Raw genomic sequence first — 57,671 nt, 5'->3', positions numbered from 1 at the left:
CTACGTCAACCAGAACTTCACCCATGCCACGCTGACCGGCTTCTACCGGGCGGCGGCAGTAGGCCTGGTCACGCCGCTGCGCGATGGCATGAACCTGGTAGCCAAGGAGTACGTGGCGTCGCAGGACCCGGAAGACCCCGGCGTGCTGGTGCTGTCGCTGCTGGCCGGCGCCGCCGACGAACTCAAGCAGGCGCTGCTGGTGAACCCGCATGATCTGGACGGCGTGGCCGACGCCATCGCCACCGCGGCAACGATGTCGCTGCGCAGGCGCAAGGAACGCTGGCACGCGATGATGGAGCACCTGCGCACCTACGACATCAACCACTGGCGCCGCAGCTATCTGGACGCGCTGGAAGGTTGAGGGAAAAAGGGGACGGAGGGGATTAAGTCGTTTGTGCACAAACGACTTAATCCCCTCCGTCCCCTTTTTTCTTCAATCCAGGAACCGCGCGGCCTGCTCCGGTGCGGGCAGGTAACAGGCGTCATGCCGCCCGAACCAGCGGTAGCGGTTGCGGGCCAGCGCGCGGTACGCGGCATCACGCCAACTGCGCGGCAGCACGCGCAATGCACCGGTCAGACGCCAGACGCTGCCCAGCCCCGCCAGCACGCGAAGGATCGCATCGGTATCGGTCCAGGCGCCCTGTTCGTCCAGCAGCAGGAACGACATCGGGTCCTGCGGGTCCAGCCCATGCGCGCGCAACATCGCACTGCCCTGCGCGCCCTGCATCGCCGCAAAGCGGTAGCGGCCCTTGCGGTCGAAACGCAGCAGGAAGCGCACCCAGCGGTTGCACAGCGCGCACACGCCATCGAACACGATCACCGCGCTGCCGGCCTCGGCGGCGGAATCACTGCGGTTCGAGCCAGCCTTCATAGCGGATCAGGGCTCCGGCCCAGGGCAAGGTCACATCGACCAGGAAAGTGTAACGCGCACCCTGCCAGGCTTCGCGGCAACGCACACCACCAAACCAGCGCCTCGGCAGCGGCAGCAGCCCGAACGCCCAGACCCGCCGCACCGACCAGTCGATGCCACCCTCGCGGGCCTGCAGATCAAATTCGAAGCGCACCGCGCCCAACTGCTCGCGCAGATACCCTTCGTGCGCCCACAGCCGCGACACCATCGGCCAGCGGCCAAACCGCCTCGCCCACTGCTCGCCCTGCCCGTGTGCACTGAACGCCACTTCGGTGGGCAGCGCGTCGCCGTCCTTCGGCAACTGCGCCAACGCGGCCAGCAGCGGCACCAGCCAGTGTCGCCCTCTCACGATGCGCGCCTGCCCCACGTAGCGGCAAGGCAACGGCGCGGCATGCAGCGCCTGCACCGGCGCGGCCAAGGTGGCGAAGGCGGGCCCCAGCACGCTCGCGAACAACGGCGTGGTCAGGGCGCGATCCAGGCCAGGGTCGCCATGCGCCCGGTGCGACGGTCGCGCCGGTGCGAATACAGGTCGGGATCGGCCATCGTCGACACCGTGCCGCCATACACCTGCGCCGGGTCCATGCCCGCCGCCTGCAGGCGCTGACGTGCCAGGGCGAACAGGTCCACCTTCCAGTGCCCCTGGCGTGTCGCCACAAACGCCGCCTCAGCCGCCGGATCATGGCCGACGAAGGCGTGGAAGACCTCTTCGCCGATCTCGTAGTCGGCCGGCCCGGCCGCCGGGCCCAGCCACGCGCGAAGCTGCGCGGGCGGGGTCTGCATGGCGGCCACGGTGGCCTCCAGCATGCCGTCGGCCAGCCCGCGCCATCCGGCGTGAGCGGCGCCCACTTCGCTGCCATCGGCCGCGGCAAACACCACCGGCAGGCAGTCGGCGGTCAGGATCGCCAGCACCACGCCGGGCACCGAGGTCACCGCAGCGTCGGCCACCGGTTCGCTTGCGCCAGGCACCGGCGGCGTTGTGAAGCGCAGCACCGTGCTGCTGTGCACCTGGCGCAGCCAGTGCGGTGCCGAGGGCAGCGCCAGCCCCTGCTGCAGCAGCTGGCGGTTGTGCTCCACGTTGGCAGGGGTATCACCATCGGCCGCGTGCCGGTTGCCCAGGTTGAACTGCGCGAACGGCGCCGGCGAAATGCCCGCACCGTGCCGACGCGTGGTCAGCGCATGGACGCCCGGAGGCGCCGGCCAGTCCGCCTGCAGCAAAGGCAACGCGGCGGCCATCACCAGCGGTCCCGCTCGCGTGCGGCGAAGGCTTCGCTGTCTTCGCGCAGCACCTTCATCAGGTGCAGCATGTCGTCCGGCACCGGCGCGGTGTTGCGCACCGGCTCACCGGTGATCGGGTGCGTGAACTCCAGGGTCTCGGCGTGCAGGGCCTGGCGCTTGAAGCCGCGCAGCGCGGCTACCAGCTCATCGCTGGCGCCCTTGGGCAGCTTCAGCGCACCGCCGTACAGCGGGTCACCGATGATCGGATGGCGCACATGCGCCATGTGCACGCGGATCTGATGGGTACGGCCGGTTTCCAAGCGGCACTCCAGCGCGGTGTGCGCACGGAAGCGCTCGCGCAGTCGGTAATGGGTGATCGCTTCCTTGCCGTCCTCGCGCACGGCCATCTTCAGGCGGTCGCGTGGGTGGCGGTCGATCGGGGCATCGGCGGTACCGCCGGCCACCAGCGCACCCATCACGATGGCCAGGTACTGGCGGTGCACGTCGCGCGCGGCCAGCTGCTCGACCAGTGCGGTCTGCGCTTCCAGGGTCTTGGCCACCACCATCACGCCGCTGGTGTCCTTGTCCAGGCGGTGCACGATGCCGGCGCGCGGCAGCACCGCCACCGACGGGTCGCGGAACAGCAGGGCATTCACCAGGGTACCGCTGTGGTTGCCCGCGCCCGGGTGCACCACCAGGCCGACCGGCTTGTTGATCACCAGCAGGTGCTCGTCCTCGAACAGCACGTCCAGCGGGATGTCCTCCGGCTGGGCGTCGGTCTGGGTCTCGAGCACCACATTGAGGGTCACGAGCTCGCCGCCGCGCAGCGGATCGCGCGGGCGCACCTGGGCGCCGTCCAGCAGCACCTCACCGGCCTTGATCCACTCGGTCAGGCGCGAACGCGAGTATTCGGGGAACAGTTCGGCCACCACGGCGTCGAAACGACGGCCGGCAGCGGTGTCGGGGACGATGGCCTGGCGGGCCGATTCAGAGGGTTGTTCAGACATGGCAGGGGGCATTCTTTGAAATTTTGGGGTCCCGGCGGCCGGTTTCAGTCGCTGGACAGGACACTAGGCTATCATCGACCCTTCGTATTCCAGCCGCGTCCCGCCTCGACCCCATGATCCGACGCTCCGCCATGCTCTCCGCGCCCGTCCGCCTCACCGCCCTGCTGCTGGTGCTGGTCATCGCCGCCACCGGCTGCCACCGTGGTGCCAAGAAGGGCGATCGCCCCGATGAAGGGACGCCGGTCGAACAGTTGTACGAGAAGAGCCACAAGCTGATGCAGGGTGGCAACTGGAGCGGCGCCGAAGCCAGCTTCCGCCGCCTGGTGGCCCAGTATCCGTACGGTCCGTACACCGAGCAGGCGATGATCGAGACCGCCTACGCCCAGTACAAGGCCGGCAAGCACGATGACGCGGTGTCCAGCATCGACCGCTTCATCCGTACCTACCCGACCCATCGCAACATCGCGTACCTGTACTACCTGCGCGGCCTGGCCAACTCCAATCGCAGTACGGTTTTCCTGCGCCGCGTATGGTCGCTGGATGCCAGCCGCCGCGACCTGTCTACGCCGCACCAGGCGTATTCGGACTTCAACATCGTGGTGGACCGCTACCCGAACAGCCGCTACGCCGCCGATGCGCGCCAGCGCATGCTGGAGCTGCGTGACGTGTTCGCCCAGCATGAGCTGGACAACGCCCTGTACTACATGCGCCGCGGCGCCTGGGTCTCGGCCGCCGGCCGCGCCAACTACCTGCTGGAAACCTACCCGCAGAGCGCCTTCCAGTACGACGCCGTGGCTGTGCTGGCCGATTCCTACACCCACCTGGGCAACAAGACCCTGGCCGACGATGCCCGCCGCGTCCTGCAGCTGAACCAGCCGGACCACCCGTGGCTGGAAGGCAAGTGGCCGAAGTACCCGTGGATGATCCGCAAGCTGAACCCGTTCGCCGGCGAGAAATCCGCCAGCACCGGCCAGCGCAACGCGCGACTGGAAAAGAAGTAAGAGAGGGCCCCGAAAGGGGCCTTTTCTTTGTCGGTAGATCCACGCCATGCGTGGATGGTTCGTACGCCCATCGACCACGACACTAGGAATTCTACGAATTCCCGGCGGATGCGACGCCGGTCGCATCCCGCTCCGGCGACGCCCTCCACACTGCGGCGCAACGGCCATCCCGGCCGTGAAGGAGCGCCCCATGACCCTACCGCCCCGCCGTTTCCGCCCCCTCGCCTGCCTCCTCGCCACCGCCGTGCTGGCGCTGTCCTCGGGCCCCCTGGCTGCCGCACCGGGTGCACCGGGCGATCTGCTGTCTGCTGCCCCCTATCGCGCGTCATGGGTGCCGTCCAAGGCTGCGCAGGCCTACAAGCTCCACTACCGCACCCCGGATCTTCGCGGCCAGCTGGCCGAAGGCACCGGCCTGCTGTACCTGCCCGCCGGCGCGGCTCCAGCGGGCGGCTGGCCGGTGGTGTCCTGGGCACATGGCACCCAGGGCATCGCCGATCGCTGCGCGCCCTCGGTGTCCGGCCCCTACCAACCCGAACGCGACGGGCGCTTCCTCGATCAGTTCCTGGCCCAGGGCTATGCGGTGGTCGCCGCGGACTACCAGGGGCTCGGCAGCCCCGGCGAGCATGCCTATCTGCACGTCCGCACGGCCGCGCGCAATGCCATCGACCTGGTCAAGGCCAGCCGCCAGTACCTGGGCAACGCAGCGCTGTCGCCGCGCTGGGTCTCTGTTGGTCATTCACAGGGTGGCGCTGCAGCCCTCACAGCCGGGCATCTGGCGCCCACCTATGGCGGCCCTTCCCTGCACTACCGCGGCAGCTTCACCACCGGCACGCCCACCGCCGTCGAGCTGACCGCGCTGGTGATGAAGCCGGACAACCGCACCGCCAATCCTGGCGCGCTCAACGCGTATCACGCGTATCTGCTCGACGGTCTGTTGCAGGTTGCGCCACAGATCGACCGCGTCCTCAGCGACACCGGTCGCGCCCGCGTGGCAGTGGCACGCGAGCAGTGCCTGGGCGAACTGGCCACCACGCTGGACGGTGCGGATACCGGCAGCATGTTCACTGCACCGCTGACCAGCGTGCCGGGCATCTGGGCGGTGCTGTACGACTATCTCGGCGTACCGCGCCGCGGCTTCAGCCAACCGCTGATGCTCGGCCACGGCAGCGAGGACCGCGATGTGCCCTATCTGACCACCCTGCTGTATGCCGCAGGCCTGGCCCTGCGAGGCGAGCCAGTCGCGTTCCGGCGTTACCCGGTCGACCACCGCGGCACGCTGGACGCGGCGGCGGCGGATGGCCTGGCGTTTGTGCGGGCACGGCTGGGGGACGGACGCTTCAACGACGCTGCGGAAACCGCCAGCCTCGAACAGCTGCTTGAGGACGCCCAGTAGATCCACGTCATGCGTGGATGCGCGGTATGCGGGTTGCCGGCCAGCGGCCGGCACTACCGAACCCGTCCCCCCCCCCCCGGCGGGCCCTCGCGCTCCGCGGGGTGCCCGCCCCGCGGCCGGCACTACCGAACGCAGTAGAGCCACGCCATGCGTGGATGCGCGGTATGCGGGGTTGCCGGCCAGCGGCCGGCACTACCGGACGCAGTAGATCCACGCCATGCGTGGATGCGCGGTATGCGGGGTTGCCGGCCAGCGGCCGGCACTACCGAACGCAGTAGAGCCACGCCATGCGTGGATACGCGGTATGCGGGTTGCCGGCCAGCGGCCGGCACTACCGAACGGAGTAGAGCCACGCCATGCGTGGATGCGCGGTATACGGGTTGCCGGCCAGCGGCCGGCACTACCGAACGCAGTAGATCCACGCCATGCGTGGATGCGCGGTATACGGGTTGCCCGCCAGCGGCCGGCACTACCGAACGCAGTAGATCCACGCCATGCGTGGATGCGCGGTATACGGGTTGCCGGCCAGCGGCCGGCACTACCGAACGCAGTTGATCCACGCCATGCGTGGATACGCGGTATGCGGGGTTGCCGGCCAGCGGCCGGCACTACCGGACGCAGTAGATCCACGCCATGCGTGGATGCGCGGTATACGGGTTGCCGGCCAGCGGCCGGCACTACCGGACGCAGTAGATCCACGCCATGCGTGGATACGCGGTATGCGGGTTGCCGGCCAGCGGCCGGCACTACCCGCCAACCGCAGCTTCAGCCCTTGTAGCCGTTGCTGATCGGGTAACGACGCTCGCGGCCAAATGCCCGGCGCGAGACCTTCGGCCCCGGCGCGGCCTGGTGCCGCTTCCACTCGCTGATGCGCACCAGGCGCAGCACCCGGTCGACCACGGCAGCGTCGTAACCGGCCGCAACGATCTCCGTGCGCGACTGCTCCTGGTCGATGTAGCGATACAGGATGCCGTCCAGCACGTCATAGGCCGGCAGCGAATCCTGGTCCAGCTGGTTCTCGCGCAGCTCGGCCGACGGCGGGCGGCTGATCACGGCCGGCGGGATCACCGGCGCGCCGCCCACGGTGTTGCGCCACTTCGACAGCCCGAACACTTCGGTCTTGTACAGGTCCTTCAGCGGCGCATAGCCACCGCACATGTCGCCGTAGATGGTGGCGTAACCCACCGCGTATTCGCTTTTGTTGCCGGTGGTCAGCAGCAGGCCACCGAACTTGTTGGCCAGCGCCATCAGGATCACGCCACGGCTGCGCGACTGCAGGTTCTCTTCGGTCACGTCCGGCGCAGTGCCTTCGAACATCGGCGCCAGCGATTCCATCAGGCCCTTGAACGCCGGCTCGATCGATACCGCCTCCAGCTTCACGCCCAGTGCCTGGCACTGTTCGGCGGCCAGGTCGTTGGACAGACCCGCGGTATAGCGCGACGGCAACCGCACCGCGGTGACGTTTTCCGCGCCCATCGCGTCCACGGCCATGGCCAGCACCAGCGCCGAATCGATGCCGCCGGACAGGCCCAGCCACACCTTCTTGAAGCCGTTCTTGCGGCAGTAGTCCTGGATGCCACGGGTCACTGCGCGCCAGGCCAGCGCGTCCATGCTCTCGTCGCCATCGTCCATCCACACGTGCGGCATGAAGCGGCGGCTTTCACCGTCGTACTCCACCACCAGCCACTGGTCGACGAAGGCGGCGGCGGCCGGGTGCACGGTACCGTCGCCATCGGCCACCACCGAGGCGCCGTCGAACACCAGCGCGTCCTGGCCACCGACCACGTTGAGGTAGGCGATCGCCGCCCCGCTCTCACGGGTGCGTGCGGCCAGCACCGCATCGCGCTGGGCATGCTTGCCACGCTCGTAGGGCGAGGCATTCGGCACCACCACCAGCTGCGCACCGGCGCGCACGGTGTCGGCCAGCGGCTCGGCGAACCACAGGTCCTCGCAGATCAGCAGGCCGACCGGAATGCCGTTGACCTCGAACACGCAGCTGCCGCCATCCGGATCGACATCGAAGTAACGGCGCTCGTCGAACACCGCATAGTTGGGCAGCTCGCGCTTGCGGTAGGTCTGCTCGACCAGGCCATCGCGCAGCACGCTGGCGGCGTTGTAGACCACCGCACCGGCCGCCTGCGGCCAACCGACCACGGCGGTGATGCCACGGCAGGCAGCAGCGATGCGGGCCATCGCCTGCTCGCACTCGTACAGGAAGCCCGGGCGCAGCAGCAGGTCTTCCGGCGGATAGCCACTCACCGCCAGCTCGGGGAACATCACCAGCTCGGCGCCGTACTCGTCGCGCGCCTGGCCGATCATCTCGATGATGCGCTCGGTGTTGCCGGCGACATCGCCGACCGGGAAGTCGAACTGCGCCATCGCGATGCGGATCGAAGCCATGGGAATCCAGCCTGTGGTTGCAATGTGCCCATTGTAGCGCTGCGCCATGCGCGCGCCGGGCGCGCTCACTGCGTGGACAGCCCCGGCTCAGTAGATCCACGCCATGCGTGGATGGGGTTACCGGGATGGTCAGGGCACCAGACGCAGAAAGGCCGCCCGGAGGCGGCCTTTCTGTTTGAAGCAAGAGCGTCAGTCGAGCATGGCTCGACTCTACACAAGCGGTCTTATTTCACCAGCTTGGCGATGGCAGCGCCCAGGTCGCCCGGCGAGCGGACGGTGACAACACCGGCAGCTTCCATGGCGGCGAACTTGCCTTCAGCAGTGCCCTTGCCGCCCGAGGCGATCGCACCGGCGTGGCCCATGCGCTTGCCGGCCGGAGCCGACGCACCGGCGATGAAACCGACGACCGGCTTCTTCACGTGGTTCTTGATGTACTCGGCGCCGGCTTCTTCAGCGTCACCGCCGATTTCGCCAACCATGATGATGCCTTCGGTCTGCGGGTCTTCGTTGAACAGCTTCAGGCAGTCGACGAAGTTCAGGCCGTTGATCGGGTCACCACCGATGCCGATGCAGGTGGACTGGCCCAGGCCGACTTCAGTGGTCTGCTTGACCGCTTCATAGGTCAGGGTGCCCGAACGCGACACGATGCCGATCTTGCCCGGCTGGTGGATGTGGCCCGGCATGATGCCGATCTTGCACTCACCCGGGGTGATGACGCCCGGGCAGTTCGGCCCGATCAGCACGGTGTCCGGATGCGAACGGGTCAGCACGTTCTTGACGCGCAGCATGTCCAGCACCGGGATGCCTTCGGTGATGCAGACGATGACCTTGATGCCGGCAGCAGCGGCTTCCAGGATCGCGTCGGCCGCGTACGGCGGCGGCACGTAGATGACCGAAGCGTTGGCGCCGGTGCTCTGCACGGCGTCGGCAACGGTGTTGAAGACCGGCAGGTCGATGTGGGTGGTGCCACCCTTGCCCGGGGTCACGCCGCCAACAACCTGGGTGCCGTACTCGATCATCTGAGTGGCGTGGAAGGTGCCCTGCTGGCCGGTGAAGCCCTGCACGATCACCTTGGTGTTCTTGTTAATCAAAACAGACATGGGAATTCCTTGGTGTCGAATCAGGCAGCGTTCTTGACAGCTTCAACGATCTTCTTGGCGCCATCGTTGATGTTGTCAGCCGGGATGATGGCCATGCCGCTGTCACGCAGCAGCTGCTTGCCTTCTTCCACGTTGGTGCCTTCCAGGCGCACCACGACCGGAACCTTGACGCCCACTTCCTTCACGGCGGCGATGATGCCTTCGGCAATCATGTCGCAGCGGACGATGCCGCCGAAGATGTTGACGAAGATGCCTTCAACCTTGTCCGAGGACAGGATCAGCTTGAACGCTTCGATGACGCGCTGCTTGTTGGCGCCGCCGCCCACGTCCAGGAAGTTCGCCGGCTCGCCGCCGTTGAGCTTGATGACGTCCATGGTGGCCATGGCCAGGCCTGCGCCGTTGACCATGCAGCCGATGTTGCCGTCCATGGTGACGTAGTTGATGTCCAGCTCCGAAGCGATCACTTCGGTCGGATCTTCCTGGGTCTTGTCGCGCATGGCGACCAGGGCCTTCTGGCGGAACGCGGCGTTGTCGTCGCTGTCGAACTTGCCGTCCAGCGCGTACAGGTTGCCGTCGTCCAGGATGGCCAGCGGGTTGATTTCAACCAGCGCCAGGTCCTTTTCGTTGAACAGGCGGTACAGGTTCACCATGATGCTGGCGAACTGGCCGGCCTGCTTGGCGGTCAGGCCCAGCTTGAAGCCGAAATCACGGCCGTGGTAACCCTGCACGCCTTCGACGAAGTCGACGTTCAGCGAGTGGATCAGCTCCGGGGTTTCAGCGGCGACCTGCTCGATCTCCACGCCGCCTTCCGAAGAGGCGATGTAGGTGATGGTCTTGGTGCCACGGTCGACCAGCACCGACAGGTACAGTTCCTTGACGATCTCGCCGGCGGTGGTCACCAGCACCAGGTTGACCGGCAGTTCAACGCCAGCGGTCTGGTAGGTGGCCATCTTGGTGCCGAGCATCTTGGCCGCAGCGGCCTTCACGTCGTCGGTGGTCTTGCAGAACTTGACGCCGCCAGCCTTGCCGCGGCCGCCAGCGTGGATCTGCGCCTTGACCATCCAGGGGCCCTGGCCCAGGGAGTTGGCAGCGGCAACCGCTTCGTCCGGGGTCGCAGCGACCTTGCCGGCCGGGACCGGGATGCCGTACTCGGCAAGCAGTTGTTTTGACTGGTATTCGTGGAAATTCATGCGTCACCGTGGGAATAGGAACGACCGCACGCAATTCCTCAGGGCCCCGGCGGGGCGCCGGCATGGACCGCGGCGGGCCCACTATTGTGGCCGAGCCGGCGCCGGGGCGCAAAGAAGTCTGTACAAAACGCCACACCCGGCCAGATTTTCACCGCCATTCAGGCAGTTGCGCCCGGGCCGGCGTTGGCCACCGGTATCCACGGCAGGCCAAATGCGCGATCCGGGCGGCTCCGGCGGCGTCCTGCCGGGGGCCCTATACTGGTCAACCAAGGTGTGTGGTGTCGGGCTTGCCCGGCAGCTTCCACCGCGGGCCACATAGAAGCGACGAACCCACCCGGCTTCAGGGGATGCCAGGCAGGGCCGCCGCAGATTCCAGACCCAGGCAGCCAGAAGGGGAGTTCCGGCGTGTCACCCAGTGCTTCATTGATCGACCGCATCGAATCGATTCCGCGGCGTGAGCTGTACTTCTTCGCGCTGTACCGGGTGCTGATCGCCGCGGTCATCGCCGGCCTGCTCTACAGCCCCCTGTCCGGCATGGTCGGCGAGGCCCATCACCCGCGTCTGGCCGATACCGTCGCGGCGATCTATCTGCTGCTGTCGCTGCTGGCCCTGGCGATCGGCCGCAACGAACGCTGGCTGCGCCCGATCGTGGTCAGCAGCGTACTGGTGGACATCATCGCCGCCACCCTGCTGGCGCATGCCCTGCCCGGTGCCAGCGCCGGCATTTCGATGTCGCTGCTGTTCAACATCGCCGCTGCCGCCACCCTGCTGCCGCTGAGCTGGGGCCTGGGCCTGGCGGTTGCTGCCAGCCTGGCCACCGGCATCGAATACCTCTGGAAGGTGCTCGAAGGCGGTGACCCCACCCGCACGCTGGCCGAGCTGGCCATGTTCGCCACCAGCTACCTGGCGCTGGCCTTCATCAGCTACCAGGTGGGCAACCGCGCGCGCCGCAACCAGCAGCTGGCCAACCAGCGCGGCGACGAAGTGGCCAACCTGTTCCAGATCAACGAACTGATCATCCGCCGCATGCGCACCGGCGTGCTGGTGGTGGACGCCGACAACCGCATCACCCTGGCCAATGAAGCGGCCTCGATGCTGCTCGGCGACAACGACGGCATCGGTGAGACGGGACGGCTGGATCTGGCCAGTGCTGCGCCGGAACTGGCGCGCCGCCTGCAGCGCTGGCGCAACGGCTGGGCGCAGGACGAACTGCCGCTGCAGCTCAACCCCGACCAGCCGGAAGTGCAACCGCGCTTCGCCCGCCTGCTGGCCGGCAGCGAACTGGCGCTGGTATTCCTGGACGACTCCAGCGTGGTCTCGCGGCGCGCCGAATCGCTCACCCTGTCGGCGATGGGCCGCTTCTCGGCCAGCCTCGCCCACGAGATCCGCAATCCGCTGGCGGCGATCAACTACGCCGTGCAGCTGCTGGAGGAAGGCACCGGTTTCAACGAAAGCGACCGCCGCCTGCTGCAGATCATCCGCCAGCAATGCCAGCGCACCAACGGCATCGTCGAGAGCGTGCTGGGGCTGGCACGGCGCGAGCGCGCCACACCCGAGAACGTCGACCTGGTCGCCTTCGTGCGCCGCTTCGTGCTGGAGTACAAGCAGGGCCAGACGCTGGAGACCGACAGCATCGAACCGATCATCAGCGACACGGCGGTGATGGCCCAGGTCGACAGCAAACACCTGTACCAGGTGCTCACCGTGCTGGTGCACAACGCACTGAAATACGGCCGCATCGGCCAGCAACCGGCGCGCGTGCGCCTGCGCGTGGCGCAGCACGAGCGCAGCGCGGTGATCGACGTGATGGACCGTGGCCCCGGCATTCCCGAGAGCGTGGCCGCACAGCTGTTCCGCCCGTTCTTCACTACCTCCGAGCACGGCACCGGGCTGGGCCTGTATATCGCCCGCGAGTTGTGCCGCGCCAACCAGGCACGGCTCGACTACATCCCGGTGCCGGCAGGAGGCTCGTGCTTCCGCCTGGTGCTGCCCGGCCCGCACACGCTGTTGCCCACCTGATTCCAAATCTGTGCGTCAAACATTTGTCGCTTCCAGCCCCCTCGTTTATCTTTCACGCCCATGAACGAAACCCGCAGCGCCCTCGTCGTCGACGATGAACGCGACATCCGCGAACTGCTGGTACTGACCCTCGGCCGCATGGGGCTGCGCATCAGTACTGCCGCCAACCTGGCCGAAGCGCGCGAGCTGCTGGCCAGCAACCCGTACGACCTGTGCATCACCGACATGCGCCTTCCGGATGGCAACGGCATCGAGCTGGTCAGCGAGATCGCCCAGCACTACCCGCGCACACCGGTGGCGATGATCACCGCATTCGGCAGCATGGACCTGGCCGTGGAAGCGCTGAAGGCCGGCGCCTTCGACTTCGTCAGCAAGCCGGTGGACATCTCGGTGCTGCGCGGCCTGGTCAAGCACGCGCTGGAACTCAACAACACCGAACGCCCTGCGCCCGGCCCCGCCACCGAACAGGCTGCACGCCTGCTCGGCGCTTCGCCGGCCATGGACGTTCTGCGCACCACCATCGGCAAGGTCGCGCGCAGCCAGGCGCCGGTCTACATCCTCGGTGAATCGGGCGTGGGCAAGGAACTGGTCGCGCGCACCATCCACGCCCAGGGCGCGCGTGCGGCTGGTCCGTTCGTGCCGGTCAACTGCGGTGCCATTCCCGGCGAGCTGATGGAGAGCGAATTCTTCGGCCACCGCAAAGGCAGCTTCAGCGGCGCCCATGCCGACAAGCCGGGCCTGTTCCAGGCTGCACATGGCGGCACCCTGTTCCTGGACGAAGTGGCCGAGCTGCCGCTGCAGATGCAGGTGAAGCTGTTGCGTGCCATCCAGGAAAAGTCGGTGCGTGCGGTGGGTGCGGCCAACGAAGAACCGGTGGACGTGCGCATTCTCTCGGCCACGCACCGTGACCTGGCCGAACTGGTCGAGGACGGGCGCTTCCGCCACGACCTGTACTACCGCATCAACGTGATCGAACTGAAGGTGCCGCCGCTGCGCGAGCGCCGCCAGGACCTGCCGGAGCTGGCAGCCGCCGTGCTGGCACGCCTGGCCCGCAGCCACGGCCGTGCCACCCCGCTGCTGGCGCCGTCGGCGCTGGAAGCACTGGCCCACTATGCGTTCCCGGGCAATGTGCGCGAGCTGGAGAACATTCTGGAGCGCGCGCTTGCACTGGCCGAAGAAGACCGCATCGGTGCCGACGACCTGCGCCTGCCGCACCACGCCCCGCGTGCGCCCGGCGGCGCAGCACCCGCAGAAGCCGTGGCAGACCTGCAGCCGGGCGGTGCCGCCCTGCCCTCGTACATCGAGCAGCTGGAGCGCAGCGCCATCCAGCGCGCGCTGGAAGAGAACCGCTGGAACAAGACCCGCACGGCTGCGCAGCTGGGGATTACCTTCCGCGCGCTGCGCTACAAGCTGAAGAAGCTGGGGATGGAGTAAGGGCCGAACGGCCCTGGTAGGCGCCAACCTTGGTTGGCGTGCGCCGCCGCGCCATCCACGCATGGCGTGGATCCACCCACCAACGCGGTAGTGCCGGCCGCTGGCCGGCAACCCCCATGCATCGCGTCATCCACGCATGGCGTGGATCTACCCACCAACGTGGTAGTGCCGGCCGCTGGCCGGCAACCTCATGCATCGCGTCATCCACGCATGCCGTGGATACACCCACCAACGCGGTAGTGCCGGCCGCTGGCCGGCAACCTCATGCATCGCGCCATCCGCGCATGGCCTGGTTCTACCCACCAACGTGGTAGTGCCGGCCGCTGGCCGGCAACCCAATGCATCGCGTCATCCACGCATGGCGTGGATCTACCCACCAACGCGGTAGTGCCGGCCGCTGGCCGGCAACCCCCATGCATCGCGTCATTCACGCATGGCGTGGATCTACCCACCAACGTGGTAGTGCCGGCCGCTGGCCGGCAACCCCCATTCATCGCGTCATCCACGCATGGCGTGGATCTACCTCAATCCTTGGTAACGCGATTGATCTCGGCCAGGCTGGTCACACCCGCTGCCGCCTTCTTCAACGCCGACTGCCGCAGGTCATTCACCCCGATCTGCTGCGCCGCCTCGGCAATCTGCAGTGCGTTGCCGCCGGCCAGCACGATCGTGGCGATCTCATCGGTCATCGGCATCACCTGGTAGATACCGGTTCGGCCCTTGTAGCCCTCGGTGCACTCATCGCAGCCCACCGCCTCGTACAACTGGATGCCCGCATCCAGCTGCGCCTGAGTGAAGCCCTCGGCCAGCAACGCGTGCTCCGGCAGGTTCGCCGGTCGCTTGCAGTTGCCGCACAACCGGCGTGCCAGGCGCTGCGCGATCACCAGCGTCACCGAGCTGGTGATGTTGTATGGCGCGATGCCCATGTTCATCAGACGCGCGATGGTCTGCGGCGCATCGTTGGTATGCAGCGTGGACAGCACCATGTGGCCGGTCTGCGCCGCCTTGATCGCAATCTCGGCCGTCTCCAGGTCGCGGATTTCGCCGACCATGATGATGTCCGGATCCTGTCGCAGGAACGAGCGCAGCGCCGCAGCGAAGGTCATGCCGCGCTTGTTGTTCTGCTGCACCTGGTTGACGCCGGGCAAGCGGATTTCCACCGGGTCTTCGGCGGTGGAGATGTTGCGCGTCTCATCGTTCAGGATGCCCAGCGCGGTATACAGCGACACCGTCTTGCCGGAGCCGGTCGGGCCGGTCACCAGCACCATCCCATAGGGCTTGTGGATGGCGTCGTGGAACAGCTTCTGCTGGTCCGGCTCGTAGCCCAGCTTGTCGATGCCCAGCTTGGCCGCGCTGCCATCCAGGATACGCAGCACCACCTTTTCACCGAACAGGGTCGGCAGCGTGCTGACGCGGAAATCGATCTGCTTGGTCTTGGACAGGTTCAGCTTGATGCGCCCGTCCTGCGGCACCCGCTTCTCAGCGATGTCCAGCTGCGCCATCACCTTCAGGCGCGCGGCGATGCGCTGGTTCAACTTCACCGGCGCGCGCGCCACCATCTTCAGCAGACCGTCGATGCGCAGGCGCACGCGGTAGTCGTCTTCGTAAGGCTCGAAGTGGATGTCCGATGCGCCCTTGCGGATGGCATCGACCAGCACCTTGTTGACGAACTTCACCACCGGGGTGTCGTCGCCCTTGGCGTCGATGCCGGAGTCGCCCCCCGCGTTGTCTTCGTCGCCCAGTCCAACGTCGAGGTTGGCCATGCCCTCGTCGTCGCCGCCCAGCGCATCGCCGATGGTGTCGTGGCTGGCGTGCCACTGCTCCAGCGTGCGGCGGATCTGGTCTTCATCCACCAGGATCGGCTCCACCACCAGATTGGTGTGGAACTTGATCTCGTCCAATGCATGGGTCGGATTGCTGGTACCCACGAACAGCTTGCCACCGCGCTTGAACAGCGGCAGCACGTTGTGCTTGCGCAGCAGTTCCTCGCTGACCAGGCTCATCGCGTTCTGGCTGGCGTCGAAGGTGGACACGTCGAACAGCGGCATGCCGAACTCGACCGCGTTGGCGGCGGCGAGCTGCGAGGCGCTGACCAGCTTGTTCTGCGCGAACCACGTGGGCAGCGGCTGGCGGGCGGCCGTGGCCTTGGCCATGGCGTCGCGGGCGGAGGCCTCGTCCAAGGCGCCGTCCTGGACCAAGCGGCGGGCCAGGCCGGTGATGCCGACCAGATTGGGGGGGGAAACAACGCTCATGGTCTTCCTCGTATCACTCTTGCCCTGACGGCTGGGAATCAGCGGTTGCAGCCGGCACCGGGCCGGTGGAGGCCAGGTAGCTCAGCAGGCGCAGTGGCCCGTTCCGTCGAGCGTCAGGCGCAAGCGCCTGCCAGTACTGGTCCGTCAGCTGCCGCGATGCTGCGGTATCCCCCAGCGACCGTGCGGCATGTTGCATTGCCCCGAACAGATAATAGCCCGAGCCGGCATCAGCCAGCAGCGCCGGGCCATGCTCGCCCTGCAACAATCGACGTCCTTCCGTTAGTACGGTGTGGTGATCGTCGGTGGCGGCCGCAGCGACCAGCGCTAGGCTGGCAGACACGGTCGCATCCTCCGGCGAGCAGTCCATCCACCCTCGCTGTGACCACAGCGCCGCACGTTGCTCGGCCATCAGGAACGGCGAGGTATCACTAAACAGCGCGAACAGCAGCTGACTGCTCTCCAGCGGCGTCTTGTCCAGCTCGCAGCGAACCGCAAGCCCACGCAGCGCCTGGGCACGCAACCAGTCAGCGGCAATGACATCCTGCGAAGGCGCAGCATTGCCTTGCAGGAAAGCGGCCAGCGCTCGCGCGGCCGGACGCTTGTCATCACGACTCGATGCGGGCTGGGCGAAAGCTTCCATCTTTCTGCCAGCATTCGGCACTTCCGGTCGAGCAACGATCGGCCACGGCGTCGCCATCACCTCTTGAAAATCTCGGGTGAACGCGCTCTGGAAGCGCGCCACTGGCGCTTTCAGCTTTAATGTAGGGAAGTAGTCAGAATTGCGCGCGGCTGGGTACAGAGGGACAAACGCTCTGAGCGCGGCGGCGTCCATCGATAGCGCGTCCTGCAGATCGATCAGCGAATGCACGCCGATCCGCGCCAACTCTTCGCGCAATGCCGGTTGCTGGAACAGACTGTCGTTCATCGGCGGCAACTTGCCCTTCGGCGTTGCTACGAGGATGAGGTCGCCGCGGTTGGCCAGGTAGGCGCGCGCATCGGAAAACTGCTCCAGCATGCCTGCCAGCACCGAACTGACCAGCTCGGGCGTGATCTCATACATCTGTAGCCACTGCACGAACACGCCACCTTCGTTGAGCTGCTGCGGCACGAATGCATAGAACTCGTCACTGAACAGTGCGGCGGTACCGCCCACCCACGGATTGGAGGGTTCAGAGATGATTAGGTCGTATTTGCGCGGGCTCGCGGCGAAATAAGACTTGGCGTCGTCGATCACAACATGCGAGCGTGGGTCCTTGAAGGCTCGCTCAACACGTTCGCCGAACAGGCGTGCGCCCTCAACCATAGCGGGCTCGATCTCCACCGTATCCACTCGGCCAACACGGCGATCACCCAGCAACGTGTGCGTGCTGAGTCCCGAGCCGAAGCCAATCACGCCGACACGCTGGTAGCCGTCGTGCAGCGCTAGGGGCAGTGCTGCCAGCAGGATCATCGTCGACTCGTCGCCGGTAGGCGACTGCTGCATCGATACAGCCATTCCAGCATCCACCTTCCCGTTGGTAGCGATGGCTCGCATGCTGCCATCGGCTGTGGCGTTCTCGTAAACCGCGACGGTTGCAGTCTGTCCATCACGAGAAAACAGCATTGTTGCCGTGTCGGCCAGACGAGCATTGCCATGTCTGTAAACCGACGAATTCAGCACCAACGGATCGAAACGCACCAGCACAATTGTCGCCACCATGCCCAGAGCACCTAGTGCGCCGGCCTGGAGCACGGGCGAACGCAGCCAACTGACTGCAACACTCTGAACCCGTTGTAGCAGTACCAAGCCCAGCACGATGTCCACTACTGCAGCCAACAGCAAGGCGTACTTCAGCCCCAGCAACGGCATCAACAGATGGGTGGCGGCCAGTACGCCCACGATCGCGCCCAGTGTGTTGAAGGCATAGGCTTGGCCGATCGAGCGTTCTCCGTGGCCGCTGCGCAACAGGGCCAGGGTCAGCAGCGGCAGCGTCATGCCAGCGAAGAATGCGGCCGGGAACATCACCAGCGCGGCAATCACCGCGCTGGCCAGGTTGTACAGCACGTATCCGTCGGCGCTGCGCACGATGACCCGCATCAACCAACCCACCCAGTCAAAGGCCTGGGCATACACGAACATCGAGGCCAGCGCGGCCAGCCCCATCCAGACCTGCACCCAGCCAGCCACCCGCAGTGGTGATTGCATGCGGTCGGCACGGCGGCGCAGCCACAGCCCGCCGAAGGCGATACCGAAGATGAAGGCGGCCAGCATCAGTTCGAAGGAATGCAGCGTGGTGCCCAGCGCCAGCGACAACATGCGCACCCAGGTGATCTCATAGACGAACGACGATGCACCTGTGCCGGCGGCCACCAGTAGCACCAGCAACACCGGCACCACACTGCGGCGCGCCCCGTCGGATGCCGGTATGGGCGCCGGGCTGGCGATCACGGCCGGGGCGCTGGGGTCACGGGCCAGGGGATAGACGACGATGGCGACGACGATGTTGAGCAGGCCCGCAGTGAGTACGGTACCGGGCAGACCAACCGCGGGAAGCAGCAGGTAGGTGGCCGCCAGCGCACCGGCCGCCGCGCCCAGACTGTTGGAGAAGTACAGACCGGCGAGCACTTCACCCTGCGCCATCGGCTGTAGGCGCATGTAACCGGCGCTCATCAGCGGGAAGGTCGCTCCAAGCAGGACGCACTGCGGTAGCACCAGCGCGGTGGCCAACGCCCAGCGTAGCGCCGTTGAGGAAGCCCCCTCCATCCCGGGCATCAGGTAGGTATAGGCCCAGCCGGTCACGCTCTGGAACAGCCCATCGAAGCCGATGCCGAGTACACCGATCACCAGTTCAATGACCGCATAGGCCAGCAGGGGCCGGCGCAGCAGCGCGCTGCGCTGGCTGACCAGCCACGCGCCCAGTGCCATGCCGCCCATGAACAGGATCAGCACCAGCGACTGCGCATGCGAGGAATGCCCGAGGAACAGCCCTAGGTACTGAGTCCAAATGGACTGGTAGATCAGCCCGGCGAACCCGGACAGGATGAAGATCAGCAGCAGCCATGGGCCATGGCTGTTGGATATACGGTTCATTGCGGCTCCCCAGTCGCACGGTCAATCGTTAACAAGACACCAACGCTGCACAACGTGCAAGTCCCGGATGGGCAACATAGGTGTGATCACTTTCGAATCTCCAGCTATTCAACGCATCGCCATAGCTGCCTGACTGCCTGTTGGCTCGCCCTCTCCGGGTCGGCAGGATCACCGCTAAAGTGGGCGACCAGCAGACGATCATGACCGTCGGTCGCAGCAATCGACACCATCCCAGGCAAGCGCCCGAAGTGCGTCCAAGCGGGCGACCCGCTCTTCGCGGGCCAGTGCTTCCATCCATAGCCGTAATAGCTACCGTCAGGCAAGGTAATCAGGCTTGGCAGATCTTGGACTGGAAGTGTTCTCCGCAAGGCATCGTAGGTTTCGCCCAGCGATGTCCTCCAACCTCCTGCCCCGCCCAATGGATTCTGTAGCGCCTGCTGAAGCGACCCCGGCAATCCTCGTGGATCGCGCAGCAAAATCTCCCCGAGTAGGCAATAGCCCACATTGCTGTAGAGGATGGATCGCCCCGGGTGCTGCTCCGGCGGTCTTCCGGCCACATACTCCACACCCGCCAGGCAGGCTTTCCGTCCATCTATCAGTACCGGGTCCAGATGCGAGCGATCGAACCCACCCTGGTGCTGAAGTAGCTGGCGCAGCGTTATAGCACCCGTAGGTGCGGCAAATGTGTGCCCGGGCAACAAGCCAGACACCGGTGCATCCAACGAAAGTACGCCGGCATTGACCCGTCTTCGAATCTCTCCCGCCACCATCGGTTTGGTCAGGCTGGCCATCCTCAATGGACGCGGAGAACGGGCAATCGACCCATCTCGCAGATCAACAAACAAGCGATGGCCTGATCGCTCACCCAGTACGACTCGGCCTCCGGTTAGTTCAGGTTGCCTCAACGCAGATTGCAGGCACGTCTCATCGCTTGCCTCACGACAGCCCACCATCGCCAGTAGAAGCGCTGCCAAGCAGAAAACCCACCCCGACGCTTTCTTATCGACCACGACGACGGCACCACGCAAGCAATCCTTCCCGTGCGATCCACGCTGAGTATTCGCGATAAACGGGGTCGTTGCGTAGATGCCGCTCCTCGGTGCGCGCCCGCAGCCAGTAGACGGCATTGACTGCCAGCATCGCCAAACAGGAAACAATCGCCGTCCTCACCCCTGCCGTTGTCAAAAACGGGACAGAAATAAGCCACCAGGACAGGTTTTTGCTTATGTAGGCAGGGTGCTTGCTCCAACGATAGGGTCCATGGGTGATGACACCACGGTGGGTCAGGTTCGAGAAGCGAAGACCAAACGCCACGGTTGACCAAGTGTAGATGGCGGTCAAGAGCAAAATGGACCCACCCCACAGGATCGACACGGCACTGCCATCATCAAGCCACTGCCGCCAATGATGAGCGTTGCGGGAGATCAGCCAAGTATCGAGTACAAGCACACTTAACGGCGGGTAGCACGCCAGCGCTGCCCCCCAGCCAAGAAGAGTCCTGTCCACGGACCGGATCTCTCCTCCCAGACATCTGGCCGTTGAAACATAGCCAATCACACCAAATGCAGTGTCCACTGCGTACAACAACGTCATGCCGACGATATACAAGTGCAGATGGCGTTCTTCAGGGAGGCGATACTCGAGCCCTGCCAACCATGACCAGGACCAGCCCAGCATAAGTGGCAGGAAAAAACACTTCACGCACCAGCCCAGCAATGCCGTCAGCCCAGCCGCGTCAGGACATCGCAGCGCTGCCAACTGAACAAACACGCGCCCGGTAGCTGGAACCGTCTCACCCAGCACCTGCGGGCACAGAGCCGCAACTATCAACAGCGCAAGACCTGCCACAGGCAGCAGCGGCAATGCGAACGCAACCGCGGCCCCCTGATCGCCGCCGATGGATAGCTGGAGAGAGAGAAACACTGCCTGTAGTGCCGTGATCACCGCCACACCCAGCAAGGCCCCCTTGCGATCCGCCCCCCCTTCCGTCGTTGATCCTTTTCTCCATTCGAGGCACCACATCGGCAAGGCAGCGCCAGCCAACAAGGCGATCCATTGCACGGCGGTACCGGCACCGGCCCACCATGCAGAAACCAGACCCAACACCGCACCAGCGGCTCCCCAGCCACCGACACGCGCCCGAACTGCAGATTCAGGACGAACGTTCACTCCGCCTCCCCAAAACGGAAACGGGGAGCCGATGGCCCCCCGTTTGCATGAAACCCGAGCAATCAGCTGTTATCAGCCGCCGCTGGTGCCACCGCTGGTGCCGCTGCTGGACGAAGCAGCGCCCTGGCAGGAACCCGGACGGTACTTGGCATCAATCGAGCCGCCACAAGTCCAGCTCGGGACGACGCCATTCTTACCGTCACCTGCGGGGGTCAGTGTAATGTTCTCACCATCGATCAACTTATCGCCAATCGCCTGTGCGGTGGCGACGATCGCCTTGCCATCCCACTCCAGCTTGCTGACGTACTTGGTTGCCTGGAAGTCCGGCTTCCAAGTCGATGGCGGCAATGCGTTGTTGCTGGCCACGTATTCCGACACGTCGGTACGCAGTGAAGAAGCAGCCAGGATCACTTCCGAAACCTTGGCCTTCTTGGTGTAGTTCGAGTATGCCGGCAGCGCAATGGCGGCCAGGATGGCGATGATCGCAACAACGATCATCAGTTCGATCAGGGTGAAGCCCTTCTGGTTCTTCATGGTGGTACATCCCCAAGATAAGTGGTGGTTGATGTCGGGGGTGGCTGCCGGCCGGCCAGATGACCGGATGAGCAGGCTGCCCGTCCCCGCGGGTGGATCAACGCAGGTTACGTGCCAATCTCCCATGGCAGCGTCTCCCCGATTTCCCCGCGCCAATGATGGCAGCAATTTCGCGGATGGGAACCCCCCAGAAGCGAATCTGCGATGGACGCGGCAATGTGACGCGGTACGTCACCTTTCGTCTCGCCAGGTCGAAAACCCTGCGCGGCGTCACGCCAGCAGACTCCCCGGACGGCCCTGAACCGGCTACCATCGCCGGTCAGGATGCCCGCCTGGGGATGGCGGGCCTTGGGGAGCCAACATGTCTGTCAGTCGCAGTGCGATCAAGAAAGAGCCCGTGGCGCGTAGCACCATGGAGCTGCAGCCGTTTGTCTGGGAGGGGACCGACAAGCGGGGGATCAAGATGAAGGGCGAGCAGTTGGCGAAGAACGCCAATCTGCTGCGCGCCGAACTTCGCAAGCAGGGGATCAATCCCGGCCAGGTCAAGCCGAAGCCGAAGCCACTGTTCGGCGCGGCCGGCAAGCCCGTGGGCGCTAAGGACATTGCGTTCTTCAGCCGGCAGATGGCTACGATGATGAAATCCGGTGTTCCGATCGTCTCGGCACTGGAGATCATCGGCAGCGGGCACAAGAACCCGCGCATGAAGAAGATGGTGGACGGGATTCGCGCCGACATCGAGGGCGGTTCTTCGTTGAACGAGGCGATTAGCCGTCACCCTGTCCAGTTCGACGAGCTCTACCGCAATCTGGTCCGCGCCGGTGAAAGCGCCGGTGTGCTGGAAACGGTGCTGGACACGATCGCTTCCTACAAGGAGAACATCGAAGCACTGAAGGGCAAGATCAAGAAGGCCCTGTTCTACCCGGCCATGGTGCTGGTGGTGGCCTTCCTGGTCAGCACCATCCTGCTGGTCTGGGTGGTGCCGCAGTTCGAGGAGGTCTTCAAGAGCTTCGGTGCCGACCTGCCGGCCTTCACCCAGATGGTGGTCAACCTGTCCCGCTTCATGGTGTCGTGGTGGTGGCTGATAGCCATCGTCGTGATCGGAGCGGTGGTGGCCATCGCCATGACCTACCGGCGTTCGGAGAAGATGCAGCACACGGTCGACCGGCTGGTGCTGAAGGTGCCGGTGATCGGCCAGATCATGCATAACAGCTCGATTGCCCGTTTCGCCCGCACCACGGCTGTGACCTTCAAGGCCGGCGTGCCGCTGGTGGAGGCGCTGGGCATCGTGGCTGGCGCCACCGGCAACAAGGTCTATGGCGAAGCCGTCCTGCGCATGCGCGACGACGTCTCGGTCGGCTACCCGGTCAACATGGCCATGAAGCAGCTGAACCTGTTCCCGCACATGGTCATCCAGATGACCGGCATCGGCGAAGAGGCGGGCGCCCTGGACGCCATGTTGTTCAAGGTGGCTGAATACTACGAGCAGGAAGTGAACAATGCCGTGGATGCCTTGAGCAGCCTGCTGGAACCGATGATCATGGTGTTCATTGGTACCATTGTCGGTGGCTTGGTCATCGCAATGTACCTGCCCATCTTCAAACTCGGCGCCGTCGTCGGCTAAAGGTATCAATGGCATTTCTCGACCAGCACCCCGGCCTCGGCTACCCCGCCGCGGCCGCCCTGGGACTGCTGCTGGGCAGTTTCCTGAACGTGGTCATCCTGCGGCTGCCCAAGCGGCTGGAGTGGCAGTGGAAGCGCGATGCGCGCGAAGTCCTGGAGGAACCGGACTTCTATGAACCACCCCCACCGGGGATCGTGGTGGAGCCGTCGCATTGCCCGCACTGCAAGCACAAGCTGAGCTGGTACGAGAACATCCCGCTGTTCAGCTGGATCATCCAGGGCGGCAAGTGCCGCCACTGCAAGGCGCCGATCTCGCTGCAGTACCCGCTGGTGGAGGCGCTGACCTCGGTGCTGGTGCTGGCCTGCGTCTGGCAGTTCGGCTTCGGCTGGCAGGGCTTCGGTGCCATCGTGCTGACCTGCTTCCTGATCGCCCTGTCCGGCATCGACCTGCGAACGCAGCTGCTGCCCGACCAGTTGACCCTGCCGCTGATGTGGCTGGGGCTGATAGGCAGCATCGACAACCTCTACATGCCAGCCAAGCCCGCACTGGTGGGCGCGGCGGTGGGTTACCTGTCGCTGTGGACGGTCTGGTGGCTGTTCAAGCAGCTGACCGGCAAGGAAGGCATGGGCCACGGCGACTTCAAGCTGCTGGCGGCCCTGGGCGCCTGGTGCGGGCTGAAGGGCATCCTGCCGATCATCCTGCTGTCGTCGGTGCTGGGCGCCATCATCGGTTCGATCTGGCTGTACAGCCGCGGCCGTGACCGCGCCACGCCCATCCCGTTCGGGCCGTACCTGGCCATCGCCGGCTGGCTGTACTTCATGTGGGGTGCGCCACTGGTGGAGCAGTACCTGGTGATGAGCGGGCTGCGCTGAGGGGAGTCCCCATGAGCCGCTATGTGGTTGGCCTGACCGGAGGCATCGCCTCCGGCAAGAGCGAGGTGACCCGGCGCTTTGAGGCGCTGGGGATCGTGGTGGCCGACGCCGATCTGGCCGCACGGGCCGTGGTGGCTGCCGGCAGCCCGGCGCTGGCCCGTATCGCCGAGCGTTTCGGCGCCGACATGCTGCTGGCCGATGGCAGCCTGGACCGGGGGCGCCTGCGCGCCCACGTGTTTGCCGATCCGGCCGAGCGGACGGCGCTGGAAGCCATCACCCACCCGGCCATCCGTCGGCTGATGCAACAGCAGTGCGAGCAGGCTGAGAGCCCCTATGCGATTGCCGCGATTCCGCTGCTGACCGAGGTGGGCGGGCAGAAAGCCTACCCGTGGCTGGACCGGGTATTGCTGGTGGATGCGCCCGAAGCCGTGCAGCATGCGCGGCTGATGCAGCGCGATGGCATTGATGCCGCGCTGGCCGACCGGATGATTGCTGCGCAGGCCAGCCGCGCACAGCGGTTGGCGCTGGCCGATGACGTGGTGGTCAATGATGGGCAGCCGGAGGACCTGCAGGTGCAGGTGGAACAGCTGCATGCGCGGTATCTGGGGTTGGCCGGGGGTTGAGGCCTGGTTGCCGGCCAGCGGCCGGCACTACCCAAGCGCATCCACGCATGGCGTGGATCTACACGCGCGGGGCGCGGCAGCGATCACGGTGGTGGCACAAGCGACACAGGGCGCGATGCAAGGTCGGCAGGGTTTGTGCCGACCAAGGTCGGCACCTACCGCTTACAACGGCTTCGGCGAGAACGTCAGGGTGGCAATCACGCCACGCTGGCCGCCGGGGCGCACGCTTACCTGCCAGCCGTACAGGTCGCACAGGCGGCTGACGATCGACAGGCCGATGCCGCCGCCCTGCGAGTGGCCAGCATGCGTGCCGCGGTAGCCACGCTGGAACAGCTTGGCCGCGTCTTCCTCGCTCAGGCCCGGGCCACTGTCGGTTACCGACACCGAGTTGGTGCCGACGAACACGCGTACCTCGCCGTCCTGCGAGTACTTCACGGCGTTGCCGATCAGGTTGCCCAGTGCCACCGACAGCGCCGCCTCGGGTGCGTCGATCACCAGATTGCGCTCACCTTCCAGCAGCAGCTCCAGCGGCTTGCCACCCAGCTGCGCACGGTGTGCGTCCAGCAGTTGCTCGGCCACGCGGGCGACGTTGCTGGTGCCCTGCCCGCGCTCGTTGCGCGACAGCAGCAACAGCGCGCCGATCAGATCACTGCACTGCTGTTCGGCGCGCTGGATGCGCTGCAGGCGCTGCAGCACCTTCTCGTCCAGGCCGGGCCGGGTCAGCAGCAGCTCGGTGGCGCCACGGATCACTGCCAGCGGCGTACGCAGCTCATGGCTGACGTCTGCATTGAATTCACGGTCGCGCTGCACCACTTCGGTCAGCCGCGAGGAATAGTCGTCCAGCGCCTGCGCCAGCTGCCCCACTTCGTCGTCGGGGAAGCGTGGCGCCAACGGCTCGGGATCACTGGTGCCGCCGCGATAGGCACGCAGCCTCGCGGCCAGATCCGACACCGGCTTCATCACCTTCGAGGCCGACCACCAGCCCAGCACCAGCGACAGCACGCTGAACACCAGCACCGACAGCACCAGCGCGCGGTTGAGCTGCTTGCCGCCGCGCACGCTGTCGGTCATGTCATAGGCGAGGAAGAACCAGGCGTCGGGCGTCTTGCGTACGGCCAGCTTGTAGGAGTACGGCTCGCCGTGCTCATCGCCGCTGACGCTGTGGATGCCATCGGAAAAGCCCGCCCACTGCGCGCGCTCTTCGCGCACCCGGTCGAACTTGTCCTTCGAATAGGCATAGGCCTTGATCTGCAGCACCGGTGCGTCCGGGTTATGCCCGGGGTGCTCGTAATAGCGGCGCGCATACTCGTCGATGTTGCGGTTCATCAGCTCTTCCACCAGCTGGTTTTCCACGCGCAGGCGGGCCCAGTTGGTGGCGAACGCAAACAGTGTCGTCAGGCAGAAGCCCAACAACACGAACGAAACGATGATGCGGCTGCGCAGGCGCCGCCGATAAGGCGTGCGCCGGCGCTCCCCCTTGGTTGCCACCGAATCAGGCTTCCGGGGTGGCGATGCGGTATCCGATGCCATGGCGGGTCTGGATCAGCGGCACTTCAAACGGCTTGTCGACCACCGCGCGCAGGCCATGGATGTGCACGCGCAGGGAATCCGAATCGGGCAGTTCTTCACCCCACACACGGGTTTCCAGCTCCTGGCGGGTCACCACGGCCGGGGCCGCTTCCATCAGCGCCTGCAGGATCTTCAGTGCGGTCGGGTTGAGCTGCAGCAGCTTGCCCTGGCGGCGCACTTCCAGCGTATCCAGGTTGTATTCCAGATCGCCGGTTTCCAGCACGCGGGTCTGCACGCCCTTGCCGCGTCGCGACAGGGCGTTCAGACGCACTTCCACTTCCTGCAGCGCGAACGGCTTGATCAGGTAGTCGTCCGCGCCGGAATCGAAGCCGGCCAGCTTGTTGTCCAGCGAATCGCGGGCGGTGAGCATCAGTACCGGGGTCTGCTTGCGCGCTTCATTGCGCAACTTGCGGCAGACCTCGATGCCGTCCATGCCTGGCAGATTGAGATCCAGCACGATCGCGTCGAACTCGTGCACCACGGCCAGGTGCAGACCGGTAACCCCGTCAGCCGCGAAGTCCACGGTGTGGCCCCGGTCCTCCAGGTAGTCGCCCAGGTTGGCCGCAATGTCGCTGTTGTCTTCGATTACCAGGATTCTCACTGTCACCTCTAATTTACGAATTTGCCGATGCGCTGGGCCTGGCCCATATCACGCTGTGCCTTGTCCTTCCGCCGGGCGCGCTCGGCAACGGTAGTGCACTGCGTCGTGGACCGGTTCGAACCCGTGGCCTTTTCACGTTGGCATATTAGACGACTATCTTCACGTGCCTGTGTCAAAACCGTGTTCACGATCTGCTGGTCGTTGAAGACATCGGTTCGTACCTGTTCAGGCATGGAATCGCGGTCAGGATGCTGCTCGACGGCCGTACGCATGCGCACCAGCGCCTCGCGTACACGGCTGCGGTCGGTCTGCTTCAGTTCGCTGTAGGTCTCGCCATCGTTGAGTTCGATTTCGATGCGCTCGATCTGCTGCTGCAGCGGCTTGCCGGGGACAAAGACCTCACCGGACTGGTTCGATGCAGAGGCGGCGGTGGCCAGGGTCAGGCCCGAGATCAGGACCGCCGACAACAGGAGGGACTTCATGACAAACGAATCCTTGTTTGAGTTGAGTGTTGACTGTATTCGCACCACCTTCACGCCAGCAAGTGCCATGCGCGGGGGCACCGGACGGCCTAGTGGTTGGTGGCGGGGTTGAAGTTGTTGAAGGTGCGCTGGTCGTTGAGCAGGGCCTTGCCCTTTTCTTCGATCCGGCGGCGCTCGGCCACGGTCAGGCAGCGGCTTTTAGGCATGTTGCTGCCGGTGGTGCGGGTGTGCTGGCAGATCTGGCGGCTGTCCTCGTGGGCGCGGACAAGAACGGTATTGATACGCTCCTGGTCGTTGAACACCTCCGCCTGGACCTGCGGCGGGAGCTCCTGAAGCGTGCGGTGGTCGCCCATGCGCTGGGTGATGCGCGCCAGTGCCTGCTGCACCTGGGCGCGGTCATCGGCGGAAATCTCGCTGTACTCGCCGTCGTCGAGGGCCTTCTCAACCCGCCGGACCTGCTCGGCCACCGGTGCCTGCCCGTCCATCTGTATGGCGGTCTTCTCCGGCTTGGCGGAGACAGCGCCAGACAGCCCCAGCAACAACGCGATCATCGTGATGCGGTACATCGCCAGCCTCCGGATCCATCCAGGAACGATGGGCGCCACTCTACGGCCGTCACGCTGCCTCCACAAGGGACTTCCGGCGGCATAAAAAAGACCCAGGCGGTGCCCCGCCTGGGTCTGAAGTCGTATCCCGATACCGATCCTGCTGAGAGGCAGAGCTGCGGTTCGCTGAAGGCTACGCCGGCGCCGATTAAAGGCGCGTTAAAGCTGGCCTCATTTGCCCATGAGAATTTCAAGCCATTGATTAATCATGGCTTTTTGATCTTCTCGACGTGCTCGATGATGCGCGTGGCCACATCCACCCCGCAGGCGGCTTCGATGCCCTCCAGCCCTGGCGTGGAGTTGACCTCCAGCACCAGCGGGCCACGCGCGGAGCGGATCAGGTCCACGCCACAGACCGACAAGCCCAGCGCCTTGGCCGAACGCACCGCCACCTGCTGTTCGGCGCGGCTGGCCTTGGCCGCCACCGCGGTGCCGCCGGCATGCAGGTTGGAGCGGAAGTCACCCTCCGGCGCCTGGCGCTGCATCGACGCCACCACCTGGTCACCGACCACGAAGCAGCGCAGGTCGGCGCCCTTGGCTTCGCCGATGAACTCCTGCATCAGGAAGTTGGCGTACAGGCCCCGCAGGGCCTCGACGATGCCACGCGAAGCGCTGGCCTTCTCGGTGAGGATCACGCCCCGTCCCTGGGTGCCCTCGTTGAGCTTCACCACGTGCGGCGGCGGGCCGAGCATCGACAACAGGTCGACGGTGTCATCGGGGTTGTCGCCGAACACGGTGACCGGCATGTCGATGCCCTTGGCTGCCAGCAGCTGGTGCGCGCGCAGCTTGTCGCGCGAACGCAGGATCGCATCGGACGGGTTGGGAGTGCGCGCGCCCATCAGCTCGAACTGGCGCAGCACGGCGGTGCCATAGCGGGTGATCGAAGCGCCGATGCGCGGGATGACCATGTCCACGCCGGTCATCGGCCGGCCCTTGTAGTGCATCGAAAAACCATCGGCGGCGATGCGCATGTAGCAGCGCAGCGGGTCGAGGATGCGAACGGTGTGGCCGCGCGCGCGCGCCGCCTCGACCAGCCGGCGGGTGGAGTACAGGGAGCTGTTGCGGGACAGGAGGGCGAGCTTCATCGCGGCAGGATCGGACGGCAGGCGCGCAGCATAGCGCGGGCGTGTGGCGGGCGGATGATGCCCTGCAGACCGCCGCATCTGCGTGCCTGCCGGGGCTGTGCGAAGATGGCTGTTGCCGGCTACAGGACAGGACACGGCCGGCTTACACAACCCAAGGAGAACCACAGATGCGAATGGGAATTCCGCTGTTGTTGCTGTTTGGCCTGATGGGGAGCGCCGCACACGTACAGGCTGCGCCAACCCACGCAGTCTCCCGACTCTACTTCGATGCCAACAACACCCTGATCGGCCAGGGCCTGCGCTACTGCACGGGCAAGACACAGCACCAGGGCGTTGCCTCACACGCTAATACCCGCTGGATCGATGTTTCCTACGCCTGCCAGGGCGACTCGACCGACGTTTCCTATGGCAGCTGGGTGCCTGCACAACTGCGGCAGGACTTCTGCACGCTGTATGACGCCTGCACGTCACTGATGCCGTGGCCGGAACCCGGCCTGCCCGGCACCCTCGGCAACGGCTTCTACTCAGACTGACAGCCGGTAGTCGCCGCACTGTCTCCGGCGATGGCAGCACCGTCGCCGGAGACCCCACCCACTACACCCCGGAGACTTCATGCCGTTGACGATCCTTCCGCGTTTCTCCGAAGTGGATGTACTCGGCCACGTCACCAACACCGCCCTGCCCGTCTGGTTCGAGGAAGGTCGCCAGGAGATCTTCCGCCATTTCAGCCGCGAGGCCAGCATGCGCGACCTGACGCTGATCCTGCGCCGCTACGAGATCGACTTCCTGCAGCAGATACAGCCGGGACACGAAGTGCGCATCGAGACCCGCATCGAAAACATCGGCCGCTCCTCGCTGTCGATCGTGCAGCAGGCGTTCCAGTTCGAGGCCCTGGTGGCCAGCGGGCGCTGCGTGATGGTGCATTTCGACTACACAACCAACGCCTCGCGCGCCATCGATGCAGAGCAGCGCCGGGCATTGTCAGGGCTGTTTACCGAGGAGTATGCGCAACAGGTGCAGGCGGCAGACGCATGAGCCATACGGAAGGCCGGTCATCCGCACCCGGTACTGCCCGCAGCCCATTTCTTCAGCTTTTCCAGCGCTTTCCCGGCCTGCATCGACGACGCATGCCGGAACCTCCTTGTTTGATTCGACGCAGTCTAACCTGTGACTGAGGGCCGCTGATCCGCGCGGGGCAGGCGCAGCGAGAAGCCCCCATCGCGGACACGCACGGCCAATGCGGTTTCCCGCCATTCCACAGGCAGCGCCAATGCCGTGTGTGGCGTGGGGACGCGTGTGATCGCCTCGAACGTCCAGTGTTCCTCATAGGCTTCGCAGCGAAGCGTTCCGTCATCGCCGACCGCGATCACATCGATCCAGGCCCCACTCCGGGTCTTGCCGCTGCCGCCCATCGCACGGCGGCCAATGGCCTGCCAACGCCCCTGCCAGTGGACGAGCCATACGCCCTCGATGGGACGCAGATCCCCATCAAGCACGCTGCCCGCCACCACCACGCATCGTCCGGACGGGCTGGCAATGACCGTCTCCAGATCGCAGGCGTGACGGTCACTGGGCTCGCCATCAAGACAGAGCGCGTACGGGCAGATGCGCGCGAACAAGGTCGGATGCGCAGTCAGGCGCAGGTCGTCGGGAAGCAGCGGGATGGCCTGCAGCACCCGGGCATCAGGCAGGACATGCCGCAACACCTGCGGCACCCCGGCGGCCAGCGCCGGATGCTCCTGTTCCAGCCATAGACCCCGGCAGGGGCGCAGCGTGGTCGATCGACTGGGAATATCCCGCAACCACATCGCGGCTTCGGCATCCCCGCCAAGCTGCCGGCGCTCGTGCAGCTCCTGCCAGAACAGGCTGGGAACAATCGCCAGCAGGTGCATCACCCTCTTGTCCGCTTCGTCGTAGACGATCACCGCTTCGCTGCGATCACTGTAGCCACCGGCCACACGCAGCGCGCTGCCCGCCAGCGCCAGCCACTCGCCGCTGGCATCGTGGCTGCCTGCGGTGGATACGCCCTCGACAATGGCGCCATCGCGCAGCATCAGAGTGCCGTAGGCCGGCCCGCCCATGCCCAGCTCGCCCCAGTCCAACAGCACATCATGCGTGGGCGGCCGGGTGGCGAAGGGCAGCTTCGCCCGCGAGCGCAGCAGTGCGCCCCCTACGGCATCGCCGACCAGATCGAAGTGCTGCAGCACGCCGCCCAGGGCAAGACATGCGGCCAGGCCAACGACCACGCCCCAAGGCGACCACCACACCACGCAGATCGCTACCCATATCAGGAACGGCAGCCACTGGGTGAAACGGCGGAGGGCGATTCGATCAACGGTCATGCAGGCTGGGTGGCGGCGACTGTGCACCATTCAAACCTTCAACGCTGTGCCAGGCAATGGGGTTCGAGCCGGCAATGCCGCTAGACTCTCGCTGATGATGGAATCGATGACTGCCGTGAATCACCGGAATCTGCTGCAGGACATGCTGCCGCGATGGAGAGCACTGGCCAAGGCCCCGGGCCAGCCGCGCCGCACGCTTCGCCTGCCGGATTGGCAGGCGGACTGGAACGCAGGCATGGCCTTGCTTGCACGCCATGCGCGCAATGGCGGTGAATCTGCGGAGGAAACGCTGCAGGGACATGCGGCCCTGGAACATGCCTACGGCTGGGAGACGGTTGCACAGACCGGCAGCAACCTGCTGCTGAAAGGCATCGACCGCGGCTTCGCCCCCGCGGCATTGCAGCAGATGCATGCCGACGTAGCAGATCTCTGGCTCGAACATGCGCATCTGCTGGCCCTTGCCCGGAACAGCCTGCAACAGCAAGGCCACGACATCGCGCTGGCTGCGTCGTTGCAATCACGTACAACGCAGCACTACGAGTACGCACTGCAGCTGTTGTCACTGGGCGTGCTGCTGGATGCGCAGGAACGCCTGCCGGCGCTGGTGGAGAAGGTGCTCTGTTTCGACACCGACCGCGTGCTGGACTACCTCAGCGCGCCGGCGCTGGGCCTGGTGGAAGCCAGTGATGAGGTCTTTCATCCGCGACCGTTCGCCGAGCTGTTCGCGCCGCTGCGCGACGGTGAAGCGTTCGACCCTTCACTGCTGGCCGGCTACCTGCAGGTGCAGTACCGCGATTTCTTCCTGCTGCCGCCAAAGGCTCAGAAGCGGACCCGGCGCCTGATCGGGCCGAACGCGTGGGGCTACTGGGCATTTGAAGTGGCTGCGCTGGTGGTGCTGTATGGCGGTGACGACGCCACGCTACGCACCTGCCCCCACTACCCTTCCGACCTGGTGGACTTCGCCCGGCGTTGAGTCAGGCACCTGGCAGGCCGGAAACACCGCCGAATCGATTCTCTTCCTCGTTGCCCGGCAGAAGCATGACCGGGAAGAGGACGAATACGCCCAACGGGATGAAGGCGATCACGACGTACCAGCCGGACTCGTCGATGTCGTGCAGTCGTCGAACGGCCAGGGCCAGCATGGGCGGAAGGAGGACGATGACCGCGCAGACCGTCATGACCCACCCCAGCGTCCGGAATGGCTCGAAGGCCTCCCCGTCGAGCAGCACGGTGCCCGTCAGCCAGTATCCGCCGTCCATCAAGGTGTAGCCCACTGCCACCACAAGTGCAGCAGACAGGGAGTACGACCAGAACTCCTTCCGGTTGGATCGCCCTGAAAAATCAAAGCAACGCCTGAGGGGCAAAAGTGCGGGGATCATTCGCGCTCCGGGCAGCGGACGATGGGAGGCAAGGGTTAACGATCTTTTAGCATCCCCAAGCCCAGCACCAACTGAACCCTGCGGCCCGGCGGACCCGGCAGACAGCGGAGGTTGCAGGAGCCCGCCGCGGCAGCCGCGCAGCCGGAGACGCAGCGCGAACTGCCGCACATTTCCATAGGCGTGGGCATTCTGAATCGGATCACTGGCTTGCAGCAGTGGCGGATTGGTCGAGTTCCAGTTTTCCAGAATGGCGCCTCTGCTAGCGTCACGACTCACTCATGGATTCGAGGTTTTGAATGGCTGCGATTTCTTTTCCGCTGATGCTGGCACTGCTTTCCGCGCAGGCCCCGATGGCCGCAAACGCCGAACGTGATTACACCGGACCGGCAGGGGCATCCTCGATCGGGCCTGGCATCTGCGACCCCGGCATGGACATGCTGCCGAACGGCGGAGGGGTGGTGATCCGGCGCTGCGGCACGAATGGTACGGTCGCGGGCGTTGGCAGCAATATCGATGCTGCGACGGCCAACGCCAATGGCTTCCTTGCCGTCGCCGAGGAAGGACCCGTCTGCAGTGTCTTCGCACGCGATCCCTATGTCAGCATCCCGGCACCGGGTGTTGGCATCAAAGCGGAATGCAGTTCCTCTCCGCTTTCCGCCTACGGCATGACGACCACCACTGCGGGACAGAACGTGCTTGAGCTGGCCATCAACCTGGCGGCGACGCAGGCCTGGTGCAATGTCGACTACTACTATGGGTCGGCGCATGGCTATAAGTATCCCTACACCTGCAACCGCCCGGGCCAGTCCTGGAGCGTTGCCGGTCTTGGCTCCAGCGTCGACGATTCAAACGCAATGGCAATGCGGCTTGTGAAGAAATCATCCAAGACCGGTACCCACTGCTATTTTGACAACGCCGAGTTGAATGGCGTCGTCTTCCGCGCATACCTGCACTGCAACGGATCGACCTATACCGGTTTCGGGAGCTCTGTGACTGCTGCGGCCAAGGACGCGGCTGCGCAAGCGGGCGCATAAGCCACCCGGGCTGTGGTTCGGAAGAGCCACAGCCCGACGCATTGAAGAATGAGGTTCCGGCTCCGTTGCCACACGCTGGACTGGGGTGTGGTTCAACGATTGCGCCGCGTCTGCCTGGGGTGAATACCCTGGAGACATGGAGCGGGCGATGGGAATCGAACCCACGTCAGTAGCTTGGGAAGCTACAGCTCTACCATTGAGCTACGCCCGCATTGCGGGTGAAAGTCTATGCGGAGCGGCCGGTGTTGCGCAATGGTGGCCGCCGCACCCGCCGGGCATGGCCCGGCGCTGCCGTGCAGGCATCCCAGGCACCTTGCGGTGCCCGGGATGTTGCATTCATCAGAAGCTGCCACCCACGGTGGCGAAGATCGTCGCGTCACGGGCACGCTTCTGCGCGGCCGTGGTGCTCAGGCCAACGTTGCCCTGCAGGCCGAACAGGTCCATGCGCGCACCCAGAACAGCGGTGGCGTAGTTCTTGTCGAAGTCCAGGCCCGGCACGCGGTAGCTGCCAAGTTCCGGCAGGGTCTGCAGCCACGCGCTGGCCTGCTTGGTGTCCTCGAACTCGTGGTCGTAGGTCACCTGCACGTACGGCTTGACGGTGCCGCCATCGAAGCGGGCCTGCCAGCCGATGCGGCCGACGGTCGAGTCGACGTTCTGGCGGTCGTAGCCCAGGGCGGTGGCCAGCGTGCCCGCAGCAGCGCTTTCGCTGTAACCATCGATCTTGACCTTCTGCCAGATCACCGCAGCGATCGGGCCGTGGCGGAAGCCACCTTCGGTGCCGAACTCGTAACCGGCATTCAGTGCAGCGGTCAGGTTGCTGCCGTCCGGCGAGCCACCGTGTTCGCGGGTAGCCGGGCCCAGCTGGACCTTGCGGTTCACGTCATACGACAACCAAGTGTAGCTGACCTGGCCGTTGACCCAGACGCGGTCGCCATACCAGGCAGCGAACAGGCCGGCGGTGGTGTCCTTCTGGGTGAAGTCGCCACGGCTGTTGCCGAAGTCGGCACTCATGCGACCGAAGCCGGCGAAGCCGCCGACCACCACACCGTTGCGTGCCCAGTCGACACCGAACAGGCCGGCCGGCGCCACGCCGTCGTACAGGTCGGCGTGGTCATAGCGCTGCAGGTCACCGCGCACGCCACCCCACCACGACAGGCCATCGGCCGGACGGGCGCCGAGGTGGTTGCTGACCTGGTCGGCACGCGAACGGCCGACGGTCTGTGCCGAGTGGCTCAGCACCTGCTGCAGGCGCGGAGCCTCCAGCACCGAGACGGCGTACTGGCCCAGCAGCTGGTGACCGGTAACGGTCGGATGCACGCCATCAGCGAACAGATAGGTCTGGTACGCATCGGGGCTGACGTAGGTGGTCGGGTTGCAGCCGATGATGCTGCCCGTGGTGTTGGCCGGGTTGATCTTGCAGGCGGTGCCGGTGACGTTGGTGAAACCGTACATGCCCGGGTTGGCGGTCACTTCACGCAGGATGCTGAAGGTATCGAGCGGAATGAACTCGATGCCCGCCTGCTTCAGGCCGCCATACAGCGCCTTGTTGTAGCCGACCGACATGGCGGTGGCAGCCGCTGCATTGGGGCCGCGGAACTGCGGGGTGATGCCCACGTCCGGCAGGTTCGGCACCAGCACGTACTGGGCACCGGCCTGCTTCAGGGCACCGACCAGCGCGATCTGGTCGGTGACCGCCGCACCGATGATGCCCTGCACCTGGGCCGGCGGCGCACCCGCACCGGCAGCGCCGGCGGCGGCAAACAGGTCGTTTGCGCCACCCCAGACGGTATACAGGGCGTTACGGTCAGCCTTGCCACCGTTTGCCGCCAGGTAGCGGGCCGCCTGCGACTTCAACGAAGGGATCGCGCCGAGGGCACCACTGCCTTCGACCGACACGCGGGCGCCGCCGACAGCGTAGTTGTCGCCGTTCTGGCCGTTGCCGTTGGGGTCCTTGTTGAGGCCGTAGTAATTGGCGACCTGCTGCGACCACACCCAGCCCGGGTTGGTGGTGAACTGGCCGGAGAGCCCCTGCGTGGCCTCGGGCAGCAGCGGGCGGAAGTAGCCGGCGTCGGTGAGGCTGTCACCGAAGAACACCGCCTTGGAGTACGGATTTTCGCCTGCCATGGCCGGCAGCGCGGCCAGTGCGATCGCAGCCGCCATGAGGGAGCGGATCGGGTGTTTGCTGAGCTGCATCTAGGAACTCCTGTGGGGTAAACAAGTTGGAATCCGGCGCACGTACGCCGGCGCACGGTCAATGGTTTCACCGCGCCGCCGTTTGCTCACGCTGCGCCGCCGCATGGATTGTCGCCTGACCACGCCGAAACCTGCTGTGCCGGAGCTGGCGCCCGGTTCAAATTACAAACGTTCCGATCCCGACGGGCTATCAGCGACAATGCAGGGATGAACATCCAGCTCAACGGCGAACCCCGCACCCTGCCCGCCTCGGCGACCCTCCACGACCTGCTTGAGGCCGAGCAGCTGCTGCAGCGCCGGGTGGCGGTGGAGGTCAACGGCGAGATCGTCAGCCGCAGCCGCCATGGCGAGCATCTCCTGGCCGAAGGCGACGTGGTGGAGATCGTGCACGCGCTGGGCGGGGGCTGAGGCCATCCCGGGTAGTGCCGGCCACTGGCCGGCAATCCGACGTTGTCAGGCACCCTGCATCTGCCGGCCAGCGGCCGGCACTAACCCTACCCATCCACGGCCTGCACGCCATTGCGTGATCCCATCTTCAGGCGGATAAGCGATAATCGCGCCATGAACGTTCATGTCTCCCCCGATTCGCTGGTGATCGCCGGCAAGACCTATGGCTCGCGGCTGCTCACCGGCACCGGCAAGTTCAAGGATCTGGAAGAAACCCGCCTGGCCACCGAGGCTGCAGGCGCCCAGATCGTCACCGTGGCCATCCGCCGCACCAACATCGGGCAGAACCCGGGCGAGCCGAACCTGCTCGACGTGCTGCCGCCGGAGCGCTACACCATCCTGCCCAACACCGCCGGCTGCTACACCGCCGAAGACGCGGTGCGCACCTGCCGGCTGGCGCGCGAACTGCTGGACGGCCACAACCTGACCAAGCTGGAAGTGCTGGGCGACCAGAAGTCGCTGTACCCGGACGTGGTGCAGACCCTCAAGGCCGCCGAACAGCTGGTCAAGGACGGCTTCGAGGTGATGGTCTACACCTCCGACGACCCGATCCTGGCCAAGCGCCTGGAAGAGATCGGCTGCGCTGCGGTGATGCCGCTGGCTGCGCCGATCGGTTCGGGCCTGGGCATCCAGAACAAGTACAACCTGCTGCAGATCATCGAAGACGCCAAGGTGCCGATCATCGTCGACGCCGGCGTGGGCACCGCGTCGGATGCGGCGATCGCGATGGAGCTGGGCTGCGACGGCGTGCTGATGAACACCGCCATTGCCGGTGCGCGCAGCCCGGTGCTGATGGCCAGTGCGATGCGCAAGGCGGTCGAGGCCGGCCGCGAAGCCTTCCTGGCCGGGCGCATTCCGCGCAAGCGCTACGCCAGCGCCTCCTCCCCGGTGGATGGGCTGATCGGCTGATGACCAATCCTTTCGACAGCGCCGGTTCCAAGGCCCCGCCCAAGCCCTTCACCGTGAGCGAGGGCCGCCGCGAGGTACGCAGCTTCGTGTTGCGCCAGGGCCGCTTCACCCCCGCCCAGCAGCGCGCGTTCGACGAACGCTGGCCGCGCTTCGGCATCGACTACAACGGCCAGCCGCGTGATCTGGACGCCACCTTCGGCCGCCCGGCGCACAAGGTGCTGGAAATCGGCTTCGGCAACGGTGCCGCGCTGCGCTTCGCCGCCCAGCATGATCCGTCGCGTGACTACATCGGCATCGAGGTGCACGCGCCCGGCGTGGGCCGGCTGCTGAACGCGCTGGCCGACGACAACGCCGACCACGTGCGCCTGTACCACCACGATGCGGTGGAAGTGCTGCAGAACGAGATTGCCGATGGCGCGCTGGATGAAGTGCGCATCTACTTCCCGGACCCGTGGCACAAGAAGCGCCACAACAAGCGCCGCCTGCTGCAGCCTGCATTTGCCGAGCTGCTGGTGCGCAAGCTGCGCCCGGGCGGCCGCCTGCACTGCGCCACCGACTGGGAAGACTACGCCGAGCAGATGTGGGACGTGCTCGACGCCACCGCTGGCCTGGTCAACCGCGCCGGCCCGCGTGGCAGCGTGCCGCGCCCGGACTGGCGGCCGCAGACCCACTTCGAGACCCGCGGCCAGAAGCTCGGCCACGGCGTCTGGGACCTGCTGTACGACCGCACCTGACGATCGCCTGAGGACACCGCGCCCCACATGGATACCGCGCTGACGCTGACCAACGACATGAAGCTCGTGCTCGGGCTGGTCGGCTTCACGATGGCGATGTTCCTGTTCGAGCGCATCCGCGCCGACGTGGTCGCGCTGGTGGTCCTGGTGGTGCTCGGTGTCACCGGGCTGATCGCGCCGGAGGAAATCTTCGGCGGCTTCTCCGGTAACGCGGTGATGAGCATCATCGCCACCACCATCCTCGGTGCGGGCCTGGACCGCACCGGGGCGCTGAACCGGCTGGCCGCCTGGCTGTTGCGGCGCGGCCATGGCGTCGAGCAGCGGCTGCTGATGATGACCACGGCCATTGCCGGCCTGAATTCCTCTTTCATGCAGAACCCGTCGGTGATGGCGCTGTACCTGCCGGTCGCCTCGCGACTGGCCGCGCGCACCGGGTTGACCCTGCAGCGCCTGCTGCTGCCCATTTCGGCGGCAATCGTGATGGGTGGTGCGCTGACCATGGTCGGCAATTCACCGTTGATCCTGCTGAACGATCTGCTGGCCTCGGCCAACAACAACCTGCCTTCCGGCCTGGCCACGATCGAGCCGCTGCGCATGTTCGCGCCGCTGCCGATCGGCGTGGCGCTGCTGATCGCTTCGCTGCTGTATTTCCGCTACTACGGCGACCGCAAGCTGATCGAAGAAGAGAACCTGGTCAACGACGGGGTCACGCCCGCGCGCACCGAGAGCTACTTCGCCAAGACCTATGGCATCGAAGGCGATGTGTTCGAGCTGGTGGTCAGTGCCGAAAGCCCGCTGGTGGGCATGACCCTGGGCGAGGCCGAGAACCTGCACGATGCCCCGCTGCTGCTGGCCCTGAAAACCGGCAATGACACCCGCCTGGCGCCACCGGCGGAGATGCGCATCTGGGTCGGCAGCGTGCTCGGCGCGATGGGCCCGCGCGAGCAGATCAACGATTTCGCGCAGAACCAGTTCCTGCGCATGTCTTCGCGGCTGAAGCACCTGGGCGACCTGTTCAACCCCAGCCGCGCCGGCATTTCCGAGGCCGTGGTGCCGCCGACCTCGAACGTGATCGGCAAGAGCGCGGCCGATCTGCGCCTGCGCAAGGAGCGCGGCATCAGCCTGCTGGCGATCAACCGCGACAAGCAGGTGATCCGCGAGGACGTGCGCGACGTGCAGCTGCGCGCCGGCGATATGCTGGTCTTCCACAGCATCTGGACCGACCTGGCGCAGGCCGCCCGCAGCCGTGACTTCGTGGTGGTGACCGACTACCCGACCGGCGAGCAGCGCCCGCACAAGTTCAAGATCGCCATGGCGATCTTCGCGTTGACCATCCTGATCGCGCTGACCAGCAAGCTGCCGGTGGCGCTGACGCTGATGACCGGCGTGGCCGGCATGCTGCTGACCGGCGTGCTGCGCATGGACGAGGCCTACGCCTCGATCAACTGGAAGACGGTGTTCATGATGGCCGGGCTGATCCCGCTCGGCTGGGCGATGGATTCCAGTGGCGCGGCGGCATGGGTGGCCGGCCATACCATCGACAAGCTACCCACCGGTATTCCGGTATGGGTACTGGAGGTGGCGCTGGCGCTGCTGACCACGGCGTTCTCGCTGGTCATCAGCCATGTGGGCGCCACCATCGTGATGGTGCCCATTGCGGTGAACCTTGCGCTGGCGGCGGGCGGCAACCCGACGGCGTTCGCGCTGATCGTGGCGCTGTCGGCGTCCAACAACCTGATGACGGCCTCCAACCCGGTGATTTCGATGATCACCGGCCCGGCCAACTACACCCCGCGCGAGATGTGGCGGGTCGGCGGCCCGCTGTCGCTGATCTACACCTGCGTGGTGGTGCTGATGATCAACCTGATGTTCTGAGGTTGGGGTTTGTTGGCAGGGCTGCGCCCTGCACCCCGGTAGTGCCGGCCGCTGGCCGGCAACCTCAACAGCAAAAGCGTGCATTTCGTGGGATGGCGGGGTGGGTCCGGTTGCGGGGGACGCTGCAAGTCCCCCTCCGGGGCCCGGCCCAGCCGCTGGCGGCTGTGCGTTCGGGCGCTTGCGAAGCAGTGCTTCGCAAGCAAAGCGCCCTCACCCATGTAAGCTCGGTCGCCGCTTGTTCGTGTGCGCTTTCCTGCGCACACGGCAAGACCGGGGTTGGGCGTCCTGCCCAACCTGCCCGAGGCATGCCTCGGGCCCATGCGGCTCACGCCCCCGCAACCGGACCCACCCCGCCTTCGACAGATTTCTGCGATCTGTCGGAACGGCGTCCTGCACTGCTTTGGTAGATGTCGACCTTGGTCGACACGGTAGATCCACGCCATGCGTGGATGGATCTCTGGATATCTGTTGATCCGGTGGGTGCGGACCGTTGGTCCGCACACCGATAGGTCAGGCCAGGTAGATTTGCCCGTCGCGCACATCCACCGGCACGGCGCGCAGGCGGTCGCCCTTGCAGGGACCGGCGATGCAATCGCCGCTGTCCAGCGCGAACGAGGCGCCGTGGGCGGCGCACACCAGGTGGCCTTCGCGGCTCTTCAGGAACTGGCCCGGCGCCCAGTCCAGGCGACGGCCGGCGTGCGGGCAGATGTTCAGGAATGCCCGCACCTGCGCGCCGTCGCGGTACAGCACCAGCGATTCGGCATCGCCATCAACCACCGCTTCGACCTCGGCAAACGCGCCATCGGCAATGGCATCAAGGGCGATCAGGGCAGCGGCGGCAGTCATGGCGAAGGCTCGGACAGTAAACGCGCATTGTCGCACGCCCGCTCAGGTGACTGGCTGCAACATGAACACAAGTCATTGATTCGTAATAAGCACAGGCTATATTTAACGAGTTTTTCACTCAATGACAGTGGCACCTCCCGATACTCTGGTTTCGCTGATCCCAGCCTATCGAGCCGCCATGTTCAATCGCGCATCCGCCTTCAACCAGTTCCGCACCCTGTTCGCGCCGCGCAAGCCGCGTCACCCGCTGGTGCGCGTTGCCGTGGGCCTGCTTGGCCTGGCGATCCTGGCGGCGATGGTGTTCATCGGCGTGTTCGTCGGTGCGGCGATGATCCTGGTCGGCCTGGCGTGGAAGCTGCTGGCCTCGCGCAAGCCGGGCGTTGCCCGTCCGGTCGATCCGACCGTGGTCGAAGGCGAGTACCGCGTGGTGCGCAAGCCGGTGCTGCCGGCCTCGCGTTGATCCACGGCCTCCGCGCCCGCTGACGGCGGGCGCCATGCGTTCTAGACTGCGGGCACGCCCTTCCTGGATGCCCGCATGTCCGATGTCTCCGATGTGATCCCTGCCGTAGCCCTGCCGCGTGTGCCGGTAGCCGGTGGCGGCAGCTTCCCCGTGCACCGTATCTACTGCGTCGGCCGCAACTTCGCCGACCATGCCCGCGAAATGGGCGCAGCAGTGCCGGCGGCCGACGATCGCGGCCGTCCGATGTTCTTCAGCAAGCCGGCCGATGCGATCGTGGTCGGCCACGACGATGCCATTCCCTATCCCCCGGCAACCGCCAACCTGCACCACGAAGTGGAGCTGGTGGTGGCGATCGGCCGCGATGCGCCCGCCGGCGAGCTGGCGGTGACCGATGCCGACGCTCTGGTCTACGGCTATGCCGTCGGACTGGACCTGACCCGCCGCGACCTGCAGGCCGCCGCCAAGGACAAGGGCCACCCGTGGGATGCGGCCAAGGGCTTCGATGCTTCCGCGCCGATCAGTGAAATCGTCCACGCCGAGGAAGTCGGCGACCTGGCCGCGCTGAACCTGTCGCTGGAGGTCAACGGCGAAGTGCGCCAACAGGCGCTGCTGGACCAGATGATCTGGAATGTGCCCGAGATCCTGCACGAGCTGTCCAAGCTGTGGCAGCTGCGCGCCGGCGACCTGGTGTTCATGGGTACCCCGTCCGGAGTGGCCGCGCTGAAGCCCGGCGACCGCTTCAGTGCCCGCCTGGAAAACGTGGCCGAGCGCCACGGCGTGATCGCCGGCTGACATCACCTGCGCTACCCTGCGCGCTGTCCACTTCCCCCACCGGAGAAAAACAACAATGGGAATGCTCACCGAGTTCAAGGAATTCGCGATGCGCGGCAACGTCATCGACCTCGCCGTCGGCGTGGTGATCGGCGCGGCCTTCGGCAAGATCGTGACCGCACTGGTCGAGAAGATCATCATGCCGCCGCTGGGCATGCTGATCGGCAAGGTGGATTTCTCGCAGCTGGCGTGGACGTTGTCACCGGCCAGCATCGGTGCCGACGGCAAGGAAATCCCGGCCGTGGTGATCGGCTACGGCGACTTCATCAATACGCTGATCCAGTTCGTGATCGTGGCCTTCGCCATCTTCCTGGTGGTCAAGACGATCAACCGCCTGTCGCGCAAGCAGGAAGCCGCCCCGGCCGCACCGGCCGAGGAAGTGGTGCTGCTGCGCGAGATCCGCGACAGCCTGAAGAAGTAAGGCCGCAGAACGGTAGTGCCGGCCGCTGGCCGGCAACATCGGAACATGCGGGTGCCGGCCAGCGGCCGGCCCTACCGCGACTGCACGAAAGCCCCGCCCCGGCGGGGCTTTCGCTTTGCCGGTCATGGCGGAAAACAGCGTTCGCGCCAGCCATGACCTCCCGCCCATGCGCCGGGCTGAACGACTGTTAAGCTCCAAGGCTTGGTCCCTTCCCGGAGCTGTCCATGCGTCGCCGCGTCCTTGCCATCGCATCCTCCCTCGCCCTGCTGGCCGCCCCGGCCTTCGCGGCGCCGCACACCACCACCCTGCCCCCGGCGTCGCTGTCCACCGCTGCGCAGCTGCGCGACCAGGCGCTGGCCGATGACACCGGCTGGAAAGTGGTTGAATCGCTCACCACCGAAATCGGCCCGCGCATCGCCGGCAGCGAGGCCGACGCCCGCGCCGTGGCCTGGGCCGAAGCCAAGTTCAAGGCCCTCGGCTTCGACAAGGTGTGGAAGGAACCGGTGACGTTCCCGAAGTGGGAGCGCCGCAGTGAACACGCCGCGGTGACCGGCAGGAACCCGCAGCCGCTGCAGATCACGGCGCTGGGTGGCAGCCCGGGCGGCACCGTTGAAGCCGAAGTGGTCCGCTTCGCCGACCTGGCCGCACTGCAGGCCGCACCGGCCGGTTCGCTGAAGGGCAAGATCGCGTTCGTCGATTACCAGATGCTGCCGTTCCGCGATGGCCGCGACTATGGCCGTGGTGGCGCGATCCGCAGCAAGGGCCCGTCCGAAGCAATTCGCAAGGGCGCGGTCGGTTTCCTGATGCGCTCGGCCGGTACCGACTCGCATCGCGTGCCGCACACCGGCATCACCCGCTTCGACGACGGCCTGACCCCGGTGCCGTCTGCAGCACTGTCGGTGCCTGACGCCGACCAGCTGGCCCGCCTGCTGGCCCGCGGCAGCACCACGGTGAAGGTGGCGCTGGACTGCGGTTGGGATGGCACCGCCACCTCGTACAACGTGATCGGTGAGATCACCGGCCGCAGCCTGCCGAAGGAAGTGGTGGTGATCGGCGGTCACCTGGATTCATGGGATCTGGGCACCGGCGCGGTGGATGACGGCGCGGGCGTGGGCATCACCATGGCCGCCGGCCACCTGATCGGCCAGCTGAAGCAGGCGCCGAAGCGCACCATCCGTGTGATCGCGTTCGCCAACGAGGAGCAGGGTCTCTACGGCGGCAAGGCCTACGCCGAGGCGCATGCCAAGGACGTGGCCCTGCACCAGCTGGCGGCCGAGAGTGACTTCGGTGCCGGCCGCATCTATGCCTTCAATACCGGTTCGCCGAACCCGGAAGGCTCGCGCGAAGCGACGAAGCAGATTGCCGAAGTGATGAAGCCGCTGGGCATCGAGTACCAGGCCGACAAGGGTGGCCCGGGCCCGGACGTCGGCCCGTTGGCCGCCAAGGGTGGCGCGTGGGCATGGCTGGCGCAGGACGGCTCGGACTACTTCCACCTGCACCACACCGCCGACGACACGCTGGACAAGATCGACCCGAAGGCGCTGGCGCAGAACGTGGCCGCGTACACCGTGTTCGCGTACCTGGCAGCGGAAGCCGATGGCAGCTTCGGCAGCGAGGCCAAGGCGACCACGCCGCCGAACGAGTGATGCGGTAGCGCCGGGCCGCGCCCCATGACCTGTGGGCGCCATTGCAATGAGCGCATCGCAATGCGCGCGGAACCTCCCGCTCGGCATTGAAAAGGGTTCATGCCCGGCGAAAGCAGCGGGAAGGGCGGTGCGAACCAAGGTTCGCACCCACCGGGTAATGGCGCACCCACCGGGTAAGGGCGCATCCACCGAGTAGTGGCGCACCCACCGGGCGATGGCGTGGGTCAGAGCCCTCGCCGTGGCGAGGGAACTGACCCGATCCTATCAGCCCTCCCACACGCTGGTGTTGCGCACACCCAGCAGCTTCGGGTTGAACAGCGGATCCTTGCCCGCCTGGCGATGCTGTTCGTAGTCGCGCAGCGCCGCCAGCGCTGGCTTCTGCAGCAGCAGGATGGCGATGATGTTCAGCCAGCTCATCAGTCCGACGCCGATGTCGCCCAGCGACCACGCGATCGTTGCACTGTTCACCGCTGAGTAGCCGGTCGCGGCCAGGAACAGCAGCTGGAACCCGCCCATCACCCACGGCGCGGGACGATCACGGCACAGGTAGCTGATATTGGTCTCGGCCATGTAGTACAGCGCCAGGATGGTGGTGAACGCGAACGGCAGGATCGCCAGCGCCACGAACGAGCGGCCGAAGCCCGGCAGCGCGGACTCCACCGCATGCTGCACGAAGCGCGGCCCGGCTTCGACGCCAGGCAGATTGCCCAGCAGCAGGCGCGCCTCATCCGGAATGCCGTTCACAGCCGGGTCGTAGACGTTGTACAGGCCCGTGGACAGAATCAGGAAGGCGGTAGCACTGCACACCACCATCGTGTCGATGTAGACCGAAAATGACTGCACCAGGCCCTGCTTGACCGGGTGGGTGACTTCGGCGGCGGCGGCTGGATGCGCACCGCTGCCCATGCCGGCCTCGTTGGACAACACGCCACGGCGCACGCCCCACTGGATGGCGGTGCCGATCATTGCACCGAACGCTGCATCCACACCGAATGCACTGCGCAGCACCAGCATGATCACCTCCGGCACTTTCTCTGCATTGAGCACCATCACCAGTGCCGCCACCAGCAGATACGCCACCGCCATCAACGGCACCACCCACTCGGCAACCCGCGCGATGCGGCGCACACCGCCGATCAGGATCGCGCCCAGCACCACCAGCAGAACCGCCGTGGTGGTCATCACCGGCACGTCCCAGGCTTCGTTCACCGCACTGGTGATCGCATTGGACTGGGTGCCGGCCAGCATCGCACCGGCCAGCACGGTGACCAGCGCAAACAGCACTGCATACCAGCGCTGGCCCAGGCCTTTCTCGATGTAGTACGCGGGGCCACCGCGGTACTGGCCCTTGGCATCGCGGTCCTTGTAGATCTGTGCCAGCGTGGATTCGATGAAGGCGCTGGAGGCGCCGAGGAAGGCGACGATCCACATCCAGAAGATCGCGCCCGGGCCACCAAAGGCGATGGCCATGGCAACGCCGGCGATGTTGCCGACGCCGACGCGGCTGGACAACGACAGCGACAGGGCCTGGAACGGTGACACACCGGCTTCGGAGCGCTCGTGCCGGAACATCAGGCGCAGCATCTCCGGCAGCGCGCGCAACTGGATGAAGCGGGTACGCACGCTGAAGTACAGGCCGGCGAGCAGGCAGAGCACCACCAGGTACGGGCTCCAGACGATGCCGAGGATGGTGTTGACGATGGATTCGATGTTCATCGGCAGCCCCTCAGAAGAACATGCCCAGGGCGACCTGGGGGCTGATGATGCGGCCGGTGTTGCGCCCGGCCACGGTGAATTCGACGCCGGCGATCAGGCCCAGCGACGGGCTGAAGTGATACTCCACCGCCGGCGCCAGGCTGACGTTGCGGCTGGCCGGACGGTGCTCTTCAATCCGCTCGATCGCACCACTGCCGTTGCGTGCGAAGCCGCTCAGACGCTGGCCGGTCTCGCGACTGGCGGCCATTTCCATCACCCCCACCCAGCGCGAATTGAAGCTGTACTCGGCGCCTACCGACAGGCCCAGTACCGAGCCGCGCGAAATGTGCCCCTGGAAGCTGTCATCGGTGCCGTACACGCTGGTGCCGGAAATGGCAGTGCGCGACGGTGCCGGCCCGGCGCTGAGCTGGGCGCGCCAGCGCACGGGGCGGTCATTGCCCAGCCACACCACCTGCTGCACGCCCAGCGCCGCGGTGGTGCGCTGAACGCCGTCGCCCTGTGCATCCAGCGGATTGCCGGTGATACGGTCATGGCTGCCGGTGCTGAAACGCTGCACCAGCGCGACCGAGATGGCCGGACGGGTGCCATCGGCATTCGGCGCCTGCAGCAGGTACTGCAGGCGTGCGGTGGTGTCACCGGCGCGGAAGCCGCTGCTGCGCGCACTGCCGGATTCGGAGCGCGAGGCACTCAGATTGACCTGGCCCATCACCCGGTCACTGAAGCCATAGATGATCGGTACCACCGTGGCCCAGGCGCCACTGTGCCCGGCACTGCGGCGACGATCACCGTTGTTGTCGTAGTGGTCGCGGCTGTCGACCCGCACCAGATAGGGCTCGATGTACCAGTTGCCCTGCGGCAGGCCGGCCGGATTCGGCGTGATCAACGGGCCGGTGAAATTGACACCATCGAGACTGCGTTCCGCGGCCTGTAGCGATGGTGCGGCAAGCGCAGCGAGTGCCAGCACCAGGCAAGTGCGACGTGTGCGGCGTTGGATTCGATGCATGGAACCACTCCTGTACGACGTTGGAAGGAACTCCACCGTGCGATGCAGGAAACGGCCCAGCAATGAGACAAATACTAAAATTGCTTGCCTGTCCATCAAGCGTGTTTGAAGCAACGCAAGCTGACGCGGATGACCCAGTTTGCTGCGCGTGCATCGTTTGCGCTCTTGCGCCGCGCAAAAGAAAACCCGGCCGCAAGGGCCGGGTCAGGAGATCAACACAGCATCAGCACGACGGGATCATCCGTGGCGGCGGCTCGCCCACTGTGCCAGCAGCACGGCCGTTGCCGAGGCCACGTTCAGGCTTTCCACCGCGCCGCTGCCGGGAATCGACAGCTGCTGGTCACACTGACTGGCCAGGCCGCGGTCCATGCCCTCGCCTTCGGCGCCCATCACGTACACCAACCGTTCCGGCAGCGACGCACGGAACACGTCGTCGCCACCATCAACGAGGGTCGCAGCCAGCCCGAAGCCGGCCGCACGCAGCTGCGCCATCGCCTGGGCGGTCTCCGGCAACTGCACCAGCGGCACCGACTCCGCACCACCTTCGGCCACGCGCGCAGCGGCACCGGACAGCGCAAGCGTGCTGCCCGCCGGCAGCAGCAGCGCCTTGACGCCAAAGTGCGCGGCCGAGCGCAGGATCGCACCGAAGTTGTGCGGATTGCCGACACCGTCCAGCCACAGCGCCAACGCCGGGCCTTCGCCCAGATCCTCCAGCCACTGCGCCAGCGGTACGACAGGCGCGCGCAGCACGTCGGCCACCAGGCCTTCGTGGTGCGTGGTAGCGGCCAGTTTGTTGAGGTCGCCCTCCTCCACCACGCGGTAGCCCACACGGTTGGCCACGCACCACTTCAACACCGGCTGCATGCGCGGAATCAGCGCGTCCACCAGGTACAGCTTGCGCAGCGCCTGCGGGCGCTTGGCGAACAGGGCCTGCACGGCGTTCCAGCCATACAGGCGCAGTTCGTCATTGCCACGCCCCGGCGGTGGCGGGGTGCCGCCCTCACGCGGTGGCAGCGGGGTGGCCCGCGGCGGTCGCGACGACGGGCGGCGGGCGTTCTTCCAGGGATCATTCACTACGGGACAACTCCAGCTTGCGTTGACGCCAGAAATCGGCGTTCTTGATGCCCAGGGCATCGGGGTCGAAAATCGGATCCAGGCCCAGCTTCTTCTGCCGCTCGTAATCGCGCAGGGCCAGCATGGCCGGCTTCTGGATGATGAGGATGGCGATGATGTTCAGCCAGGCCATCAGGCCCACGCCGATGTCACCCAGCGCCCAGGCCAGGGTTGCATTATGGAACGCGCCGAACACCACCATGCCGATGATGCCCAGGCGCAGCACCAGCACGGTCAGCGGTCGCTTCTTGTTGTGGTTCACATAGCTGAGATTGGTCTCGGCCATGTAGTAGTACGCCATGATGGTGGTGAAGGCGAAGAAGAAGATGGCGATGGACACGAACGCCGAACCCCAGCCCGGCAGCACGGCTTCCACACCCGCCTGGGCGTAGCCCGCGCCTTCCGGAATGCCGGCCAGGCCCTGGAAGATCGGCGGGGCACCGGCACCTGCCGCCGAGTACACGTTGTAGGTGCCGCTGGCCAGGATCAGGAACGCGGTGGCGGTGCACACCATCATGGTGTCGAAGTAGATGGCGAAGGCCTGCACGTAGCCCTGCTTGGCCGGGTGCGAGACTTCCGAGGCGGCTGCCGCGTGTGGGCCCGAGCCCTGGCCGGCTTCGTTGGCGTAGATGCCGCGCTTGATGCCCCACTCCACCGCCAGGCCCATCATCGCGCCGAACGCGGCGTGGGTGCCGAAGGCGCTGCTGAAGATGATGTTGAACATCTCCGGCACACGGTCGTAGTTGATGATCATGATGACAATGGCCATCAGGATGAAGCCGGCTGCCATGAACGGCACCACCACTTCGGCGAAGTTGGCGATGCGCTTGACGCCACCGAAGATCACCACGCCCAGCAGCAGCGCCACCACGATGCCGATGCCCAGCTTCAGCGCCTGCACCGACTCCATGCCGAAGGCCTGGCCATCGAGCGGGCCGCACAGTGCGGTGCCACGGCAGGCGTTGATGATGCTGTCGGCGATGGCATTGGCCTGCACGCCGGGCATCAGGAAGCCGGCGGCAATGATCGTGGCGATGGCGAAGGCCAGCGCGTACCACTTCAGGCCCATGGCCTTTTCGATGTAGTACGCCGGGCCACCACGGTAACGGCCTTCGGCGTCCTTGGTCTTGTAGATCTGTGCCAGCGTACATTCCACGTACGAGGTGGATGCGCCGAGGAAGCCCATCACCCACATCCAGAAGATCGCACCGGGGCCGCCGAAGGCGATGGCGGTGGCCACGCCGGCGATGTTGCCGATACCCATGCGCCCGGCCATCGACATGGCCAGGGCCTGGAAGGACGACACACCGGCGTCGGATTTCTCACCCTTGACGGTGAGGCGGCACATCTCGAGGAAGCCGCGGATCTGCATGAAGCGCGTGCGCAGGCTGAAGAACAGGCCGGCGCCCAGGCACGCGAAGATCAGTGCCTTGCTCCAGATGATGCTGTTGATGAAATGTACGGTAGCTTCCACGCGCGCTCTCTCCAGTCGGCGGGTTGTGAGGACGTCCCGTCGGCTGGAGGGGACCGGTCGATTCTCCCTGATCGAAGGCCGCTGCGGTAGCGCTGTGTTGTAGAGCCGAGCCCATGCTCGGCGTGGTGATGACGGCGGCCGAGCACGGCCTCGGCTCTACCGCGGCCGGCCCGCGTGTTCAGGGCAGCTGCGTGCGCACCCGGGCGAAGCGGCGCAGGTCGTGCAGCACCCCGCGCTTGTAGACCGCGCAGCGGTCCACGCCTTCTTCCTGGAAACCGTTCTTTTCCAGCACCCGGGCCGAGCCGAGGTTGAAGTCGACCACCCCGGCCTGCAGCCTGAACAGGCGCAGCTCGTCCATCACCCAGGGTGCGAACAGGCCGACCACCCGGGTCATCAGCCCCTGGCCCCAGTAGGCCTGGCCCAGCCAGTAGCCCAGTTCCGCCATGTGCCCGCGCTCGGCAGTGCCCTGCTGGGCCCCGACGCTGCCGCAGGCCTGGCCGTCGATCTCGATGGCCAGGTTCAGGGTGCCAGGGGCCAGCACGCGACCGGCGAGGAAGGCCTCGCCATCCTCGCGCGTGTACGGGTAAGGGAAACGATCACGCAGGCCCCGCGATACCTCGGCGTCGTTGGCATGGCGCAGCAGCGATTCCAGATCATCCGGGCGCCAGGGGCGCAGTTGGAAGCCGTCGCCTCGCAGCACGGTGGTCGGATCAGGCATGACCACCCACCGAGGGCGACTCCGCCTCCTGCTTCTCCAACTCGCGCTTCACCGCTTCCGGCGAGCGGGTGTAGGGCGCCAGCCGCGCGTAGAACGCCGGCACCACGAACAGCGACAGGAACGTCGAGAGGGTCACACCGAAGATGATCACGATGCCGATGGTGCCACGGCTGGCCGAACCGGGGCCACCGGCCACCACCAGCGGAATCGCACCGACCACGGTGGCGATCGAGGTCATCAGGATCGGGCGCAGGCGCACCATCGCCGATTCGATGATCGCCTCGCGCACGGTTCTTCCGTCGTCACGCAGCTGGTTCGCGAATTCGACGATGAGGATTCCGTTCTTCGCGGCCAGGCCGACCAGCATGACGATGCCGATCTGGCTGAACAGGTTCACCGTGCCACCGCTCACCCACAGGCCGACCAGCGCGCCGAGCACGCCCAGCGGCACGGTCAGCATGATGGTGAGCGGGTGGATGAAGCTCTCGAACTGCGCGGCCAGCACCAGGTAGACCACCAGCAGCGCCATGGCGAAGGTCAGCAGCACCGCGCCACCGGCACTCTGGTATTCGCGCGATTCGCCCTTCCAGTTCACCTGTGCGTACTGCGGCAGCTCCTCGCGCGTGACCTGCTGCGCCCAGGCAATGGCTTCACCCAGCGGATAGCCCGGCGCCAGGCCCGCGTTGATGGTGATCGAGCGCAGGCGGTTGAAGCGGTTCAGGGTGCCGGCCTCGGCCACCTCACTCAGCGTGACCAGGTTGGACAGCGGCACCAGTTCGCCGGACGTCGCGCGCACGCGGATGGCGGCCAGGTCGGCCGGGCTGGCACGGCCATCGCGACCGGCCTGCACCAGCACGTCGTACTCTTCGCCGTTGTCGACGAAGGTGGTGACGCGGCGCGAGCCCATCATGGTTTCCAGTGCCGAACCGATCGCGGTGACCGGCACGCCGAGGTCGGCCGCACGCTGGCGGTCGATGTTGACCCGCATCTGCGGCCGCGTTTCCTTGTAATCCGAGTCCGGGCCGACCAGGCCGGGGTTGTCGGCCATGCGCAGCAGGATACGGTCGCGCCACTGCGCGATCTCGGCATATTCCGGGCCGCCCAGCACGATCTGGAACGGCTGCCCGCCGCTGCGCACCAGGCCACCGCCCACCTGCGTACGCACGCGCACGCCGCGGATGGTGTCCAGTTCCTTCTGCAGTTCGTTGGCCACTTCCGGCGTGCCTTCGCTGCGCTGGCGCCACGGCTGCAGGAAGATGCTGACGCGGCCGGTGTGCATTTCCTCGCTGGCACCCCAACCACCGGGCACGCGTGGATTGGCGCGCACGATCGGTTTGTCCGGGCCAACATGCGGTGCCAGCATCGATTCCACCTGCTGCACCTGCTGCACGGTGTAGTCGTAGCCGGCGCCTTCCGGGCCATCGATCATGATCTGGAACGAACCGCGGTCTTCGGCCGGCGCCAGTTCCGACGGCAGCAGCTTGAGCAGGCCCCAGCTGGCGGCCAGTGCGGCCACCATCACCAGCAGGTAGATCCAGGTGCGGTCCACGTGGTGGTCGAGCACCCGCCCATAGGCCCCGGCCAGGCGTTCCAGGTTGCGGTTGATGAAGCCATGCAGGCCACGCGGTGCCTGCCCGGTATGCGGCTTGAGCAATTTGGAGGCCATCATCGGCGTCAGCGTCAGCGCCACAAAGGCGGACAACGCCACCGCCGCCGCCAGCGCCACCGCCAGTTCGCGGAACAGGCGCCCGGTGTTGCCTTCCAGGAACCCGACCGGCAGGAACACCGCCACCAGCACCGCGGTGGTGGCAATCACCGCAAAGGCGACCTGCGTGGTACCGCGCTTGGAGGCGACCAGCGGTGGCTCGCCCAGGTCGATGCGGCGCTGCACGTTCTCCACCACCACGATCGCATCGTCCACCACCAGACCGATGCACAGCACCAGGGCAAGCAGGGTCAGCAGGTTGATCGAGAAGTCGAACGCATACAGCGCGATGAACGCGGCGACCAGGCAGACCGGCACCGTCACCGCCGGAATCAGCGCAGCGCGGAAGCTGCCGAGGAACAACCAGATCACTGCCAGCACCAGGATCATCGCCTCCACCAGCGTGGCGTAGACGCGGTCCACTGCGGCTTCGATGAAGGTGGTGTTGTCGAAGGCAACGAAGATCTGCGTGCCCTTGGGCAGGGTCAGCGCGACCCGTTCGGCTTCAGCGCGCGCAGTACGCGCCACGTCCAGCGAGTTGGCGGTGGAGGTCTTGACGATGCCCAGGCCGATGCCCGGCTCGCCGTTGCTGCGGTAGTACGCGCGGCGCTCGGCCGAGGCCAGCTCGATCTTCGCCACATCGCCCATGCGCACCACGTAACCATCGCGACCCTTGCCCAGCGGGATGGTCGCGAAGTCTTCGGGCTTGATGTAGTTGCGCTCCACGCGCAGGGTGAAATCGCGGTCGGTCGACTCGATGCGGCCGGCCGGCAGTTCCACGTTCTCGTTGCGCAGCGCGGTTTCCACGTCGCCGGTGGTCAGCCCGCGCGCCGCCAGCTGGTCGCGGTCCAGCCAGATCCGCATCGCATAGCGCTGGCGGCCGCCGATGCGGACCTGGGCCACGCCATCGAGGCTGGAGAAACGATCGACCACGTAGCGGTCGGCGTAGTCGCTCAGCTCCAACGTGTCCATGGTCGAGGAGACCATGTTGAACCAGATGATCGGGTCGGCATCGCTCTCGACCTTGGCGATCTCCGGCGGACGCGCTTCCTCCGGCATGCGGTCGGCGACGCGGCTGACCGCATCGCGCACATCGTTGGCCGCCGCTTCGATATCGCGGTTGGAGGTGAATTCGATGCTGACCTGCGAGCGGCCGTTGGTGCTGCGCGCGTTGATCGTATCGATGCCTTCGATGCCGGCCAGCGCATCTTCCAGCACCTGGGTAATGCGGCTTTCGATGACCGCGGCCGAAGCGCCGGTGTAATCCACCGATACCGAAACGATCGGCGGATCGATGGCAGGCAGTTCGCGCAGGGTCAGGCGGGTGAAGGACATCACGCCCAGCACCAGCAGCAACAGGCTCATCACCACGGCGAACACCGGCCGCTGGATGGAGATGTCGGACAGCTTCATCCGCCGTGGCCCTCGGCCGCGACCGGTGCCGGTGCATCAGCCGGCTTCGCACCCGTGACCGGTGCGGCGTCCTTGGCCGCGACCTTCAGGCCCGGGCGCAGCTTGCCGGTGCCATCGACCACGATGCGCTGGCCCGCTTCCAGGCCCTGCCTGATCTCGACCACGCCGGCACGGCGCGCGCCGGTGACCACATCCACGCGCTCGACGCTGTCGTCGGCGGTGATGCGGTACACGAAGGTATCGCGACCGACCTGGACCACGGCGATTTCCGGAATCACCAGCGCCGGGCGCTCGGGGTGGAACAGGCGCACGTCCAGCAGCATGCCCGGGCGCAGGGCATGGTCGCCGTTGGCGAAGTCGGCCCGTACGGTCACCGCACGGGTGGCCGGATCGATGCGTGCGTCGACGGTGCTGACCACCCCCTCGAAGGTACGGCCTGGCCACGCCACGCTGGTGGCACTGACCTTGTCACCGACGCCGAGCGCGGCCAGTTCCACTTCCGGCACCTGGAAATCGATGTGCATGTGTTCGATGTCGTCGAGCGTGGCGATCACCGTGGTCGGCGTCAGCAACGTGCCCGGGCTGACCTGGCGGATGCCGAGCACACCGGCGAACGGTGCACGCACGCGGCGGTCACCGATGTCCGACTGCATCTGCGCCACACGCGCCTCGGCGGCATCGCGGATCGATTTCTGCGTATCCAGCGTGGCGCTGGACACCAGCCGCTGCGTGGCCAGCTCGCGCTGGCGCCTGTACAGCTGGTCGGCCTCATGGAAGGTGGCCTGCGCCTGCACCAGCGCGGCCTCCTGGGCCTGCCCGCGCAGGGTCACGATCGGCGCACCAGCGGCAACATGCTGGCCGCTTTCGAAGTGCACCTTCTCGACGATCTCGCTGACCTTGGCCGTGACGCTGATCGATTCGCGCGCCTTGGCCGTACCCAGTGCCTGCAGCGTGTCATTCCACTGCGTGGACTGCACGACCTGCGCGGTGACCGGCACCGCTTCTCCCTGCCGACGGGCGGCGGCCTCCTGTTTGCCCGCGCACCCGGCCAGCACGGCCAGGCTGAGGCCAAGGGCCAGGGTCGAAGCGATGCGAGCCAACATGAACGGTCCTGAGTGATCCACGGCCGCCGAGTGTAGGCAAGCGCCCACAGAAGCGATATGTGCCAAGCGTTTACTGGCGTGGAACCGGCGTCGCGATAGCGCCGTGAACCCGTTCCGTGCAAGGCTGACCGCAGCGGTGTCGGCATGTGTCGAGGTGTATCCAGCCGTGCACCGCAGGCGTTGCCATCGTAGAGTCGAAGCTGCCCGGCAGAGGGCGTCGGGCGGGGGCGGATCCTGGCGGGGATCCGGCCCCGGTTTTTTTTTACACCCGGCGGATCAGTACCGGTAGTTCACCTTCATCCACAGGCTGCGGCCCGGCTCGTTGATGCGCACCGGGTCAGCCGGAAAACCGAAGTCGGCGCTGCCGGCCAGATTCAGGTGCTCGCTGTAGGCACGGTCGAACAGGTTGTCGACGCCCGCGCTGAGCTGCAGCTGCGAACTGAAGCGGTAAGCAGCGTTGAGCGCGAAGGTGGCGAAGCCGGCACTCGGCCCCAGGTCCTGCGCGACCACATTGCCTTGGCCATTTGCGACACGATGCTGGTGGGTCACCGCGCGCAGCAGCGCACCGGCACTCCAGCGCTGGCCTTCCCAGTTCGCGCTCAGGCGTGCTTCCAGTGGTGGCATCTGCGGCAGCGGGCGATGCTGGTCGCGGTTCTCGCCCCAGGCATAGGCCAGCGTGCCGCCCAGCTTCCACTGCTCGGCCACGCTCACTTCCAGGCCCGCCTCGGCACCGGCAATGCGGGCATCGACGTTGCGGGCCTGGCTCATGCCCATCATGCCGCTGCCGTGGTAGGTGAACAGGATGTAGTCCTGGATCTGCCCGGCGTACGCCGACACCCACGCCTGCACACGGGGCCCCTTGTACTGCATGCCCACATCAAGCTGGGTGGTGCGCTCGGGCTGCACGCCGGTGAACGCGTTCACCGCACCGGCCGGGCCGTGGTTGGGCGAGAACAGCTCCCAGTAGTCGGGCATGCGTTCACTGTGGCCGAGGCCGGCGTACCAGGTCAGGCCATCGGCCAGGTCCTGCTCGTAGCGCAGGAAGCCGCTGCCAAGCCATTCCTTGCGCTGCAGGCCAGCGGTCGGATTCGGCCGGTTGCCCATCATCCCGCGCACCGACTGCCGCTCATCGCGGACGCTGGCGCGGTCGATGCGCAGGCCGCTGATCCAGCGCTGGTCGGTGCCGGCGCCAAGGGTCAACTCGGTGAACACGCCATAGCGGCGGAAGTTGGCATCGGTTTCCCAGGCGGCCTGGCGGTAGGTGTCGCGGCCCATGCCCATGCGGCCACGATGGCGGCTGTCTTCGCCATCCATACCCGCCACCAGCTGCACATCCTGCCAGCGCCACTCGGAACTGACCCGGCCGCCCTGGGTACGGCGATCCACGTTCGACGCCATCGGCATCGGCATCATGCTGTTCGGGTTCGGCGTGCGCAGCGTGTAGTTGTCCATCACATGGTCGGCGTTGTTGTAGTACACGTTGGCCTGCAACGTGTCCCATGCCCCCGGCAGGTTGCGCTTCTCGAAACGCGCCGCGTAGCTGGTGCGTTCGAACGCGGCACCGTCCATGCCACGGCCCGCGTAACGCGCGATCGCATCACCGGCACCGGCGGAAATTTCCAGCAGCGTGTCGGCATCCGGCGTCCAGCCGATGGCCACGTCGCCGTTCCACTTGCGCCACTTCGACGGCACCACGTCACCGTGGCCGTCCTTGTAGTCATCGGCTTCGGAACGGTTGCCGCTGGCGCGTACGTAGCCGGTCGGGTTGCCCAGGGTCAGGTCCAGCACCTGGTCGTTGCGGTTGCGCGAACCGACCAGCGCACTGGCATCGGCACGCAGGCCCGGCTCTTCGAAGCGCGGCGTATCGCGCTCGAAACGCACGGTGCCGGCCGACGCGCCCGCCCCCCAGCGCACGCTCTGCGGGCCCTTGATGATGGTCAGCCGGTCGAAGCTTTCCGGCGCGATGTAGGACAGCGGATTGTCCATGCGCGACGGGCAGGCACCGATCAGGTTGCCATCGTTGCTGAGGATGTTCAGGCGCGAACCGAACATGCCGCGCAGCACCGGGTCACCGTTGGTGCCGCCGTTGCGGATGGCGGAAAAACCGGGAACGGTCTTCAGGTAATCGGCACCGTCGCTGGCCGGCACCGGCTGCCGCGGCAGACGCGGATCGGTCACCCAGTGCAACGGGGACGACGGTGCGGCGGCGGTGACCACCATCGTGTCGAGGGTACGTGCCTCTTCTGCAGGCGCAGCGTGGGCCAGTGACGCGGCCACGGCCAGGCCAAGGGCAACCGGCAGGCGCGCGCAGGCGCCCGCGGGGCGGGAAGTCATTTTCATCGGAACAGCTCCAAAGTACGCACGCGCGCACGGCGCCGGGTCAGGCGTCGTGCGGCAGATTCGATAGGGATATCAGCGGACGAAGGAGAAGCGCGGTGGCCCGCGCGCGGCATGCGCCGGCCAACGCAGTGCCGGCAGCACCTGCTGCGACCACGGGAACACCAGGCGCGGCCGCCACAGCAGCGGCAACAGCAGCACCAGCACCGCCAGCCACGGCAGCAGGCGCATGGCCAGCACGCAGTATTCGCAGGCTTCGCCGTGCATGGCGTGGGGGTCGGGCGGGCGGCTGGGCGCGGCCGGCGCGGCGCCGTGCTGATCGTGCCCGGCCATGGCCATGTCGTGCATGTCATGGCCCATGGCGGCGTGGTCCATGCCTGCCATCGCGGCATGCTCCATCGGCTGCGCCTGCAGCGCGCGGCTGACCAGTGGCGCAAGCACCATCAACAGCGTCGCCAGGACGGCGAGCTGGAGCAGAAGGCGCTGCGGGCGGGACAGGCGGGTCACCCCGCTAGTGTAGAGCCGGGTCCAGGGTTGCCCGTGCGACGAACCGTCGCAGGCATTTGCGACACCCGTCGCAGGGTGTTCGGCAGGGCTGCGCCCTGCACCCGCAGAGGCCACGTCCACGGCAAGAGCCGAAGCAACAGCAGAAGCTGGTTTCCTGAGGGATGGCGGGGTGGGTCCAGTTGCGGGGGACGCCGTAAATCCGTCCATGGAGGCTCGGTCGCGCCATCCATGGCGCTCACGCCCCCGCAACCGGACCCACCCCGCCTTCGACAGATTTCTGCGATCTGCAGTAGATCCACGCCATGCGTGGATG

49 protein-coding genes and 1 tRNA gene (1 of these 50 running past the window's edge) are annotated in these 57,671 nt (G+C 66.2%); 20 read left to right on the top strand and 30 right to left on the bottom strand.

Annotated features, from left to right (window positions below):
• Window positions 1–361, top strand: the 3' end of a protein-coding gene (otsA, locus tag V3B64_RS19995) for an alpha,alpha-trehalose-phosphate synthase (UDP-forming) (RefSeq protein ID WP_032128815.1). Its footprint begins 1,004 nt before the window's first position; 361 of the gene's 1,365 nt are visible here — the last part of the coding sequence; the start codon falls outside the window, past its left edge; its stop codon occupies window positions 359–361.
• A 72-nt stretch (window positions 362–433) separates the two neighbouring features.
• On the opposite strand, the gene V3B64_RS19990 is transcribed toward otsA, so the two are convergent.
• From V3B64_RS19990 to rluD, 4 genes are read right to left on the bottom strand one after another with little or no spacing between them, the layout of a single operon-like run.
• Complete coding sequence (locus tag V3B64_RS19990) at window positions 434–871, bottom strand: thiol-disulfide oxidoreductase DCC family protein (protein ID WP_329914791.1); 438 nt, start codon at window positions 869–871, stop codon at window positions 434–436.
• On the bottom strand, window positions 846–1,352 hold the full coding sequence (locus tag V3B64_RS19985) for a DUF4166 domain-containing protein (RefSeq protein ID WP_329914789.1): 507 nt from the start codon (window positions 1,350–1,352) through the stop codon (window positions 846–848). Before V3B64_RS19985 ends, V3B64_RS19990 begins: the two co-directional genes overlap by 26 nt.
• 20 nt (window positions 1,353–1,372) lie before the next feature.
• Window positions 1,373–2,143: a peptidoglycan editing factor PgeF gene (pgeF, locus tag V3B64_RS19980; protein ID WP_032128817.1), complete on the bottom strand. Its 771-nt coding sequence runs from the start codon at window positions 2,141–2,143 to the stop codon at window positions 1,373–1,375.
• Window positions 2,143–3,132: a 23S rRNA pseudouridine(1911/1915/1917) synthase RluD gene (gene rluD / locus V3B64_RS19975; RefSeq protein ID WP_080291790.1), complete on the bottom strand. Its 990-nt coding sequence runs from the start codon at window positions 3,130–3,132 to the stop codon at window positions 2,143–2,145. The genes pgeF and rluD overlap by 1 nt, the downstream gene beginning before the upstream one ends.
• Window positions 3,133–3,245: 113 nt before the next feature.
• On the opposite strand from rluD, the gene V3B64_RS19970 reads away from it, so the two are divergent.
• Together V3B64_RS19970 and V3B64_RS19965 are read left to right on the top strand one after the other, a co-directional pair.
• Window positions 3,246–4,133: an outer membrane protein assembly factor BamD gene (locus V3B64_RS19970; protein ID WP_029379759.1), complete on the top strand. Its 888-nt coding sequence runs from the start codon at window positions 3,246–3,248 to the stop codon at window positions 4,131–4,133.
• A gap of 190 nt (window positions 4,134–4,323) precedes the next feature.
• On the top strand, window positions 4,324–5,526 hold the full coding sequence (locus V3B64_RS19965) for a lipase family protein (RefSeq protein ID WP_329914788.1): 1,203 nt from the start codon (window positions 4,324–4,326) through the stop codon (window positions 5,524–5,526).
• A gap of 765 nt (window positions 5,527–6,291) precedes the next feature.
• Here the strand turns inward: V3B64_RS19965 and V3B64_RS19960 are convergent.
• The 3 genes from V3B64_RS19960 to sucC all read right to left on the bottom strand — a co-directional run bounded on the left by V3B64_RS19960 (window position 6,292) and on the right by sucC (window position 10,216).
• Entirely contained in the window at window positions 6,292–7,926 is a 1,635-nt protein-coding gene (locus V3B64_RS19960) for an NAD+ synthase (RefSeq protein ID WP_032128820.1), read from the bottom strand.
• A gap of 224 nt (window positions 7,927–8,150) precedes the next feature.
• The gene (sucD, locus tag V3B64_RS19955; RefSeq protein WP_005410793.1) at window positions 8,151–9,026 is read right to left on the bottom strand and encodes a succinate--CoA ligase subunit alpha; all 876 of its coding nucleotides are present in this window, start codon (window positions 9,024–9,026) and stop codon (window positions 8,151–8,153) included.
• A 20-nt stretch (window positions 9,027–9,046) separates the two neighbouring features.
• Entirely contained in the window at window positions 9,047–10,216 is a 1,170-nt protein-coding gene (sucC, locus tag V3B64_RS19950) for an ADP-forming succinate--CoA ligase subunit beta (RefSeq protein ID WP_004154430.1), read from the bottom strand.
• Window positions 10,217–10,621: 405 nt separating this feature from the next.
• Here sucC and V3B64_RS19945 point away from each other — a divergent pair, with 405 nt between their 5' ends.
• Both V3B64_RS19945 and V3B64_RS19940 read left to right on the top strand, forming a co-directional pair.
• Window positions 10,622–12,235 (top strand): ATP-binding protein, encoded by a 1,614-nt coding sequence (locus tag V3B64_RS19945; RefSeq protein WP_032128821.1) that lies wholly within the window; start codon window positions 10,622–10,624, stop codon window positions 12,233–12,235.
• Window positions 12,236–12,295: 60 nt separating this feature from the next.
• Window positions 12,296–13,669 (top strand): sigma-54 dependent transcriptional regulator, encoded by a 1,374-nt coding sequence (locus V3B64_RS19940; RefSeq protein WP_329914787.1) that lies wholly within the window; start codon window positions 12,296–12,298, stop codon window positions 13,667–13,669.
• 524 nt (window positions 13,670–14,193) lie between these two features.
• On the opposite strand, the gene pilB is transcribed toward V3B64_RS19940, so the two are convergent.
• From pilB to V3B64_RS19920, 4 genes are all read right to left on the bottom strand, one after another.
• Window positions 14,194–15,921: a type IV-A pilus assembly ATPase PilB gene (gene pilB, locus V3B64_RS19935; RefSeq protein ID WP_121504697.1), complete on the bottom strand. Its 1,728-nt coding sequence runs from the start codon at window positions 15,919–15,921 to the stop codon at window positions 14,194–14,196.
• A gap of 13 nt (window positions 15,922–15,934) precedes the next feature.
• Window positions 15,935–18,991, bottom strand: coding sequence for a fused MFS/spermidine synthase (locus V3B64_RS19930; RefSeq protein WP_121504698.1), 3,057 nt, complete (start codon window positions 18,989–18,991; stop codon window positions 15,935–15,937).
• A 999-nt stretch (window positions 18,992–19,990) separates the two neighbouring features.
• Window positions 19,991–21,160 (bottom strand): isoprenylcysteine carboxylmethyltransferase family protein, encoded by a 1,170-nt coding sequence (locus tag V3B64_RS19925; RefSeq protein ID WP_329914785.1) that lies wholly within the window; start codon window positions 21,158–21,160, stop codon window positions 19,991–19,993.
• Window positions 21,161–21,232: 72 nt separating this feature from the next.
• Window positions 21,233–21,694 carry a pilin gene (locus V3B64_RS19920; protein WP_107432142.1) on the bottom strand — a complete coding sequence of 154 codons (462 nt, stop codon included), beginning with the start codon at window positions 21,692–21,694 and terminating at the stop codon, window positions 21,233–21,235.
• A 361-nt stretch (window positions 21,695–22,055) separates the two neighbouring features.
• On the opposite strand from V3B64_RS19920, the gene V3B64_RS19915 reads away from it, so the two are divergent.
• The 3 genes from V3B64_RS19915 to coaE are packed head-to-tail and all read left to right on the top strand — an operon-like array spanning window position 22,056 to window position 24,810.
• Window positions 22,056–23,315 (top strand): type II secretion system F family protein, encoded by a 1,260-nt coding sequence (locus V3B64_RS19915; protein ID WP_107432143.1) that lies wholly within the window; start codon window positions 22,056–22,058, stop codon window positions 23,313–23,315.
• Between the two features lie 8 nt (window positions 23,316–23,323).
• Window positions 23,324–24,187 (top strand): A24 family peptidase, encoded by an 864-nt coding sequence (locus tag V3B64_RS19910; protein WP_032128827.1) that lies wholly within the window; start codon window positions 23,324–23,326, stop codon window positions 24,185–24,187.
• Window positions 24,188–24,198: 11 nt separating this feature from the next.
• Complete coding sequence (gene coaE, locus V3B64_RS19905; RefSeq protein ID WP_032128828.1) at window positions 24,199–24,810, top strand: dephospho-CoA kinase; 612 nt, start codon at window positions 24,199–24,201, stop codon at window positions 24,808–24,810.
• A 162-nt stretch (window positions 24,811–24,972) separates the two neighbouring features.
• Here the strand turns inward: coaE and V3B64_RS19900 are convergent, their stop codons facing one another.
• The 5 genes from V3B64_RS19900 to rimK form a co-directional block, all read right to left on the bottom strand.
• The gene (locus V3B64_RS19900) at window positions 24,973–26,340 is read right to left on the bottom strand and encodes a HAMP domain-containing sensor histidine kinase (RefSeq protein WP_032128829.1); all 1,368 of its coding nucleotides are present in this window, start codon (window positions 26,338–26,340) and stop codon (window positions 24,973–24,975) included.
• Window positions 26,303–26,980 carry a response regulator transcription factor gene (locus V3B64_RS19895; protein ID WP_005410804.1) on the bottom strand — a complete coding sequence of 226 codons (678 nt, stop codon included), beginning with the start codon at window positions 26,978–26,980 and terminating at the stop codon, window positions 26,303–26,305. Before V3B64_RS19895 ends, V3B64_RS19900 begins: the two co-directional genes overlap by 38 nt.
• A gap of 8 nt (window positions 26,981–26,988) precedes the next feature.
• Window positions 26,989–27,462, bottom strand: a complete 474-nt coding sequence (locus tag V3B64_RS19890) for a hypothetical protein (protein WP_049401611.1) — start codon at window positions 27,460–27,462, stop codon at window positions 26,989–26,991.
• 89 nt (window positions 27,463–27,551) lie between these two features.
• The gene (locus V3B64_RS19885; RefSeq protein WP_010481495.1) at window positions 27,552–28,028 is read right to left on the bottom strand and encodes a hypothetical protein; all 477 of its coding nucleotides are present in this window, start codon (window positions 28,026–28,028) and stop codon (window positions 27,552–27,554) included.
• Window positions 28,029–28,273: 245 nt separating this feature from the next.
• Window positions 28,274–29,152: a 30S ribosomal protein S6--L-glutamate ligase gene (rimK, locus tag V3B64_RS19880; protein ID WP_329914783.1), complete on the bottom strand. Its 879-nt coding sequence runs from the start codon at window positions 29,150–29,152 to the stop codon at window positions 28,274–28,276.
• A gap of 167 nt (window positions 29,153–29,319) precedes the next feature.
• On the opposite strand from rimK, the gene V3B64_RS19875 reads away from it, so the two are divergent.
• Entirely contained in the window at window positions 29,320–29,685 is a 366-nt protein-coding gene (locus V3B64_RS19875) for a hypothetical protein (RefSeq protein ID WP_223224661.1), read from the top strand.
• A gap of 79 nt (window positions 29,686–29,764) precedes the next feature.
• Window positions 29,765–30,187, top strand: a complete 423-nt coding sequence (locus tag V3B64_RS19870) for a thioesterase family protein (protein WP_049425109.1) — start codon at window positions 29,765–29,767, stop codon at window positions 30,185–30,187.
• 125 nt (window positions 30,188–30,312) lie between these two features.
• Here the strand turns inward: V3B64_RS19870 and V3B64_RS19865 are convergent, their stop codons facing one another.
• On the bottom strand, window positions 30,313–31,494 hold the full coding sequence (locus V3B64_RS19865) for a hypothetical protein (protein WP_329914781.1): 1,182 nt from the start codon (window positions 31,492–31,494) through the stop codon (window positions 30,313–30,315).
• Window positions 31,495–31,609: 115 nt separating this feature from the next.
• On the opposite strand from V3B64_RS19865, the gene V3B64_RS19860 reads away from it, so the two are divergent.
• The gene (locus tag V3B64_RS19860) at window positions 31,610–32,467 is read left to right on the top strand and encodes a PoNe immunity protein domain-containing protein (RefSeq protein WP_329914780.1); all 858 of its coding nucleotides are present in this window, start codon (window positions 31,610–31,612) and stop codon (window positions 32,465–32,467) included.
• A 1-nt stretch (window position 32,468) separates the two neighbouring features.
• Here V3B64_RS19860 and V3B64_RS19855 read toward each other — a convergent pair whose 3' ends face one another.
• On the bottom strand, window positions 32,469–32,873 hold the full coding sequence (locus V3B64_RS19855) for a DUF805 domain-containing protein (RefSeq protein WP_049425112.1): 405 nt from the start codon (window positions 32,871–32,873) through the stop codon (window positions 32,469–32,471).
• A gap of 296 nt (window positions 32,874–33,169) precedes the next feature.
• Here V3B64_RS19855 and V3B64_RS19850 point away from each other — a divergent pair, with 296 nt between their 5' ends.
• Window positions 33,170–33,907, top strand: coding sequence for a hypothetical protein (locus V3B64_RS19850; RefSeq protein ID WP_071229639.1), 738 nt, complete (start codon window positions 33,170–33,172; stop codon window positions 33,905–33,907).
• Window positions 33,908–34,044: 137 nt separating this feature from the next.
• Here V3B64_RS19850 and V3B64_RS19845 read toward each other — a convergent pair.
• Window positions 34,045–34,118 (bottom strand) — tRNA-Gly (locus V3B64_RS19845).
• A 128-nt stretch (window positions 34,119–34,246) separates the two neighbouring features.
• On the bottom strand, window positions 34,247–36,100 hold the full coding sequence (locus V3B64_RS19840) for an autotransporter domain-containing esterase (RefSeq protein ID WP_032128836.1): 1,854 nt from the start codon (window positions 36,098–36,100) through the stop codon (window positions 34,247–34,249).
• A 207-nt stretch (window positions 36,101–36,307) separates the two neighbouring features.
• Here V3B64_RS19840 and thiS point away from each other — a divergent pair, with 207 nt between their 5' ends.
• The 4 genes from thiS to V3B64_RS19820 all read left to right on the top strand — a co-directional run bounded on the left by thiS (window position 36,308) and on the right by V3B64_RS19820 (window position 40,065).
• A complete protein-coding gene (thiS, locus tag V3B64_RS19835; protein ID WP_049401605.1) occupies window positions 36,308–36,508 on the top strand; it encodes a sulfur carrier protein ThiS in 201 nt (66 codons plus the stop codon).
• 153 nt (window positions 36,509–36,661) lie between these two features.
• Window positions 36,662–37,456, top strand: a complete 795-nt coding sequence (locus V3B64_RS19830; protein ID WP_010481470.1) for a thiazole synthase — start codon at window positions 36,662–36,664, stop codon at window positions 37,454–37,456.
• The gene (trmB, locus tag V3B64_RS19825; RefSeq protein ID WP_010481468.1) at window positions 37,456–38,190 is read left to right on the top strand and encodes a tRNA (guanosine(46)-N7)-methyltransferase TrmB; all 735 of its coding nucleotides are present in this window, start codon (window positions 37,456–37,458) and stop codon (window positions 38,188–38,190) included. Before V3B64_RS19830 ends, trmB begins: the two co-directional genes overlap by 1 nt.
• Window positions 38,191–38,217: 27 nt before the next feature.
• Window positions 38,218–40,065, top strand: coding sequence for an SLC13 family permease (locus tag V3B64_RS19820; RefSeq protein ID WP_010481466.1), 1,848 nt, complete (start codon window positions 38,218–38,220; stop codon window positions 40,063–40,065).
• A 510-nt stretch (window positions 40,066–40,575) separates the two neighbouring features.
• On the opposite strand, the gene V3B64_RS19815 is transcribed toward V3B64_RS19820, so the two are convergent.
• Complete coding sequence (locus tag V3B64_RS19815; RefSeq protein ID WP_049401603.1) at window positions 40,576–40,911, bottom strand: Rieske (2Fe-2S) protein; 336 nt, start codon at window positions 40,909–40,911, stop codon at window positions 40,576–40,578.
• Between the two features lie 178 nt (window positions 40,912–41,089).
• Between V3B64_RS19815 and V3B64_RS19810 the strand changes: the two genes are divergently transcribed.
• From V3B64_RS19810 to V3B64_RS19795, 4 genes are all read left to right on the top strand, one after another.
• A complete protein-coding gene (locus V3B64_RS19810; protein ID WP_005410817.1) occupies window positions 41,090–41,371 on the top strand; it encodes a hypothetical protein in 282 nt (93 codons plus the stop codon).
• Between the two features lie 75 nt (window positions 41,372–41,446).
• Complete coding sequence (locus tag V3B64_RS19805; protein ID WP_075676402.1) at window positions 41,447–42,163, top strand: fumarylacetoacetate hydrolase family protein; 717 nt, start codon at window positions 41,447–41,449, stop codon at window positions 42,161–42,163.
• A gap of 55 nt (window positions 42,164–42,218) precedes the next feature.
• Window positions 42,219–42,623: a large-conductance mechanosensitive channel protein MscL gene (mscL, locus tag V3B64_RS19800; RefSeq protein ID WP_032130206.1), complete on the top strand. Its 405-nt coding sequence runs from the start codon at window positions 42,219–42,221 to the stop codon at window positions 42,621–42,623.
• A gap of 224 nt (window positions 42,624–42,847) precedes the next feature.
• Window positions 42,848–44,269: a M28 family peptidase gene (locus V3B64_RS19795; RefSeq protein ID WP_032130207.1), complete on the top strand. Its 1,422-nt coding sequence runs from the start codon at window positions 42,848–42,850 to the stop codon at window positions 44,267–44,269.
• Window positions 44,270–44,533: 264 nt separating this feature from the next.
• Here the strand turns inward: V3B64_RS19795 and V3B64_RS19790 are convergent, their stop codons facing one another.
• From V3B64_RS19790 to V3B64_RS19750, 9 genes are all read right to left on the bottom strand, one after another.
• The gene (locus V3B64_RS19790; protein WP_049399972.1) at window positions 44,534–45,985 is read right to left on the bottom strand and encodes an alanine/glycine:cation symporter family protein; all 1,452 of its coding nucleotides are present in this window, start codon (window positions 45,983–45,985) and stop codon (window positions 44,534–44,536) included.
• Window positions 45,986–45,995: 10 nt separating this feature from the next.
• A complete protein-coding gene (locus V3B64_RS19785; protein WP_032130209.1) occupies window positions 45,996–46,988 on the bottom strand; it encodes a hypothetical protein in 993 nt (330 codons plus the stop codon).
• A gap of 237 nt (window positions 46,989–47,225) precedes the next feature.
• Window positions 47,226–48,062 carry a TrmH family RNA methyltransferase gene (locus V3B64_RS19780; protein ID WP_125892712.1) on the bottom strand — a complete coding sequence of 279 codons (837 nt, stop codon included), beginning with the start codon at window positions 48,060–48,062 and terminating at the stop codon, window positions 47,226–47,228.
• Window positions 48,055–49,575, bottom strand: a complete 1,521-nt coding sequence (locus V3B64_RS19775; RefSeq protein WP_121504477.1) for an alanine/glycine:cation symporter family protein — start codon at window positions 49,573–49,575, stop codon at window positions 48,055–48,057. The genes V3B64_RS19780 and V3B64_RS19775 overlap by 8 nt, the downstream gene beginning before the upstream one ends.
• Before the next feature lie 178 nt (window positions 49,576–49,753).
• On the bottom strand, window positions 49,754–50,293 hold the full coding sequence (locus V3B64_RS19770) for a GNAT family protein (protein WP_121504476.1): 540 nt from the start codon (window positions 50,291–50,293) through the stop codon (window positions 49,754–49,756).
• Window positions 50,286–53,411: an efflux RND transporter permease subunit gene (locus V3B64_RS19765; protein WP_071228525.1), complete on the bottom strand. Its 3,126-nt coding sequence runs from the start codon at window positions 53,409–53,411 to the stop codon at window positions 50,286–50,288. The genes V3B64_RS19770 and V3B64_RS19765 overlap by 8 nt, the downstream gene beginning before the upstream one ends.
• Complete coding sequence (locus V3B64_RS19760) at window positions 53,408–54,514, bottom strand: efflux RND transporter periplasmic adaptor subunit (protein WP_032130214.1); 1,107 nt, start codon at window positions 54,512–54,514, stop codon at window positions 53,408–53,410. The genes V3B64_RS19765 and V3B64_RS19760 overlap by 4 nt, the downstream gene beginning before the upstream one ends.
• Window positions 54,515–54,790: 276 nt before the next feature.
• Complete coding sequence (locus V3B64_RS19755) at window positions 54,791–56,854, bottom strand: TonB-dependent copper receptor (protein WP_032130215.1); 2,064 nt, start codon at window positions 56,852–56,854, stop codon at window positions 54,791–54,793.
• A 72-nt stretch (window positions 56,855–56,926) separates the two neighbouring features.
• Window positions 56,927–57,358 (bottom strand): DUF2946 domain-containing protein, encoded by a 432-nt coding sequence (locus V3B64_RS19750; RefSeq protein ID WP_121504473.1) that lies wholly within the window; start codon window positions 57,356–57,358, stop codon window positions 56,927–56,929.
• Window positions 57,359–57,671 lie beyond the last annotated feature (313 nt).

It is taken from the genome of Stenotrophomonas sp. SMYL86 (assembly GCF_036320025.1).
GTDB classification, from domain to species: Bacteria; Pseudomonadota; Gammaproteobacteria; order Xanthomonadales; family Xanthomonadaceae; genus Stenotrophomonas; species Stenotrophomonas maltophilia_A.
Note: the sequence above shows the minus strand (reverse complement) of the source record. Positions and strands in the feature narration are given on the sequence as shown.

Coding starts and splice junctions, on each gene's coding strand:
- V3B64_RS19990 (WP_329914791.1), bottom strand. CDS start 871: ATGAAGGCTGGCTCGAACCGCAGTGATTCCGCCGCCGAGGCCGGCAGC.
- pgeF (WP_032128817.1), bottom strand. CDS start 2,143: ATGGCCGCCGCGTTGCCTTTGCTGCAGGCGGACTGGCCGGCGCCTCCG.
- rluD (WP_080291790.1), bottom strand. CDS start 3,132: ATGTCTGAACAACCCTCTGAATCGGCCCGCCAGGCCATCGTCCCCGAC.
- V3B64_RS19970 (WP_029379759.1), top strand. CDS start 3,246: ATGATCCGACGCTCCGCCATGCTCTCCGCGCCCGTCCGCCTCACCGCC.
- V3B64_RS19965 (WP_329914788.1), top strand. CDS start 4,324: ATGACCCTACCGCCCCGCCGTTTCCGCCCCCTCGCCTGCCTCCTCGCC.
- V3B64_RS19960 (WP_032128820.1), bottom strand. CDS start 7,926: ATGGCTTCGATCCGCATCGCGATGGCGCAGTTCGACTTCCCGGTCGGC.
- sucD (WP_005410793.1), bottom strand. CDS start 9,026: ATGTCTGTTTTGATTAACAAGAACACCAAGGTGATCGTGCAGGGCTTC.
- sucC (WP_004154430.1), bottom strand. CDS start 10,216: ATGAATTTCCACGAATACCAGTCAAAACAACTGCTTGCCGAGTACGGC.
- V3B64_RS19940 (WP_329914787.1), top strand. CDS start 12,296: ATGAACGAAACCCGCAGCGCCCTCGTCGTCGACGATGAACGCGACATC.
- pilB (WP_121504697.1), bottom strand. CDS start 15,921: ATGAGCGTTGTTTCCCCCCCCAATCTGGTCGGCATCACCGGCCTGGCC.
- V3B64_RS19930 (WP_121504698.1), bottom strand. CDS start 18,991: ATGAACCGTATATCCAACAGCCATGGCCCATGGCTGCTGCTGATCTTC.
- V3B64_RS19920 (WP_107432142.1), bottom strand. CDS start 21,694: ATGAAGAACCAGAAGGGCTTCACCCTGATCGAACTGATGATCGTTGTT.
- V3B64_RS19915 (WP_107432143.1), top strand. CDS start 22,056: ATGTCTGTCAGTCGCAGTGCGATCAAGAAAGAGCCCGTGGCGCGTAGC.
- V3B64_RS19910 (WP_032128827.1), top strand. CDS start 23,324: ATGGCATTTCTCGACCAGCACCCCGGCCTCGGCTACCCCGCCGCGGCC.
- coaE (WP_032128828.1), top strand. CDS start 24,199: ATGAGCCGCTATGTGGTTGGCCTGACCGGAGGCATCGCCTCCGGCAAG.
- V3B64_RS19900 (WP_032128829.1), bottom strand. CDS start 26,340: ATGGCATCGGATACCGCATCGCCACCCCGGAAGCCTGATTCGGTGGCA.
- V3B64_RS19890 (WP_049401611.1), bottom strand. CDS start 27,462: ATGAAGTCCCTCCTGTTGTCGGCGGTCCTGATCTCGGGCCTGACCCTG.
- V3B64_RS19885 (WP_010481495.1), bottom strand. CDS start 28,028: ATGTACCGCATCACGATGATCGCGTTGTTGCTGGGGCTGTCTGGCGCT.
- rimK (WP_329914783.1), bottom strand. CDS start 29,152: ATGAAGCTCGCCCTCCTGTCCCGCAACAGCTCCCTGTACTCCACCCGC.
- V3B64_RS19875 (WP_223224661.1), top strand. CDS start 29,320: ATGCGAATGGGAATTCCGCTGTTGTTGCTGTTTGGCCTGATGGGGAGC.
- V3B64_RS19870 (WP_049425109.1), top strand. CDS start 29,765: ATGCCGTTGACGATCCTTCCGCGTTTCTCCGAAGTGGATGTACTCGGC.
- V3B64_RS19865 (WP_329914781.1), bottom strand. CDS start 31,494: ATGACCGTTGATCGAATCGCCCTCCGCCGTTTCACCCAGTGGCTGCCG.
- V3B64_RS19855 (WP_049425112.1), bottom strand. CDS start 32,873: ATGATCCCCGCACTTTTGCCCCTCAGGCGTTGCTTTGATTTTTCAGGG.
- V3B64_RS19850 (WP_071229639.1), top strand. CDS start 33,170: ATGGCTGCGATTTCTTTTCCGCTGATGCTGGCACTGCTTTCCGCGCAG.
- V3B64_RS19840 (WP_032128836.1), bottom strand. CDS start 36,100: ATGCAGCTCAGCAAACACCCGATCCGCTCCCTCATGGCGGCTGCGATC.
- thiS (WP_049401605.1), top strand. CDS start 36,308: ATGAACATCCAGCTCAACGGCGAACCCCGCACCCTGCCCGCCTCGGCG.
- V3B64_RS19830 (WP_010481470.1), top strand. CDS start 36,662: ATGAACGTTCATGTCTCCCCCGATTCGCTGGTGATCGCCGGCAAGACC.
- trmB (WP_010481468.1), top strand. CDS start 37,456: ATGACCAATCCTTTCGACAGCGCCGGTTCCAAGGCCCCGCCCAAGCCC.
- V3B64_RS19820 (WP_010481466.1), top strand. CDS start 38,218: ATGGATACCGCGCTGACGCTGACCAACGACATGAAGCTCGTGCTCGGG.
- V3B64_RS19815 (WP_049401603.1), bottom strand. CDS start 40,911: ATGACTGCCGCCGCTGCCCTGATCGCCCTTGATGCCATTGCCGATGGC.
- V3B64_RS19810 (WP_005410817.1), top strand. CDS start 41,090: ATGTTCAATCGCGCATCCGCCTTCAACCAGTTCCGCACCCTGTTCGCG.
- V3B64_RS19805 (WP_075676402.1), top strand. CDS start 41,447: ATGTCCGATGTCTCCGATGTGATCCCTGCCGTAGCCCTGCCGCGTGTG.
- mscL (WP_032130206.1), top strand. CDS start 42,219: ATGGGAATGCTCACCGAGTTCAAGGAATTCGCGATGCGCGGCAACGTC.
- V3B64_RS19795 (WP_032130207.1), top strand. CDS start 42,848: ATGCGTCGCCGCGTCCTTGCCATCGCATCCTCCCTCGCCCTGCTGGCC.
- V3B64_RS19790 (WP_049399972.1), bottom strand. CDS start 45,985: ATGAACATCGAATCCATCGTCAACACCATCCTCGGCATCGTCTGGAGC.
- V3B64_RS19785 (WP_032130209.1), bottom strand. CDS start 46,988: ATGCATCGAATCCAACGCCGCACACGTCGCACTTGCCTGGTGCTGGCA.
- V3B64_RS19770 (WP_121504476.1), bottom strand. CDS start 50,293: ATGCCTGATCCGACCACCGTGCTGCGAGGCGACGGCTTCCAACTGCGC.
- V3B64_RS19765 (WP_071228525.1), bottom strand. CDS start 53,411: ATGAAGCTGTCCGACATCTCCATCCAGCGGCCGGTGTTCGCCGTGGTG.
- V3B64_RS19760 (WP_032130214.1), bottom strand. CDS start 54,514: ATGTTGGCTCGCATCGCTTCGACCCTGGCCCTTGGCCTCAGCCTGGCC.
- V3B64_RS19755 (WP_032130215.1), bottom strand. CDS start 56,854: ATGAAAATGACTTCCCGCCCCGCGGGCGCCTGCGCGCGCCTGCCGGTT.